63 protein-coding genes and 2 other annotated features are annotated in these 54,153 nt (G+C 37.1%); of the genes, 15 read left to right on the top strand and 48 right to left on the bottom strand.

Features of this window, described 5'->3' with window-relative positions; genetic code table 11:
• The 10 genes from QZ413_RS07050 to QZ413_RS07005 all read right to left on the bottom strand — a co-directional run.
• Nucleotides 1-197 (bottom strand): cytochrome ubiquinol oxidase subunit I (locus QZ413_RS07050; RefSeq protein WP_297077891.1); only part of this gene is annotated, 197 nt, incomplete at its 3' end.
• Between the two features lie 274 nt (nt 198-471).
• The gene (locus tag QZ413_RS07045) at nt 472-1,179 is read right to left on the bottom strand and encodes a lactate utilization protein C (protein WP_297077889.1); all 708 of its coding nucleotides are present in this window, start codon (nt 1,177-1,179) and stop codon (nt 472-474) included.
• On the bottom strand, nt 1,166-2,650 hold the full coding sequence (locus QZ413_RS07040; RefSeq protein WP_297077887.1) for a LutB/LldF family L-lactate oxidation iron-sulfur protein: 1,485 nt from the start codon (nt 2,648-2,650) through the stop codon (nt 1,166-1,168). Before QZ413_RS07040 ends, QZ413_RS07045 begins: the two co-directional genes overlap by 14 nt.
• Nucleotides 2,651-2,662: 12 nt before the next feature.
• The gene (locus tag QZ413_RS07035) at nt 2,663-3,421 is read right to left on the bottom strand and encodes a (Fe-S)-binding protein (RefSeq protein WP_297077885.1); all 759 of its coding nucleotides are present in this window, start codon (nt 3,419-3,421) and stop codon (nt 2,663-2,665) included.
• A 240-nt stretch (nt 3,422-3,661) separates the two neighbouring features.
• The gene (locus QZ413_RS07030) at nt 3,662-4,183 is read right to left on the bottom strand and encodes an NADPH-dependent FMN reductase (protein ID WP_297077883.1); all 522 of its coding nucleotides are present in this window, start codon (nt 4,181-4,183) and stop codon (nt 3,662-3,664) included.
• Between the two features lie 130 nt (nt 4,184-4,313).
• Entirely contained in the window at nt 4,314-4,889 is a 576-nt protein-coding gene (locus tag QZ413_RS07025) for a Type 1 glutamine amidotransferase-like domain-containing protein (RefSeq protein ID WP_297077881.1), read from the bottom strand.
• Nucleotides 4,879-5,301 (bottom strand): phosphate-starvation-inducible PsiE family protein, encoded by a 423-nt coding sequence (locus QZ413_RS07020; RefSeq protein ID WP_297077879.1) that lies wholly within the window; start codon nt 5,299-5,301, stop codon nt 4,879-4,881. The genes QZ413_RS07025 and QZ413_RS07020 overlap by 11 nt, the downstream gene beginning before the upstream one ends.
• A gap of 12 nt (nt 5,302-5,313) precedes the next feature.
• Nucleotides 5,314-6,270 (bottom strand): cation diffusion facilitator family transporter, encoded by a 957-nt coding sequence (locus tag QZ413_RS07015; protein ID WP_297077877.1) that lies wholly within the window; start codon nt 6,268-6,270, stop codon nt 5,314-5,316.
• 114 nt (nt 6,271-6,384) lie between these two features.
• The gene (locus QZ413_RS07010) at nt 6,385-6,852 is read right to left on the bottom strand and encodes an RpiB/LacA/LacB family sugar-phosphate isomerase (RefSeq protein ID WP_297077875.1); all 468 of its coding nucleotides are present in this window, start codon (nt 6,850-6,852) and stop codon (nt 6,385-6,387) included.
• 66 nt (nt 6,853-6,918) lie between these two features.
• A complete protein-coding gene (locus tag QZ413_RS07005; RefSeq protein WP_297077873.1) occupies nt 6,919-7,188 on the bottom strand; it encodes an ABC transporter permease in 270 nt (89 codons plus the stop codon).
• A gap of 244 nt (nt 7,189-7,432) precedes the next feature.
• Between QZ413_RS07005 and QZ413_RS07000 the strand changes: the two genes are divergently transcribed.
• Complete coding sequence (locus QZ413_RS07000) at nt 7,433-7,933, top strand: methylated-DNA--[protein]-cysteine S-methyltransferase (RefSeq protein WP_297077872.1); 501 nt, start codon at nt 7,433-7,435, stop codon at nt 7,931-7,933.
• A 43-nt stretch (nt 7,934-7,976) separates the two neighbouring features.
• On the opposite strand, the gene QZ413_RS06995 is transcribed toward QZ413_RS07000, so the two are convergent.
• From QZ413_RS06995 to QZ413_RS06935, 13 genes are all read right to left on the bottom strand, one after another.
• Complete coding sequence (locus tag QZ413_RS06995; RefSeq protein ID WP_297077871.1) at nt 7,977-8,423, bottom strand: NUDIX hydrolase; 447 nt, start codon at nt 8,421-8,423, stop codon at nt 7,977-7,979.
• Nucleotides 8,416-9,561 (bottom strand): 5-methyltetrahydropteroyltriglutamate--homocysteine S-methyltransferase, encoded by a 1,146-nt coding sequence (locus QZ413_RS06990; RefSeq protein ID WP_297077869.1) that lies wholly within the window; start codon nt 9,559-9,561, stop codon nt 8,416-8,418. Before QZ413_RS06990 ends, QZ413_RS06995 begins: the two co-directional genes overlap by 8 nt.
• A 52-nt stretch (nt 9,562-9,613) precedes the next feature.
• Nucleotides 9,614-9,810, bottom strand: a binding site (T-box leader).
• A 39-nt stretch (nt 9,811-9,849) separates the two neighbouring features.
• Entirely contained in the window at nt 9,850-10,815 is a 966-nt protein-coding gene (locus QZ413_RS06985; RefSeq protein ID WP_297077868.1) for a Gfo/Idh/MocA family protein, read from the bottom strand.
• On the bottom strand, nt 10,808-11,476 hold the full coding sequence (gene rpiA, locus QZ413_RS06980) for a ribose 5-phosphate isomerase A (protein ID WP_297077866.1): 669 nt from the start codon (nt 11,474-11,476) through the stop codon (nt 10,808-10,810). Before rpiA ends, QZ413_RS06985 begins: the two co-directional genes overlap by 8 nt.
• 129 nt (nt 11,477-11,605) lie before the next feature.
• Nucleotides 11,606-12,430 (bottom strand): MurR/RpiR family transcriptional regulator, encoded by an 825-nt coding sequence (locus QZ413_RS06975; protein WP_297077864.1) that lies wholly within the window; start codon nt 12,428-12,430, stop codon nt 11,606-11,608.
• 47 nt (nt 12,431-12,477) lie between these two features.
• The gene (locus tag QZ413_RS06970) at nt 12,478-13,971 is read right to left on the bottom strand and encodes a zinc ABC transporter substrate-binding protein AdcA (RefSeq protein WP_297077893.1); all 1,494 of its coding nucleotides are present in this window, start codon (nt 13,969-13,971) and stop codon (nt 12,478-12,480) included.
• Nucleotides 13,972-14,010: 39 nt separating this feature from the next.
• Nucleotides 14,011-14,127, bottom strand: a complete 117-nt coding sequence (locus tag QZ413_RS06965; RefSeq protein ID WP_016186178.1) for a putative metal homeostasis protein — start codon at nt 14,125-14,127, stop codon at nt 14,011-14,013.
• A 21-nt stretch (nt 14,128-14,148) separates the two neighbouring features.
• Complete coding sequence (gene rpmG / locus QZ413_RS06960; RefSeq protein WP_297077862.1) at nt 14,149-14,298, bottom strand: 50S ribosomal protein L33; 150 nt, start codon at nt 14,296-14,298, stop codon at nt 14,149-14,151.
• Nucleotides 14,270-14,668, bottom strand: a complete 399-nt coding sequence (locus QZ413_RS06955) for a hypothetical protein (RefSeq protein WP_297077860.1) — start codon at nt 14,666-14,668, stop codon at nt 14,270-14,272. Before QZ413_RS06955 ends, rpmG begins: the two co-directional genes overlap by 29 nt.
• Nucleotides 14,665-14,832: a 50S ribosomal protein L32 gene (rpmF, locus tag QZ413_RS06950; RefSeq protein ID WP_297077859.1), complete on the bottom strand. Its 168-nt coding sequence runs from the start codon at nt 14,830-14,832 to the stop codon at nt 14,665-14,667. Before rpmF ends, QZ413_RS06955 begins: the two co-directional genes overlap by 4 nt.
• 12 nt (nt 14,833-14,844) lie before the next feature.
• Complete coding sequence (rpsN, locus tag QZ413_RS06945) at nt 14,845-15,114, bottom strand: 30S ribosomal protein S14 (protein ID WP_297077858.1); 270 nt, start codon at nt 15,112-15,114, stop codon at nt 14,845-14,847.
• A gap of 253 nt (nt 15,115-15,367) precedes the next feature.
• Nucleotides 15,368-16,129 carry a DUF6681 family protein gene (locus QZ413_RS06940; RefSeq protein WP_297077856.1) on the bottom strand — a complete coding sequence of 254 codons (762 nt, stop codon included), beginning with the start codon at nt 16,127-16,129 and terminating at the stop codon, nt 15,368-15,370.
• Nucleotides 16,126-16,524: a hypothetical protein gene (locus QZ413_RS06935; RefSeq protein ID WP_297077855.1), complete on the bottom strand. Its 399-nt coding sequence runs from the start codon at nt 16,522-16,524 to the stop codon at nt 16,126-16,128. The genes QZ413_RS06940 and QZ413_RS06935 overlap by 4 nt, the downstream gene beginning before the upstream one ends.
• 201 nt (nt 16,525-16,725) lie before the next feature.
• Between QZ413_RS06935 and QZ413_RS06930 the strand changes: the two genes are divergently transcribed.
• A complete protein-coding gene (locus tag QZ413_RS06930; protein ID WP_297077854.1) occupies nt 16,726-17,106 on the top strand; it encodes a hypothetical protein in 381 nt (126 codons plus the stop codon).
• A 37-nt stretch (nt 17,107-17,143) separates the two neighbouring features.
• Here the strand turns inward: QZ413_RS06930 and QZ413_RS06925 are convergent, their stop codons facing one another.
• The 7 genes from QZ413_RS06925 to ispE form a co-directional block, all read right to left on the bottom strand.
• Nucleotides 17,144-18,124, bottom strand: a complete 981-nt coding sequence (locus QZ413_RS06925) for a ribose-phosphate diphosphokinase (protein WP_016186192.1) — start codon at nt 18,122-18,124, stop codon at nt 17,144-17,146.
• 110 nt (nt 18,125-18,234) lie between these two features.
• On the bottom strand, nt 18,235-19,608 hold the full coding sequence (gene glmU, locus QZ413_RS06920; RefSeq protein ID WP_297077852.1) for a bifunctional UDP-N-acetylglucosamine diphosphorylase/glucosamine-1-phosphate N-acetyltransferase GlmU: 1,374 nt from the start codon (nt 19,606-19,608) through the stop codon (nt 18,235-18,237).
• A gap of 245 nt (nt 19,609-19,853) precedes the next feature.
• Nucleotides 19,854-20,678, bottom strand: coding sequence for a pur operon repressor (purR, locus tag QZ413_RS06915; protein ID WP_297077850.1), 825 nt, complete (start codon nt 20,676-20,678; stop codon nt 19,854-19,856).
• A 154-nt stretch (nt 20,679-20,832) separates the two neighbouring features.
• Nucleotides 20,833-21,678 carry a metal ABC transporter permease gene (locus QZ413_RS06910; protein ID WP_297077848.1) on the bottom strand — a complete coding sequence of 282 codons (846 nt, stop codon included), beginning with the start codon at nt 21,676-21,678 and terminating at the stop codon, nt 20,833-20,835.
• Nucleotides 21,651-22,331 carry a metal ABC transporter ATP-binding protein gene (locus QZ413_RS06905; protein WP_297077847.1) on the bottom strand — a complete coding sequence of 227 codons (681 nt, stop codon included), beginning with the start codon at nt 22,329-22,331 and terminating at the stop codon, nt 21,651-21,653. The genes QZ413_RS06910 and QZ413_RS06905 overlap by 28 nt, the downstream gene beginning before the upstream one ends.
• A gap of 12 nt (nt 22,332-22,343) precedes the next feature.
• Complete coding sequence (locus QZ413_RS06900) at nt 22,344-23,273, bottom strand: metal ABC transporter substrate-binding protein (RefSeq protein WP_297077845.1); 930 nt, start codon at nt 23,271-23,273, stop codon at nt 22,344-22,346.
• A gap of 191 nt (nt 23,274-23,464) precedes the next feature.
• Nucleotides 23,465-24,316 carry a 4-(cytidine 5'-diphospho)-2-C-methyl-D-erythritol kinase gene (gene ispE, locus QZ413_RS06895; protein ID WP_297077843.1) on the bottom strand — a complete coding sequence of 284 codons (852 nt, stop codon included), beginning with the start codon at nt 24,314-24,316 and terminating at the stop codon, nt 23,465-23,467.
• A gap of 280 nt (nt 24,317-24,596) precedes the next feature.
• Between ispE and treR the strand changes: the two genes are divergently transcribed.
• Nucleotides 24,597-25,313, top strand: a complete 717-nt coding sequence (treR, locus tag QZ413_RS06890) for a trehalose operon repressor (protein WP_297077841.1) — start codon at nt 24,597-24,599, stop codon at nt 25,311-25,313.
• Between the two features lie 34 nt (nt 25,314-25,347).
• On the opposite strand, the gene rny is transcribed toward treR, so the two are convergent.
• The 7 genes from rny to QZ413_RS06855 form a co-directional block, all read right to left on the bottom strand.
• Nucleotides 25,348-26,919, bottom strand: a complete 1,572-nt coding sequence (gene rny, locus QZ413_RS06885) for a ribonuclease Y (protein WP_297077839.1) — start codon at nt 26,917-26,919, stop codon at nt 25,348-25,350.
• Between the two features lie 247 nt (nt 26,920-27,166).
• Nucleotides 27,167-28,204 (bottom strand): recombinase RecA, encoded by a 1,038-nt coding sequence (recA, locus tag QZ413_RS06880; RefSeq protein ID WP_297077837.1) that lies wholly within the window; start codon nt 28,202-28,204, stop codon nt 27,167-27,169.
• Between the two features lie 94 nt (nt 28,205-28,298).
• Nucleotides 28,299-29,546 (bottom strand): competence/damage-inducible protein A, encoded by a 1,248-nt coding sequence (locus QZ413_RS06875; protein ID WP_297077835.1) that lies wholly within the window; start codon nt 29,544-29,546, stop codon nt 28,299-28,301.
• Between the two features lie 152 nt (nt 29,547-29,698).
• A complete protein-coding gene (pgsA, locus tag QZ413_RS06870; protein WP_297077834.1) occupies nt 29,699-30,277 on the bottom strand; it encodes a CDP-diacylglycerol--glycerol-3-phosphate 3-phosphatidyltransferase in 579 nt (192 codons plus the stop codon).
• A 24-nt stretch (nt 30,278-30,301) separates the two neighbouring features.
• Nucleotides 30,302-31,216, bottom strand: coding sequence for a RodZ family helix-turn-helix domain-containing protein (locus QZ413_RS06865; RefSeq protein WP_297077832.1), 915 nt, complete (start codon nt 31,214-31,216; stop codon nt 30,302-30,304).
• 90 nt (nt 31,217-31,306) lie between these two features.
• The gene (locus QZ413_RS06860) at nt 31,307-32,614 is read right to left on the bottom strand and encodes an EF-P 5-aminopentanol modification-associated protein YfmH (protein ID WP_297077830.1); all 1,308 of its coding nucleotides are present in this window, start codon (nt 32,612-32,614) and stop codon (nt 31,307-31,309) included.
• On the bottom strand, nt 32,601-33,872 hold the full coding sequence (locus QZ413_RS06855; protein WP_297077828.1) for an EF-P 5-aminopentanol modification-associated protein YfmF: 1,272 nt from the start codon (nt 33,870-33,872) through the stop codon (nt 32,601-32,603). Before QZ413_RS06855 ends, QZ413_RS06860 begins: the two co-directional genes overlap by 14 nt.
• A gap of 144 nt (nt 33,873-34,016) precedes the next feature.
• Between QZ413_RS06855 and mscL the strand changes: the two genes are divergently transcribed.
• Nucleotides 34,017-34,475, top strand: coding sequence for a large conductance mechanosensitive channel protein MscL (gene mscL, locus QZ413_RS06850; protein WP_297077827.1), 459 nt, complete (start codon nt 34,017-34,019; stop codon nt 34,473-34,475).
• A gap of 80 nt (nt 34,476-34,555) precedes the next feature.
• Here the strand turns inward: mscL and QZ413_RS06845 are convergent, their stop codons facing one another.
• Nucleotides 34,556-34,801 carry a Veg family protein gene (locus tag QZ413_RS06845; RefSeq protein WP_297077825.1) on the bottom strand — a complete coding sequence of 82 codons (246 nt, stop codon included), beginning with the start codon at nt 34,799-34,801 and terminating at the stop codon, nt 34,556-34,558.
• A gap of 103 nt (nt 34,802-34,904) precedes the next feature.
• Complete coding sequence (locus tag QZ413_RS06840; protein ID WP_297077823.1) at nt 34,905-35,465, bottom strand: sigma-70 family RNA polymerase sigma factor; 561 nt, start codon at nt 35,463-35,465, stop codon at nt 34,905-34,907.
• A 167-nt stretch (nt 35,466-35,632) separates the two neighbouring features.
• Here QZ413_RS06840 and QZ413_RS06835 point away from each other — a divergent pair, with 167 nt between their 5' ends.
• The 7 genes from QZ413_RS06835 (at nt 35,633) to hxlB (ending at nt 41,200) form a co-directional block, all read left to right on the top strand.
• Complete coding sequence (locus QZ413_RS06835; protein WP_297077821.1) at nt 35,633-36,616, top strand: LacI family DNA-binding transcriptional regulator; 984 nt, start codon at nt 35,633-35,635, stop codon at nt 36,614-36,616.
• 174 nt (nt 36,617-36,790) lie between these two features.
• Nucleotides 36,791-37,537, top strand: coding sequence for a sugar phosphate isomerase/epimerase (locus tag QZ413_RS06830; protein ID WP_297077819.1), 747 nt, complete (start codon nt 36,791-36,793; stop codon nt 37,535-37,537).
• A complete protein-coding gene (locus tag QZ413_RS06825) occupies nt 37,530-37,772 on the top strand; it encodes a hypothetical protein (RefSeq protein WP_297077817.1) in 243 nt (80 codons plus the stop codon). Before QZ413_RS06830 ends, QZ413_RS06825 begins: the two co-directional genes overlap by 8 nt.
• 14 nt (nt 37,773-37,786) lie before the next feature.
• Nucleotides 37,787-39,058 carry a gluconate:proton symporter gene (locus tag QZ413_RS06820; RefSeq protein WP_297077816.1) on the top strand — a complete coding sequence of 424 codons (1,272 nt, stop codon included), beginning with the start codon at nt 37,787-37,789 and terminating at the stop codon, nt 39,056-39,058.
• Nucleotides 39,059-39,078: 20 nt separating this feature from the next.
• The gene (locus QZ413_RS06815) at nt 39,079-40,041 is read left to right on the top strand and encodes a sugar kinase (RefSeq protein WP_297077814.1); all 963 of its coding nucleotides are present in this window, start codon (nt 39,079-39,081) and stop codon (nt 40,039-40,041) included.
• Nucleotides 40,038-40,664, top strand: a complete 627-nt coding sequence (locus QZ413_RS06810) for an orotidine 5'-phosphate decarboxylase / HUMPS family protein (RefSeq protein WP_297077813.1) — start codon at nt 40,038-40,040, stop codon at nt 40,662-40,664. Before QZ413_RS06815 ends, QZ413_RS06810 begins: the two co-directional genes overlap by 4 nt.
• Nucleotides 40,661-41,200, top strand: coding sequence for a 6-phospho-3-hexuloisomerase (gene hxlB / locus QZ413_RS06805; protein WP_297077812.1), 540 nt, complete (start codon nt 40,661-40,663; stop codon nt 41,198-41,200). Before QZ413_RS06810 ends, hxlB begins: the two co-directional genes overlap by 4 nt.
• Before the next feature lie 42 nt (nt 41,201-41,242).
• Here hxlB and QZ413_RS06800 read toward each other — a convergent pair whose 3' ends face one another.
• The 9 genes from QZ413_RS06800 to QZ413_RS06760 form a co-directional block, all read right to left on the bottom strand.
• Nucleotides 41,243-41,770: an NYN domain-containing protein gene (locus tag QZ413_RS06800; RefSeq protein ID WP_297077811.1), complete on the bottom strand. Its 528-nt coding sequence runs from the start codon at nt 41,768-41,770 to the stop codon at nt 41,243-41,245.
• A complete protein-coding gene (rlmB, locus tag QZ413_RS06795) occupies nt 41,767-42,612 on the bottom strand; it encodes a 23S rRNA (guanosine(2251)-2'-O)-methyltransferase RlmB (RefSeq protein WP_297077809.1) in 846 nt (281 codons plus the stop codon). The genes QZ413_RS06800 and rlmB overlap by 4 nt, the downstream gene beginning before the upstream one ends.
• Nucleotides 42,599-43,000 (bottom strand): Mini-ribonuclease 3, encoded by a 402-nt coding sequence (locus tag QZ413_RS06790; RefSeq protein WP_297077807.1) that lies wholly within the window; start codon nt 42,998-43,000, stop codon nt 42,599-42,601. The genes rlmB and QZ413_RS06790 overlap by 14 nt, the downstream gene beginning before the upstream one ends.
• Nucleotides 43,001-44,407 (bottom strand): cysteine--tRNA ligase, encoded by a 1,407-nt coding sequence (gene cysS / locus QZ413_RS06785; RefSeq protein ID WP_297077806.1) that lies wholly within the window; start codon nt 44,405-44,407, stop codon nt 43,001-43,003. It lies immediately after the preceding gene.
• Nucleotides 44,407-44,931 carry a serine O-acetyltransferase EpsC gene (gene epsC / locus QZ413_RS06780; RefSeq protein ID WP_297077804.1) on the bottom strand — a complete coding sequence of 175 codons (525 nt, stop codon included), beginning with the start codon at nt 44,929-44,931 and terminating at the stop codon, nt 44,407-44,409. Before epsC ends, cysS begins: the two co-directional genes overlap by 1 nt.
• A gap of 67 nt (nt 44,932-44,998) precedes the next feature.
• Nucleotides 44,999-45,190 (bottom strand) — a binding site (T-box leader).
• The gene (gltX, locus tag QZ413_RS06775) at nt 45,191-46,645 is read right to left on the bottom strand and encodes a glutamate--tRNA ligase (RefSeq protein ID WP_297077802.1); all 1,455 of its coding nucleotides are present in this window, start codon (nt 46,643-46,645) and stop codon (nt 45,191-45,193) included. It lies immediately after the preceding feature.
• 147 nt (nt 46,646-46,792) lie between these two features.
• Nucleotides 46,793-47,917 carry a PIN/TRAM domain-containing protein gene (locus QZ413_RS06770; RefSeq protein WP_297077798.1) on the bottom strand — a complete coding sequence of 375 codons (1,125 nt, stop codon included), beginning with the start codon at nt 47,915-47,917 and terminating at the stop codon, nt 46,793-46,795.
• A gap of 16 nt (nt 47,918-47,933) precedes the next feature.
• Nucleotides 47,934-49,304 (bottom strand): DNA repair protein RadA, encoded by a 1,371-nt coding sequence (gene radA, locus QZ413_RS06765; protein ID WP_297077796.1) that lies wholly within the window; start codon nt 49,302-49,304, stop codon nt 47,934-47,936.
• A 14-nt stretch (nt 49,305-49,318) separates the two neighbouring features.
• Complete coding sequence (locus tag QZ413_RS06760) at nt 49,319-49,819, bottom strand: dUTP diphosphatase (RefSeq protein WP_297077794.1); 501 nt, start codon at nt 49,817-49,819, stop codon at nt 49,319-49,321.
• 229 nt (nt 49,820-50,048) lie between these two features.
• On the opposite strand from QZ413_RS06760, the gene proB reads away from it, so the two are divergent.
• The 4 genes from proB to QZ413_RS06740 form a co-directional block, all read left to right on the top strand.
• Entirely contained in the window at nt 50,049-50,852 is an 804-nt protein-coding gene (proB, locus tag QZ413_RS06755) for a glutamate 5-kinase (RefSeq protein ID WP_297077792.1), read from the top strand.
• On the top strand, nt 50,853-52,100 hold the full coding sequence (locus QZ413_RS06750) for a glutamate-5-semialdehyde dehydrogenase (protein ID WP_297077790.1): 1,248 nt from the start codon (nt 50,853-50,855) through the stop codon (nt 52,098-52,100).
• 99 nt (nt 52,101-52,199) lie between these two features.
• Nucleotides 52,200-52,430, top strand: coding sequence for a hypothetical protein (locus QZ413_RS06745; protein WP_297077788.1), 231 nt, complete (start codon nt 52,200-52,202; stop codon nt 52,428-52,430).
• A gap of 105 nt (nt 52,431-52,535) precedes the next feature.
• Nucleotides 52,536-54,153 (top strand): ABC-F family ATP-binding cassette domain-containing protein (locus QZ413_RS06740; protein WP_297077786.1); only part of this gene is annotated, 1,618 nt, incomplete at its 3' end.

The following is a 54,153-nucleotide window of genomic DNA, read 5'->3' as shown; positions in this document are numbered from 1 at the left end:
ACTCCGACTGCGAAACTAAGCAACATGATTTGAGCCCAAAATTTTGCCATTTTTTTATAGGTTTCATCTTTTGTTCGCACATAAAGTGTTTCCATAATTGCAACAATAAACACAGTACCAATAGATAGTGGTACAAAGAAAAAGTGAAAAATTGTCGTCATGGCAAATTGGATTCGAGCCAATGTAACGATATCCATTTCTATTCCTCCAATTCATTTTTGTACGATGTGTACAATATAATTCCTAGATACTCCCAAACAACGAATTTGTTCCACAAGTGGTTTTTTTCACGAACTACTCTGTGAAAAACTACACCAAACAAAAACAGATGGATCGAGCATTATCCACTATCAATATTAGGGAAATTCTCGATTATTGCAACCGATTCGTTTAAAATAAATCGTTTTCCACATAAATTTCTCATAAATTAAAAATTTATTATTTCCTATATATAGTCAAATACTTCGTTCATTAACAATCCTCAATTACTAAATACGTTACACTCAGCGGCCCATGAACTCCTTCTACTAATACCATCTCGATATCTCCAGAATTCGAAGGTCCTGAGATAAAATGTAAAGCTGAACCGAAAGCTTCGCCTTTAGCTACTTTTTCAGCATATAAATCCGTTACTTGGGTCATTCGACTGACCAAACGACTCTTAGGCACCATTGCGATATAATGCTTCGGTAAAAAATGGATCGCCCGTCCTTGTCCTGGACTGCTCTCGACAACTACCGTTCCTGATTCGGCTAGCAGATATTCTCCAAAAACGATCCCGATATTCGCTTTTTGTGCATGTTCTAAATTGATCTCACGCTGGGTCGCTCCTTTTTGCCAAACTGTGGCGACTTCATCTACTAAAAACTCTGCTAATCCATAATCATTAAAACGAGGGTCATCAGCATAAAGTAACGGCCCACCCTGATAGCGTTCAATTTGATCAGCCAACGCCTGAGCTAAATATTGTTTTGGTGTGGCTACGACATGACAATGCAAGGCTTCACATTGTGCTAAAAAAACATCGAACAATGCTGCTTGATCCAAGTCATCTAGAGTTTCATGTGGGAGATCATTACGATAAATGAGCGGCTTTACAGAGTGTCTCGTGTAGTCTAAACGCTCTGCTAAATGATTTAAAAAATTTTCTTTTTTCACTTTTTGATCATTGACGTTCATCAGTTGCCACTCCTTTTTGCGCTTGATGCTCCTTGAACCATTTTCTAAAATTATCTTTGCTTTTTGGTGGTCGAGGAAAATCGCGATAGTCTGTCCAATTTTTAGCCATTGCGGGCGCTTTAGCTAAGTAACCGTCAAATTGATATAGATTTTTCACACTTGGTTCAGTTTTCTTTGCTAGTGCAGCTGATCCTAGATGATCGACTTTTTGCACCATATTAAATACGATTGGTGAAGCCGTCACTCGGCCAATCATTTTCATTGTCGCATCATCCACCCCATGTTGCATATTCAACTCATTAGTCATGACCGTACGATGCTCGATCAACAATTGATGCAAAGGGATTTTCACTGGACAAGTATCTGTACATGCACCACATAAACTAGATGCGTAAGGCAATTCACCAAATTCTTCATAACCACCTAAAATCGGTGATAAAACAGCACCCATTGGCCCTGGATAAATTGAACCATAACCATGTCCACCAATATGGCGATAAACCGGGCAGACGTTTAAACAAGCACCACAACGAATACACTGCAACATTTCTTGGAATTGGGTTCCTAAAGCTTTTGAACGCCCATTGTCGACGATAATCACATAAAAGTCTTCGGGGCCGTCTGCTTCTTCAGGCTTTTTACGTCCAGCAAAAGTCACATAACTTGTTAATTTTTGTCCCACAGCGCTGCGACAAAGAAGATTATCTAATACATCTGCCTCTTTCAACGTCGGCACAATTCGCTCCATTCCCATCAAGACGATTTGCGTTTTTGGGATACTGACAGCCAAGTCAGCATTTCCCTCGTTCGTTACTAAATTAATCATCCCGTTGTCTGCGATGGCAAAATTACATCCTGAAATTCCTAAATCAGCTTTTAAAAAACGATCACGTAACACTTCTCGTGCAAATTTTGCTAATGTTTCAGGATCATCGCTACCTACATATCCAAGTTTTTCAAAAATCATTTTGACTTGTTGACGATTTTTATGGACGGCAGGAAAGACAATATGAGACGGTTCATCCCAATCATCCATTTGTAAAATAAATTCTGCCAAATCTGTTTCCACGACATTGACGCCTTCCATCGCTTCAAACATCGGATCTAATCCAACTTCAGTTGTGACCATCGATTTTGACTTTACAATATTATGGATATTTTTTTCTTCGACGATTTGGCGCACATATGCTTGGGCTTCTGCTTCCGTTTGCGCAAAAAGAACAGTTCCCCCATTTTTTTCCACATTATCACTAAATTGCTCTAAATAATCCGGAAGATATGCGAGCGTATGTTGACGAATTTGTTGGCCCAATTCACGCCATTCTTCCCAATTTCCCAATTGATCACGTGCTGCTTCACGTTTGATCCACTGTGCATCTTGCGCTTTTTTTAGCGCTGCTTGCATCTGTTCATCTTGGATATTTTCCTCACAACGTTCATCAAACGTTTTTGTGCTTGTCTTTAATCCCATCTCAACTTCCCCCTATATTTGAACCAATTTAGGTTGTACGATTCTAGAACTATCCACATCATGATTTAAAACTTCCGCAATGTGCATGATCGTAATCGGATGCCCTTCGCGATTTAACTTTCCACCGATATTCATTAGGCAAGCCATATCCGCACTAATCAATACTTCAGCTTCAGTCGCAAGTACATCTTGGACTTTTTCAGTGACCATCGCATTTGAAATGATTGGTTCTTTAACTGAAAACGTTCCACCAAAACCACAACAATTTTCTAAATGAGGTAGTTCAACATACTCTAATCCTTTGACATAGTTCATTAAAGCAAATGGTGATTCCTTTTCTCCAAGTAGACGAGTCATATGACAAGAACGGTGATAGGTCACTTTGGCATTCAATGTCGCTCCTAAATCCCGCATTCCCAATACATGATATAAAAATTGTGTGAATTCATACGTTTTATCATGTAATTTAACTGCTTCTTCATAGTATTCTGGATCATCTTTAAAAAATGTTGCATATTCACGCATCGAAGCAGTACAACTTCCCGCAGCTCCCACCACATAATCTGCATCTTTAAAGGCATTCAGTTGATTAATCAATACTTTTCGTGATTCTTTTTTATATCCACTATTTAATGTTGGTTGGCCACAACAGACTTGTGACTCTGGATAGAGAACTTCAATCCCCAAACGTTCTAACACTTCAACAATCGCTATTGAAACATTTGGAAATAGCGCATCTACTACACAACTCGTGAACAAACTGACTTTCATCACTGTCATCTCCCACACTAGAATAATTCCATTATACTCCCTTTTTTCACAAAAAACAAAAGTTAAATATTTTTTTCACAAATAAATAAAGTAGTTTTTTTCCATAAAAAAAACAGACAAAGAATCGTTCTTCGTCTGTTTTTAGCATAGTTATGTTATCAATTTTCTAGCGAGATTTCATTGTTTTCGTTAGCAATAATAATTCTAATCTACTCGCATTTCACATAGTTGTTCATTTTCTTAACGAATTGTTTTTAATGCTTTAGCCCAAGTGATCAATTCCTCAAACATATCCAAGACTCCTTGTGCCATATGTTCACCTGGTTTGAATTCAGCAAAGTTTTCAAAATCTGTAAATAAATTAAATGCAGGATTTGTGCGCACACCTGCTACTTTTTGTTCAGCTAAAACTAAGCGTAATTGCTCAGCCGCACGGATACCGCCACCAGATCCGTAACTTACAATGCCGGCTGCTTTATTAAACCACTCTTCACGCGCACTGTCGATTGCATTTTTTAATGCACCACTCATACCATGATTATATTCTTGTGTAATAAAGATATAACCATCTAAAGAATCGATTTTTTCATTCCAAGCAGTATTTGGAGTTCCTGTACCTAAAAATGGTAAATCATAATCTAAAATATCAATAATTTCAAATTCATGTCCTTCTTGTGTCATCGCCAATTGTTTAATATACGCTCCGACTTGTGGACTAACACGTCCTTCTCTAGTACTTCCTAAAATAATCCCAAATTTCATTCTGTTTTCCTACTTTCTTTTTGTAGGTGATTTAGTAACTCAATACTATCACTTACAAAAAATAAGTAAAGAGATATGCTTACTTTTTGTAATAAAAAAAGCAGCTCTTTTTGAGCTACTTCATTTTTCGTTAAAAGAATAAAGCTTCTTCATCACTTAAAGCATAATGCACTTGATTTTGAAATTGCTTAAGCAATGTTTCAGCTGCTTCACCCAAATATGTACTAGCAACATGTGGAATAATGGGACGATCCACTAATGATAAGCCGTTTGTATCAGATAGCATTGCTTTTTTAGGATCATCCATTGCGTTAATATATGTTATATCTGGCGTCATGATTACAGCTCCTGCTGACTCTCCAATCAAATAATTGCCATTGGCTAAGTACTCTTCTAGCAATTGAGCCAGTCCTGAACGTTTCACTGCTTCGAGCAAATAAAATGTATTCCCACCGCTGATAAAAAGAATGTCAATGCGTTTTAATACATCTTCAAGTTGCACAAAAGAAATCTGGTCTAATTCGATTTTTGTAATCTGCTGTGCTGATTTTTCAAAAAAATTATAGGTCTCAGTAACATAATCCGAATATTCTTCTACAACACTAGCTGTAGGAATAAATCCGATATGCTTATTCCTTAAACAAACTTCGCTAGTAAACAAGTTTTGGCTACCTAAAAATGAAGAACATAAGAATTTAGTTTTCATGTTTTTCTCCTTTTTCTTGTTTTAATACTAAAGACATACCAAATAATAATAAAACAATCGAGATCGCAATGACAACAAGCCCAAATACTTGGTCATGATACGTCAATAATAGTCGAATCAACGCCGTCAAACCTAACGTCAGTAAAAAACTCAATGAAACGTGTCCTTGATTTTTGATCGATGTAATGATCAAAGTTAAAAATTCAAAGAATAAGAAAAACGAAAGGATGCTTTCTAATGCATCGTAATAAACAGCATTTGTATCGACAGCTAGAGCAAACGTGAACAAATGATACACTTCTTTAAATAAAAAAAATGTGATAATAATGCCAACTAGTACTAGCGCAATCGAGCTCAAAGCCATTAAAAAGGCCAAAATCTTTTTTTCAATTTTTAATAACCATTGACTCATATTCTTTTCTCCCTACAAAATAGAATCTTCTTCAGTATGACTTTGATAATTTGGATCATACTTATCGGTTTCAATATAGATGTACAGCGTCTTATCCGGAAATTCTGCGCGGATATCTGCTTCAATCTCATTAATGATTGCATATCCTTGATCTTCTTTAGTATCTAATAGATCGACTTTTGCTGCAATCATCACTTCGTCTGGTCCCATGTGGATTGTTTTGATATCGATTAAGCGTTCGATATCTTTACGCTTAAATTCATTGACGATGATTTTTAAATCACTAGCAGTCACACTTTCACCAATGATCAAACTATAAAACTCTTTTGCGAGAAAAATCGCTGCTCCAGTCAGTAACAGTCCAATAAATAGACCACTCAATGCATCATAGAAAGGATTTCCCGTAACCATCGCAAGGATCGTCCCTATAACAGCTAAAAATAGTCCAATAACAGCACAAAAATCTTCTGTGAAAATAATTAAAATTTCACTGTGACGGCTTTCTCGCAAAAATTTAGGAATCGATAATTTTTCTATATTGAGTTCACGAATTTCTTTCATCGCTACTCGCAAAGAAGCCCCCTCGACAACGATCCCGAATGCTAAAATCCCTAATACGATCCAAGGATTATTCACTTCATGACTAGGATGCAATAATTTTTCGATCGCTTCCATAATTCCTAATACACCACCACCAAAAAATAACATAGTGGCTACAATCGTACTAAAAAAGTATTTTGCTCGTGCTTCACCGAACTGATGCAAGTCGCTACGCCCTAATTTTGAACGACGATCTCCAAAAATTAGTAAGATTTGATTACTACAATCCACAACACTATGGATACTTTCATTTAACATAGCGGCACTTCCACTAACGAAAAAACCAACAAATTTACTAATGGCAACTAAGATATTGGCAGCTAGTGCTGCTAATACTGATCCCATTCCATTCTTCTGCTTTACTTCCAAACAGGCTCACTCCTATTCTATTTATGTTGTTAGTATACTGGAATTCCATTTCTTTGCCTAATCTGGTCTACTTAAGATGAAAAAAATATTCGAGTCAAATAGACTCGAATATGTTTACAGTTCAGTTAAAGGGCGTAAATGTTTTTCTGAAATCGCTTGAACTTTTTTAACACGACGCTGATATTTTTCTTCTTCTAAAAAGTCTGTTGTCATCCAAGTATGCACGATTTCTGCAGCAATCGCTGATCCGATGATTTTTCCACCTAAACACAAGACATTGCTATCTGTATGTTCACGTGCGAGTTTTGCACAAAACGGATCTTGACATACTACTGCATCGATTCCCAAAATACGATTGGCAATCAACGCACTGCCATAACCCACACCATCGACAAAAATCCCGCGATCGTACTCGCCTTTAGCCACTGCTAGTGCGGCTGGATAAACGAAATCTGATAGATCTACTGCTTCTTCAGTATACGGACCAAAGTCATAAACTGTATGCCCCATCGCTTCTAATTGTTTGATAATTTCTTTTTTTAATGCAACACCTGCATGATCACTTGCTAGACTGATTCTCATTATTTTCCTCCTAATGAAATAAAAAACGAAGAAAATCTTCAGTTGAAGAATTTCTTCGTATATGTTTTACTGTGCAATAAAGCCAGTTACCGCAGCCAATAAACCAAAAATTACTCCTGGTAAGTTAGCAAGTACTACTGGCCAGTCTTTTTGTGGTTTTCCATATCCATATACGACCCATAATGAACAGTTTACAGCGGCGGCCAATGGTTGTAAATAGCCAGTCGGGTTCCCAGTTAAATTTCCATAGATTTGCGGACCGTATGAAACGTACATAATGATCGCGGTTACAGTTGCAACTTTCCCTAAATGGGCATGCCATTTTGCTTCTTCCATTTTACAAAACTCCTTAGAACATACTTTAAATTTACTTTTATATAAAATTAAGCTTACACCAACTTTCCGAAAATTGTAAGTGCTCTCTCACAAATTTTCTTATTATTTACTGAATTTTTCTTGAATAAATGCGTTTCAGAAAACTATCATGAAATAAAAACGAATATTCATTTTACTTTCCATAAAATTAGACTCGTATTTTGGATCTGGTTCTTGTACACTAAAAATAAAAGGAGTAAATAATATGCATCGCTTAGATTATCAATCCCCTTTAGGTATCTTGTCCTTAGTACGAGAAGAAGAAAATTTAATTGGTGCTTGGTTTGAAGGTCAAGCACATTATTTTCAAAAAATCGATCCTAACAATTGTACGATCACCACCAAAGATGACCCTTTATTTCAACCATTCACTACATTTTTAGATGCTTATTTTGCTGGTCAAAATCCTAGTATTACTGAGATTTACGACTATTTAACACCTAATGGAACGGTATATCAACAAAGAATTTGGAGATTATTACTCCACATCCCTTATGGACAAACACTTGCTTATATGGATATCGCAAATCAATACACCCAGTTGCAAAAATCTACCAGTGCGCGCGCTGTAGGTGGAGCTGTAGGTAAAAATCCACTCTCGATCTTTATTCCTTGTCACCGTGTGATTGCAAAAAATGGCCAATTGACTGGATACGCTGGTGGTTTAGACCGCAAAACAACTCTATTAAGACTAGAACAAGCTTGATCTTTTCCCTCGCTATTTAACGGATATATTACGACAAAAAAGCTCATTCTATTGAGAATGAGCTTTCTTTATTTATACTATGTGTCGTTAATGTTTGTTTTAACGTTAAAATTGCTTGTGGTGTAAGTTGTTGTTTGACTTCTTTTAAAGGAAGCCAAGTAAATTCCTCAGTTTCTGTTTGTTGAAATAGATCATGATCTGCCAATTGTACGGCATATACAAATAAAAATTCATGATACGCTGTTTGATGTGAAAAGAAATTTTCGATGACACCTAGATACTCCATTGCCACACATGTCGTATTTAATTCTTCTTTTATTTCACGCTGCAGTGCTTCACTAGTCGATTCACCAAATTTTACTCGTCCGCCTGGTAGAGTAAGCGTTTGATCTGGATAGCGGCACACCAGTACTCGATTGTCGACCTCACAAAATGCCGCTACACGGATATTTAATTTCCCTTGAGTCAAGTCGACCGTTAAATCAGACATGATCGACCCAAATATCTTGAGCGATGGTTTGCAAATGATTGATTTTGTCCCATTGTTCTGCAAACGTTAAGTGATTTCCTTCTTCGGTTGAAGCAAATCCACATTGTGGACTGATACTTAAATACTCTAATGGGATATATGCTTGTGCTTCTAGTACTCGTGCTTTGATCTGTTCAGGATCTTCTAGTTCAGGTGTTTTCGATGTGACTAAACCTAAAACGACTTGACTCTTTTTACCTGCTTCTTTCCAATAGCGTAGTGGTGTAAAATCACCCGCACGATCAGAGTCGTATTCCAAGAAAAAACCATCATAGTCTGTTGCAAACAATTCTTTAGCGATAGGCTCATATCCTCCTGAGAACAACCAAGAAGAGGCATGATTACCACGACAAATGTGTGTTGTAATCACCATATCTACTGGTTTATTCGCTAATGAAGCATTGATGATCTTTGTACAAATCGCCGCAATATATTCTGGATCGATTCCTTTTTGTGTAATTTCTGCACGTTTTGTAGCATCTGCTAAAAAGGCCCAATTTGTATCGTCAAATTGTAAATAGCGACAGCCTGCTGCATAAAAAGCTTGGATCGCCTCTTGATACGCAGTAGCTAAATCTTGATAAAACTCATTTAAATCCGGATAGATCTCGGATAGATGTGAAGTTCCATCATTGGCAAGCAACTCCTGACGTAACAGCATCGTTGGACTTGGAATTGTCGCTTTAGCTTCTACTCCTTCATACTGATCAACCACTTTTTTCAATTGACGAAAATCTTCAATAAATGGATGTGTATCTGAAAATGATACTCGATCAACCAAACGAATATTATAGGCTGGAGCGGGTTTCCCATGAAACACTTGATTGTATTGTTCTGGTGTATAGCCTTCAACCCCATCGAGTCCTTCTAAAAAATCAAGATGCCAAAAACCACGACGGAACTCTCCATCTGTAATTCCCTTAAGTCCTGCTTTTACTTGTTGCGCAACCAACGCTTCAATTTCTTCAGATTCGATTTCCTTGCGTTTTTCTAATGAGATTTGCCCATTTTTTTCTGCTAGTTTCGCTTCTTTCAAACGTTCTGGTCGTAAAAAACTACCGACATGATCGACACGATATGGAGCTTGTTGTTTTCCCATCTTTCACCATTCCTTTTCCTTTTTAACTAAAAAAAACGTCCTTTGTCAGCCGACAAAGGACGTGTAATCACGTGGTACCACCTTAATTTAGGAAATCATTTCCCCTTAAGCGTTCTGTAACGTAGAACAGGCCGCAAGATCACTCTTGTCCGAAAAGACCATCTTCTGCTTTAACTCCGGGCTTTTTTCACCAACCAAAACCTCTCTAAACAACCAATTAAAACGTACTCTTCTTTCCATTGGATCTATATGTGATTGTTATCATACCATGCTAAAAAAAATTGTCAACTATTCAAAAGGATAAACCATTCCCCACTGCGTACGAATACTTGTCAATGTGGCCATAACGTCTCGAACAAGTTGTAAGTTTTGTTCACCCGATTGGTTGGTGATGTAGTCTTCCATATCTAAAATTTCATATTCTAAGGCTCGAGCAGTTTCGCCTTCTGTAATCGTGATCGTCTCTCCTGTTTCTGTATACGTGATCGTTGCTTCCTGTGCCCTAGGATAGTTATTGATTTCGATGAATGCTTTCTCACATGCGACTACTCCTCGTTTGGGTTGTTTCGCCCGCATTGTCAAAGCCATCACTGACATCTCTCCATCTGGATTTTTCAATAAAATGCCCGATGTTTCGTCTACACCTGTTTCAAAAAAGTTACCGGTAGTCAAGACGACATTCGGTTGACTACTCATGAAATAGCGCGCAAACGAAGTAGCATATACACCAATATCAAGTAAAGCTCCGCCAGCTAATTCTTTTGAGAAAAACCGATTCGTCACATCATATTCTTTACAGCTTCCAAAATTGACTTGAACCATTTTAACAGGACCTAATTCGCCACTAGCTACGATTTTTTGTAATTTTTTGTAAAGAGGCATATGGAATAGCGTCACGCCGTCAGATAAAATCAGGCCGCGCTCTTTTGCTAATGAGACACACTCTTCCAACTGACGATCATTGACTGTAATCGCCTTTTCACAAAAAACATGTTTATTTTGTAGTAACGCAGCTTTGATTTGTTCATAATGCAGATTATGCGGAGTAGCGATATACACGATATCGATTGCTTCGTCTTTGAGCAATTCTGTAACATCTTTATAGATGTGCTCAATATCATAATTTTTGGCAAACGTTTCTGCTCGTTCAAAACGTGCGCTCGTGACTCCATACACTTTACGATCTAATGCCTTAAACGCTTCAGCCATCTCTCTTGCAATGACTCCAGTTCCGATGATTCCCCAATTATACATTCGACTTTCCTCCTGTTAGTTCATAATCTGTAGTTTCTGTCACCACGATTGCTCCGGTAGCGATTTTGTAAAATAATGATGTATCCACGATTCCAGGTGTCATAAGTAACCTTTGATTTAATCTAGCGAACTCAATAGTTTGTGGTATAAAATCGATTAATACTGTTCCACGACTTGTATACGTATAAGAATCACTCGTTTGACTCATACGGAGTGCACTTGTCCCTAATGGTTTCAATGATTCAATGACGCTTCCAATAGCTTCTTTGACTACTTCTAAAGTAAGTGGGACTTTAAAGCTTAACGTTTTGGATACTTTACTTTCATCGACCAACACAATATATTCTTTAGCCATTTGTGCAATGATTTTTTCTTCCGTATGGATTCCGCCCATTGATTTCAACACGATCAGTTCTTCATCGACTTCATCACAACCATCGAAGGCTAAATCAACTTGTGACACATAAGCCGTGTCTAGTACTGTTAAGCCTGAATTGATACAATGTTGCTTGGTTTTTTCTGAAGGTGTAACGATTTGAACGTCTAATTTAGTTTCTTTGATCATATCGACTAGATACCCAATCGTACTTCCACCACCCAGACCTAATACCATACCAGATCGGATTTTCTTTAAAGCTAGTGCTGCACAGCGTTTTTTCATGACTAAACCCCTTTATGAAATTTAATTTTACAAAAAATATAATTTATGAAATTAACTTTCTTAAGTATACGCAAGCAATTCCTTATTCGTCAAGAAAAAACTAGAAGTTGTCATAAGACAACTTCTAGTTTAAATTTTATGATCTGAAATCAATTGCTCATGTCGTTTGATAAATTCTAAACGTTCAGGTTCTTCAAACGCTAAAAGCAAGAACAGTGTTTCTGTCAACAACATCGCTGAAACTCTAGAAAAATAATAATCTTTTTGAAATAACCGTTCTCTAGTAGCTGTCGTTAAGTGAATCGTAGCCAGTTTTGCTAATGGAGAGTGCTGATTATTCGTCATCGCCACTACGACAATCTCTTTCGTGTTACACCATTCGACAGCTTTGATCAAATCTTTCGTCTCTCCTGAATTTGAGATCACGATGACTAGATCTTCTTTGGTAAAAGTCAATAAAGCAGCTAATGCTGTATCCCAAATTTCATACGCGTTAGCCGCGATCCCAATTTGATTAAAACGATAGGCTGCATCCATTGCAACAGGTATCGTATTTCCATACGCTAAAAAAATAACTCGTTTTGCTTGAACGATTTGATTTAGTGTTTGCTGAACATCAACTTCATTCAATTGCATCAAAGTTTGTTCGATCTCTTTGATTTTATTTTGCTTGATATGCGCTAAACGTTGGCCTAACAGCGAGCGTTCCGGGTGTGGATCTAGCTTTGGAATCGTCACTTGGGCCAATTCGATTTTTAATGCATGAAAGCCTACGACTTCTATCTTACGGCAAAAACGACTGATCGAAGCCTCGCTGACTTCACTTTGTAAGGCTAAATCCGCAATCGTCATATTTGGGATCTCTTTAGGATGTGCCAAAATATAATCAGCTACTTTTTTTTCAGTTAGCGAAAATGTGGTATACATCGTATGTAATTTATCAAGAATATTCACGTAATTACTCCTTTTTCCCATCATTTTCCTATTGTAGCATATTCTATTTAATGAGCGAGCATTTCTTGAGCGATCTCACTTGCTGATAGATCAGCCGGATAATAAGTCGGCCAATGATCCATCTCAGTCAATAATGCTTGTTGGCTCTCTCCACCAAAGTAGATGTGAAAATGAGCTGCTGCTTCATCCTTGATTCCGTGATCACTAAATTGGACGTAACGATAATTCCCTGCATCTTTATCCGTCGTTTCAAATAAATACCGGACACCTTTATTGCCTTTGGTATATGTCAAGATTTCTTTACCCGCATACTTATATGTATACGTATGTGTTCCTTTGGGGTCTGTAAAGCTAATTTTACTATCCGTTATCTTGATGGTATTGACATCGGTCTTATATCCTGTTTCATAATAAGCTTTATACTCTGTCTCGGTCTTTTCCGGATTTAATTTCGCTTTATATGCAAATACTTGATCGAGTGTACCATCTTGCAATAAAGGATAAACCGATTGCCAATTTCCTGCATAATTAGCTAACGGTCGATCTTCCACAGCGCTATCGTCAAAATAACCATTGGCAACTGTTTTTTCTGTTGCGGCTGTCGTTTCTGAATCAACAGCTTTTCCTGTCGACTGTGTCGTTTTTTCTAAGGCTACTAGATTTTCTTCCATGACCGAGATATAGGTTTCTCCGTTTTTAATTTGTTCATTCGTTAAACTTTCTAATGGATTTAGGACTAATAAATCAACACCGGTTTCATTCGCTAATGTTTTAGCGACTTTGTCACTCGCGTTTTCTTCAAAATAAATATAGCGAATATCATTGTCTTTTACATATGTTTTCAACTCGCTCAAACGTTTAGGACTAGGCTCAATATCTGGTGAAAGACCTGCGATCGGTACTTGGGTTAGCCCATACTCCAAAGCTAAATAACCAAAGGCCGCATGTTGTGTCACAAAGCTTTTTTGCGTCGCACTACTTAAGCTTTTTTGATAGTTTTGATCTAAGGTAGTGAGCTTTTCTAAGTATGCTTCACTATTGGTTTTAAATGTTTTTGCTTTATCCGGATATACCTTTGCTAGTTGTGCTTCGATTGAGGCCACTTCTTTTTTCGCTAAACTCGGTGCAAGCCAAGTGTGTGGATCAAGTTCATGATGATGACCTTCTTCTTCGTGGTCATGATCTTCTTCTTCTGAACCTGGTAACAGCAACATACCTTTTGTTCCCTCTACCACATTAACCTTATCGTCTAACGTTTTTTCTATGTTAGATACCCAGCCTTCCATATTAGGGTTGTGATAGACAAATACATCTGCCGATTGAATTTTAGCCATATCCTTAGCACTTGGTTCATAATCATGCGGTTCTGAACCTGCTGGAACTAATAAACTAACGTCAGCTTCATCTCCTACGATTTCTTTTGTGAATTCATACATTGGATAAAAAGTTGTTACGATTGATAATTTTTTTGAATCTGCTGTTACTGAACTTTCTTGATTATTCCCACAAGCACTCAATATTCCCAAACTAGTGAGTACAATCGTACCTAACCCCAATAATTTTTGATAATTTTTCACGTATTAAATCCCCTTTTGCTTTCGTTTTGCTGCTTGAATCAATTTCAATGCACGCTTTTTCGTTTTGATATTTGGACTTTTTAAACGACGATAAGCGCTCGATAAATCCGTTTTTTCCATCTTTTTTCTCCCATATCATAGTTATTTGACTTCTTGAAATAAAACGCGTTTACGTAATTTTGGTGAGTATTTTTTCAATGTTAACTTTTCTGGCGTATTTCGTTTATTTTTACTCGTTAAGTACAAGCGTTCTTTTGTTTCCTTACATTCCAAAATGATCGTCTGACGCATGTTGTAATCCTCCTCGTTCTAGAAAATACATGTCAAGTTGTTGTTTGTGGTCATAATTTAGTTCGGGATAGAGTGCAAGTAATTGTTTTTTAGCCGTTAAAGGAATTTCCCAAAATCCTTCGATTTGTTTAAACGATAAATCAGATAGAACCTTAAAAATCGGATACAACTCGAGAAACTCATCAAACAATAAATTTTCTGCTTCATCAAAATCTTTGACCAAGCCTTTTTGTAAGGCTTCTGTTGTTGGAGCTCCCGTTTCGTCGATAATTCCTTGTTGGAACATTTCTTGATAAAGTTGTGCTTTAGGTGTTTGCTGCTTAAAGTAGGCATAGCCATCTTCGATCAAAGGAGGATAAATAATCTTCATCGAACCTCCGCCTTTCGCAATTTCACTTCTTCTTTGGTGATATAGTGTGAGCGTTTATAGACTCCTGTCGTTAGATCATAAGCAATCGTAGGACTTTTGATCTGGTGATGAGTACGACGTGTGCGTTTTTTCATTTTCGATGTTTTACGAGCAGGTACTGCCATTTTTCTTCCTCCTTACCAACTGGCTTTTTTGACACCTGGGATTTTTCCTTCTAAGGCTAACTTACGAAACTCAATCCGCGATAGACCAAATTTTCTTAAATATCCACGTGGTCGACCATCTATCCGATCTCGATTCTTCAATCTTACCGGGCTAGCATCCTTCGGTAGTGCTGCAAGACCTTGGTAGTCTTTAGCTGCTTTTAATGCTTCACGCCGTTTGCGATAATGTTCGACTGTTGCACGTTGTTTTTGTGCTTTTGCGATTTTTGATTTTTTTGCCATATTACTCCCTCTTCCTATTTGACATATTTAAATCGTAATGAATACGATTTGAGCAGAAAGAATTTAACAGAACTGCGTTTCGTTGTCAATATTTTTTCACAAAAAAAAACGTCTATAAATCGAAAATCATTCGATTTATAGACGTCAATATTCATTTTAGTGAAAGCTATTGTGGGTATTCACTAGTCCTTGCTAGAAACGTTTTAGTGCCATAAATCAGTAAATTCGATGGTAATGACTACGTTTAATCCTTCTATACTTTTTTTCTACGTTGCGCTCTTGACATCGCTGGTTGTTCTGTTGCAACTTGTGGTTTTTTAGCGAGTAATTTCAAGTGATAAGGTTCATGATAGCGAAACCCGTCTTTGACAAAATCGCCACCAGTCACGTAAAGTCCTACTGGTTCTAATTTCCCTTCTGCTTTGTGCTCAATTCGACCGATCGGAACTAGTGATTGATAACTTGTTCCAATTTGTAGCTCATATCGATTCTGGTGGATCCGTTTTACAAAGTAATAAGGATAGATCGTATTCCATTCAATCAAATAGCCGTCTTGCTGTGATAACTCATTTGTTGATATGACATTTTTTTCAATCAATTCTTGCATATTCATCGCTAAAATAAGTTCATAATCGTCATAAAAATCGATCGTAATTTCTTCAGTATCGACCGCATTCATTGTTTTGGCAGATGTTTTAGACTCTTGTTGAATATTGAAGACTTCATCTGGAAGATATTTTACAAAAAGTTGGGTAACATCAATTTTTAAATTTTTATCAAAAAAGTAATAAAAGATATTCAAGGCAATGAAATAAATCAAAATCACAAAAACGATACTGTATAAAATAAATTGTAAATAATTTTCATTTTGCAATAATCCATAGATGATTCTTAAAATATAAAGCGTTGGGAAAATACTTAAGATCGTATAACTGCGATTCAAGTATTTAGGACTAATATCTAAATACCCTAAAAATTTATTGATTCCATTGATGATATCTAATAAGAAACTCATTGACTAGCACCTGCCTCATCGCTTGTAGTTACGTTAAGATTATTTACATTTTCTTCAACTGAAGATGACGGTGTCGTATCAGATTGTTCGCTTGTGGTACTCTCTTCACTAGTCGTACTTTCTTCACTGCTTGAACTAATTGTTTCTTGATCTTGTGTATCATAAGTTCTTGGTGTTTGTTCAACGCTTGATTCTGTAACGCTCATAATGGTATCAGACGAAGGTTTCGTTTCATCACTAGAACGACTTGTTTGGCTACTTGTTGTAGTGGTCGTGGTCGTAGTATTCGTGGTCGTACGATAACTCGAACTATTTACCACAGTCGTTGCTGTGGCAATCAACACAGAAATCGTTAATAACGCAATTGGTTTTAATATTGGCGGAACTTTTCTCATGTTTTTCATGCTCCTTTAGTAGTATCGAAAATATCCTACCACAATTTCTTTCAAAAAAAATGATTATTTTCTGAAATGACGCGATAAATTAAGATTTATTTAACCCTTTTTGGTCGACCTAGAAGACCTATCGTAGTATTTATCTTAAGAATATGTTAAACTTTCAACTAGATATGATGAACTTGTGAAAAGGAGAACGCTATGAAAATATTCGATCGTGTTGAAAGCATTATCTATTTTATTCTCTCTGTCGGACTGATCGGTTTTTCTACATATGCGTTATTCAGCGCATTCACTCACGGTCTATGGGAATCGATAGCACTGTTATTCTTTTTATTTTTACTCGGACTGACATTTGCTTCTTATGGATTTGTTCGCTGGATGAAACTTCGTGAAACCTATCGCTATCTTTCGTATTATCGTACATATTTAGTCATTCAATTCGCTACGTTTTTCTACTTAATGCTTTTGGGTAGTATTGCTCATTTCCTATTAAACGAACCTTTAGGAATGAGTTGTGCTTTAGTTGGCTTAGTCATCACGTTACTCTCTACGATCCCAATCTACTTTTCCTTCAAATAAAAAAGACATCTCCCAAAAAATGGAAGCTGTCTTTTTTTTACCCTTTTAAAGGTGTTTTTGTTTCAAAAAGTGGACTTACTGGTTTGTTCTCATGAATACGTTTAATGGCTTCTGCCACTAATTTTCCAACGCTAACTTCGTCGATTTTTTCGATTTTACGCTCTTCTGGTAAATTGATCGAATCTGTGACTACTAAACGCTCGATCGCTGAATCCTGAATACGCTCTAAGGCTGGCCCAGATAATACCGGATGCGTACAAGACGCATATACAGTCTTAGCTCCAGCTTCTTTTAACGCATTAGCTGCTAGTGTGATTGTTCCTGCTGTATCAATAATATCATCAATCAGAACACATACTTTACCATCTACACGGCCAATAATATTCATTACTTCAGCGACATTAGCACGTGGACGACGTTTGTCGATGATTGCAATCGGTGCTTTTAAGAACTCAGCTAATTTACGTGCACGTGTTACACCACCATGGTCCGGTGATACGACAACAACATCATCACCTTGGATCCCTTTTTCTAAAAAATAATTCGCGATCAAAGGAGCACCCATCAAGTGGTCTACTGGAATATCAAAGAACCCTTGGATTTGTGCTGCATGCAAATCTAACGTCACCATTCTTGTAGCGCCAGCTTTTTGGATCATATTCGCTACTAACTTCGCTGTGATTGGCTCACGAGAACGTGCTTTACGATCTTGTCTTGCATAACCATAATAAGGCATCACGATATTAATTGTTTTTGCACTCGCACGCTTTAACGCATCGATCATGATCAATAATTCCATTAAATTATCATTTACCGGGCTACTAGTAGACTGAATGATATATACGTGAGAACCACGAATACTTTCTTCGATGTTTACTTGGATTTCACCATCACTAAATTGTTTAACAGAGCATTTTCCTAATTCGACACCAACGGCAGCTGCAATTTTTTCAGCCAAAGGACGATTGGAATTTAAGGCAAAAATCTTTAACTTTGGATCAAAATACTGGTTTAACATGAGAACCTCCACTTTCTATACCTAAAACTAGAATCCGACACGTTTCTAGAAATCTCTTACTCATAAATAGTAGTCATTTTTGTTTGATAAATCAAGTGATTCCGTTATTCTTATTGATTATAAGGCAATTTTTTTGCGAAATCTTCTTTATTTTCTTGACGTGCCCGGGCAATTCCCATTCCATTATCTGGAATATTCATCGTAATCGTCGATCCTGCAGCAACAACCGCATTTTCCCCTAGTGTAACTGGTCCGACCAAGTTAGAAGCTGAACCAATAAAGGCATGGTCACCAACCGTTGTATGGTGCTTATGTTTGCCATCATAATTGACAAATACTACACCGCATCCAACATTGATTTCTTTACCTAACGTCGCATCGCCTACATAAGTCAAATGTCCAACTTTAGTGTGTTCACCCACTACTGCTTTTTTGATTTCAACAAAATTTCCGATATGCGCGTGCTCATGAATCTCTGCTTGTGGGCGTAAATGTGCAAATGGCCCGATATCTACATGATCACGTACTGTACTTTCTTCAATAACAGAAGAGTACACTTTGACATAGTCTCCGATCGTACTGTCAACGATTTGAGTTTGGCCAGAAATAAAGCACCCTTCTCCAATCGTTGTTTGACCTTTTAGGTAAACACCTGGTTCAATGATTGTTTCAGCACCAATCTTAATACCCGCTTCAATATACGTAGAATTTGGATCAATAAATGAAACACCATTTCTCATATGCTCGGTATTAATGCGATTACGCATAATACGATTGGCCTCTGCTAAAGCGATACGGTCATTGACCCCAATCGATTCTTCAAAGTTTTCTGTTTGATAAGCAGCAACTGTATGGTCTGCTTTTTTCAAAATTTCAATGATATCTGTTAAATAATATTCGCCTTGAGCATTATTTGTATCGATTTGATTCAATGCTTCAAATAATAATTCATTATCGAAACAATACGTTCCTGTATTGATTTCTTGAACTTGGGCTTCACTTACTGAAGCATCTTTTTGCTCTACGATTTTTTCAACAATCCCGACACGGTCACGAATAATACGTCCATAACCAGTTGGATCCTCCGCATGCGCTGTCAAAATAGTTGCAGAAGCGTGTTTTCCTTCATGGTATTCAAATAAACGTTCCAAAGTTTCACTTGTTAATAAAGGTGTATCCCCACTGATTACTAAAGTAGTTCCTTTTTTTCCTTGTAAAAATGGTGCAGCTTGTAATACAGCATGTCCTGTACCCAACTGTTCTGCTTGCAATGCATATTCACTGCGTTCGCCAAGTTGTTCTTTAACTAAATCTGCTCCGTGGCCTACGATCGTTACGATTTGAGTGGGTGCTAATTCAGTTACACGATTCATAATATGTTCGACCATGGGTTTACCACAAACTGGATGTAGCACTTTGTATAATTTTGATTTCATGCGTGTACCTTTACCCGCAGCTAAAATAATGGCATAACGTGATTCCACGTAATTCACTCCAATTCCTTATTTTCTCGTTTAAGTGTAGCTCAATTCATATTCTTTTTCAAACGCTTTTAGTGAACAAAAAGAGGATATGACAAAAGTCTGTCACACCCCCTAAAAATAAATCGACAATGTTTTAGAAGTGGCTCCTTTAAAGACCAGTCAAAACAGTACCCAAATATAGAATACTGCTAGCAGAATGAACCAACTTATTTCTTGGATTATCCACTTCTATCACAGTTGCTTTTTTAGTCTAGCTCGTTAAAATAATTCCCTGGTACGACAGAGATCGATTTGGTCTGTGTATCTACATCTTCGACATACAATAAAGATGTATAGTCAGTTACCGCACGATCTCCCTTAAAGTTCGCTTCTGCAAAAACAGTAACTCCTACTAGCTCGGCTTCAAATTCTTCGATCAAACCTTGCATCCCGTTGATCGTTCCGCCGCCTTTCATGAAATCATCTACTACAAGGACACGCGAGCCACGTTTTAAGCTACGTTTAGATAATTCCATTTTTTCGATACGTTCAGAAGAACCAGATACATAGTTGACGCTAACAGTGGAACCCTCTGTAATTTTTGAGTCTCGACGTACAATAACAAAAGGTACATTCAAATAATAAGATACCGCCTGAGCAATCGGAACCCCCTTAGTTGCGACAGTCATCACGGCATCGATTTCTTGTCCTAAATATTTTGAAGCGATGATCCGACCTACTTGACGCAATAATTCTGGTTCCCCTAAAAGGTCAGATAAATAAACGTAGCCACCGGGTAATAAGCGTGTTTGATCAGATAGACGATTAGCTAGTTCTTTCAAATAACCTTTCGTTTCTTCTTTAGTGATCGTTGGGATAAATTTTACTCCTCCAGCAGCTCCTGGAATCGTTTCTAAAATCCCTGTTCCTCTTTGATTAAACGTTTTTTTTACGATAGCTAGATCTTCGCTAATTGATGATTTAGCTGAATCATAGCGTTTTGCGAAAAATGTTAATGAGATTAATTCATGTGGATGATCCAACAAGTAATGGGTCATATCGATCAATCGCTCACTGCGACGCACTTTCATTTGTTTTTTGCCCCTTTTTATTTTCTATTTTTCCTCATTATATAGTCTTTTACTAATTTTTACGAGTATTTTCTAATATTATCAGAAAAACGTTCGTAAATAATGAAATAAAGATAAAAAAATAGCGAGAAATTTTCGTTTCTCGCTCATAAAACTATGGTTTTTCATGAAATTTTCTTTGTTTTTGAATTTGAAATCGTACAACGAGTGTACGAATGATTTGAACCACTAAAAACAAAGCAATAAATACCAATGTGATCGTCGCACCAGGAGGTGTATCCAAATAAAATGATCCTGTCAGACCACTCAGCATTCCAAAAAGCCCTACAATGACACTAATTAATAGTACAGCCGAAAAACTTTTACCCAGTTTCATACTAATCGCTGCAGGTAGTACCATGATTGCTGAGATCAATAGCGCACCTGCGATTGGGATCATTACCGCAATAGCAATCCCTGTAAGAATATTAAAGCACATCGACATGATGCGCACGGGTAAGCCGTCAACTTCAGCCGTATCCTCATCAAATGTTAAAACATACATTGGTCGTCTGAAGAAAAGAAACATCAAGACCAATAACAAACATAGACCACCTAAAAAGTAAAGCTGTGATGTTGTGATCGTTACGATCGACCCAAATAAGTACGATTGAACACTCACTGCTGAATTTCCACCATTTAGATTCATAAGGACGAGCGCTAATGCTAATCCCCCAGCCATTAAAATAGCAATCGAGATTTCAGAATACGTCCGATAGATCGTGCGTAAGTATTCCAAGATAACTGCTGCAATCACTACAACGATCAATGTAGTAAACGTCGGATTAAGATTTAAAACAAATCCTAAAGCTACCCCTGCTAATGAAACATGTGATAATGTGTCGGCCATCAATGACTGACGACGTAATACTAGAAAGACACCAAGCATCGGAGCAATTCCTGCAATAAAAATTGCGGCTAAAAAAGCTTTTCTCATGAATTCAAGTGAAAGCAACGCCATGGAGTCCCCTCCTTTCTAACTAAATGAATATGTCGATCCGCATAAGCTTGAATATCTTCGTGATCGTGCGTGATCATTAAAATCGCTTTTTGATGCTGATGGGCACTATGTCGTAATAAACGGTAAAATTCTTGTCTAGATTGATCGTCCATCCCCGTCGTTGGTTCATCCAGTACAAATAAATCAGGATCTGTTGCAAACATTCTTGCTAAACTAATTCGTTGCTTTTGACCACCAGATAACGCACCTACACGTTTATGACGCATATCCCACATACCAACTGCTTCTAAAGCTTTTCTAACGTGTTGATGATCACGTTCTGTCAAACGTTTAAACCAGCGTCCACGTGGATAACGACCAGACTGAACGAGCTCTAATACCGTACTTGGAAAGCCTACGTTGTATGAAGCAATTTGTTGAGGAATATACCCGATACTTAATTTATTTCCCGCGACATTTTCTTTAGCAATCGTGACTTTTCCTTGTGCTGGTTTTAATAATCCTAACGTAGAGCGGACGAGAGTCGATTTTGCTGCACCATTTTCACCAGTTAAAATGACAAATTCTCCACTATCTACATGATAGCTAATATCTGAGAGAACGGGTTCATCGTCATAATAAAAAGTTAAATTTTGCACTTCGATATAACGCATACTACACTCTCCTTAATAAATACTTTTTTTCAATGCTTCTAAATTTTGTTCCATAATACTAATATAGGTCTCGCCATCATCCATTTGTTTCTGTGTTAAACTTTCTAACGGGTTTAAAACTGCAAGTTCTACTCCAGTTTCAGTAGATAACGTTTCAGCAACTTTAGACGATGCATTTTCTTCAAAATAAATCACGCGTACATCATGATCTTTAACATATGTTTTCAATTCTGCTAAACGGCTTGGCGAAGGCTCCTGTTCTGCTGATATACCTGTAATGGACTCTTGTGTCAAATCATATTGATGAGCAAGATAACTAAATGCCGCATGTTGCGTCACAAAAGTGCGATGTGTTGCTCCTTTGAATGCTTCTTCATATTTTGTATTCAATTGTTCTAATTCATCGATATAGGCTTCAGCATTTTTTTCGAAAATCGTTTTCTTCTCTGGATACTGTGCACTTAACCGTGTCTTTATCTCTTCAACTTCTTTTACTGCTAGTACTGGATCCGTCCAAACGTGAGGATCGTGTTCATGATCGTGTCCATCTGTTGACTCATGGTCATCCTCTGTTTCTAAAGCAATCGTTGAAGTTGCTTCGATCACCAATGTATGTTTTGGATCTAAATTTTTTTGTGCGCTCGTTACCCAACTCTCCAAATCTTGACTGTTGTATACAAAAACATCTGACTGAGCGATTTTTGCCATATCTTTAGCACTAGGTTCATAATCATGTGGTTCAGTCCCCGCTGGAATCAGTAAACTAACATCACCTTCATCACCTAATACTTCCTTTGTAAACTCGTACATTGGGTAAAATGTTGCAATCGCTTGGATCTTATCTGATTTTGCTTGATCTTTAGCAGTGTTTGACTGACTGCATCCAGCTAAAAATAATCCTAATCCGGCAATTAGCATTGCTGTTCTTTTTATGTATTTCATTTTCTTTCCTCACTTTTTTATAAATCGGAATTTTTACGATTTAACGCAAAGAATAATTTATCAGAGGATTGCTGTTTCGTCAACGATTACGCTATAATTTCTGATTTAGGAACGAATTTCACTACTAAATCGGAAAACATCGGAATATCAATACATATAAAAGAAGCTATCCTTGCTTGAAGGATAGCTTCTCAATGTAGTGTACGAACCAAATATACCTCATCGCAAAACCCTTTGAGTGCATTGACGATTCTTTGTGCCCGAGATTGCTTTTGGCATAATGCAAAAACAGTCGGTCCACTTCCACTCATCAAGGCAATATCCGCACCATAACTCATCATTCGATCTTTGATTTGTTGCACAACGGGATAACGAGGAATCGTGATGCTCTCTAAACTATTTCCCATCGAAGCAACCATTTCAGCATAATTTTGCTGTTCGATTGCTTGCTTCAAGCGCGACATATCAGGATGATGGAGTTGCTCTAACTCTACTTGCTGAAAAATTTTACGCGTCGATACACTGATCTTGGGCTTAACAAGCACAACCCAACTTGCTGGCATCGACGGTAACGTCTGTACGATTTCACCTTTCCCTAGAATGTGAGCTGTTGATCCATGTAGGCAAAACGGTACATCTGTTCCAATTTCGACACCAATTTGAATCATTTCTTCCATTGAAAGATTTAAGTCGAATAAACGATTTAAGCCACGTAATGTTGCCGCACAATCTGAACTACCACCACCAAGTCCAGCTGAGACAGGGATCGCTTTTTGAACAGAAATTTTAACACCATCAGTGATACCATAGCGTCGCTTGATTTTTTCTGCTGCTTGGTAAACATTATTGCGCTTGTCTAAAGGTAAGAATGCTTTATTGGTTTCCAATATGATCTTATCTTCATCCAAGCGTTCAAATGTTAAACGATCAGCCAAATCTACACTTGCCATGATCATCTCGAGTTCATGATAACCATCCGTTCGCTTATATAATACGTCTAGTCCGAGATTAATCTTCGCTGGGGCCTTTTCGAAAATCTCCATATACCTCACCTTATTATAGTTTCTATTTTTTCTATCATATCAGATTTTTCAAAAACTATCTCAATTTAAGTTGTATTTCTTATCAATTCCTTGTATCCTCAAAATTAATAACGCTTTCATATTTTTAAATAAATCCTAAACATGTCTAGACAAGTAAGAAAAAGTGCACTAAAATCAGAGCAGAAGCCCCACCTTAACAGGAGATTACTCATATATCGGTCTTGCTCTTCATTTGAATGGTAGATCTGTCGGTAGTTTTGTTTCAAAAAGGAGAAATAGAGTGAATAAATTCAAAGAAATATTTTTAGATCTAGAACAAAAAATATTAGCTAATGAATATCCCGCACACACCTTGTTGCCTAGTGAAAATCAGCTAATCAAACTATATGGTGTTTCACGTGAGACTGTTCGTAAAGCTTTACAACTTTTATTAAATGCAGGTTATATCCAAAAGAAACAAGGAAAAGGATCTATCGTACTCGACACAAACCGGATGGATTTTCCAATATCTGGTTTAGCGAGTTATAAAGAATTACAAGATGCTCAAAGTATTCCAAGTGAAACCAGTGTAGTTGAGATCACACTAACAAAAGTTTCCAAACGGATCCACGAAGCAACAAACTGGCCTCTAGACGCTCCTGTGTGGAGATTGATCCGCCAAAGACGTATCAATAAAGAAGTTGTTATTTTAGATAAAGACTATCTATTACAAAGTATCATTCCTAATGTTTCTTTAGAACAAGCTGAGGAGTCGATTTATGATTATTTTGAGAATGAATTAAACTTATCTATCGCTTTTGCTAGGCGTGAAATTACAGTCGATCCTGTCAGTAAAGAATTCCGTTCATTGATGAATCTTCATCCAGAAGATCAAAATGTCATCACGATCCGTAGTCTAGTGTATCTAGATGATTCACGTTGTTTTGAATATACCGAATCGATTCATCGCTTAGATCGCTTTAAATTTATTAATTATGTCTATCGTAAAAAAGAATAAAAAAATCTCTCAACTGAAAAGTTGAGAGATTTTTTTATTTAGCATAATCAGTAGCGCGTGTTTCACGAATCACGGTAATTTTGATATGACCTGGATAATCCAAATCATCTTCAATTTTCTTACGGATGTCTCGCACCAAGCGTACTGCTTCTAAATCAGAAATTTCTTCTGGTTTTACCATTACGCGTACTTCTCGCCCTGCTTGAACTGCAAAACTTGAAGCCACTCCGGCAAAGCCATTTGAGATATTTTCTAGATTTTCTAGACGACGGATGTAGTTTTCTAACGATTCACTACGAGCACCTGGTCGAGCAGCGGACAGAGCATCGGCTGCTGCAACTAATACAGAAATAACCGAAGTTGCTTCTGTATCGCCATGATGGGATGCGATTGCGTTGATAACCACAGGGTTTTCTTTATATTTTGCCGCTAGCTCAGCACCGATTTCAACGTGAGAACCTTCAACTTCATGATCTAAAGCTTTACCGATATCATGTAGGAAACCAGCTCGCTTAGCTAACTGTACATCTTCACCGATTTCAGCAGCTAAAACACCAGTTAGGCGTGCTACTTCGATTGAGTGATTTAACACATTTTGACCGTAACTCGTTCTAAAACGTAAACGTCCCATGATTTTGATCAAATCAGGATGCAACGTATGTGCGCCAACTTCAAAGGCTGCTTGTTCACCATATTCACGAATCCGCTCGTCCATTTCTTTACGCGATTTTTCGACCATTTCTTCGATACGCGCTGGGTGGATACGACCATCTTGGATTAATTTCTCCAAGGTCATTCTAGCAATTTCACGACGAATTGGATCAAATCCTGATAACACGACCGCTTCTGGGGTATCGTCGATAATCAAATCGATTCCCGTTAATGTTTCTAGTGTACGAATATTTCGTCCCTCACGACCAATGATACGACCTTTCATCTCATCATTTGGCAATGTTACAACAGATACTGTTGTTTCAGATACTTGATCTGCTGCACAACGTTGCAATGCTAATGAAAGTAAGTTTTTCGCCTTACGATCGGCTTCTTCTTTTGCTCGTTGTTCTGATTCTTTGACCATTATTGTTAATTCATGAGTCAACTCTTCTTCCGTCGACTTCATGATCACATCTTTTGCTGCTTCTTTCGTTAATCCAGCAATACGTTCTAACTCTGTTTGCTGAGTGGTAATTAATTCTTCGACCTTCTGTTCTCGCTCATCAATTTGAGATTGTCGCTCACTCACTCGTTGCTCTTTTGCTTCTAATGAATGTTCTCGTTTTTCCAAAGAATCATCTTTTCGATCAAGTAGTTGTTCTCTTTGTAGTAAGCGATTTTCTTGTGATTTTAATTCAAGTTTGCTTTCTTTCAACTCTCTTTCAATCTCGGATCGATGCTGTTGATTCTCTTCTTTTGCTTCTAGTAACATTTCTTTTTTCAAGGTATCTGCTTCTTTTCTTGCTTGTGCAAGAATTGCGGATGCCGACTGTTGTGCATCGTCTAATTCTTTTTGTCGACGCGCATTAGACTTCACCATCGCTAGTAACCCTAAACCAAGACCGACAAATAAACTGAGGATAGCGAGGAGAAGTATCAGCATTGTGCTCATCGAATCACCTCCAACTATCTTATTTTTTTACTATGTTTGTAGTTTTTTGATAAACTATTTTTGATTGTTAGTATCAATATGCCTACTTGCATATGTGCATGTCGCACAATTTCATTCTAAAGGCTTAAGTAAAGAGTGTCAACTTAAAAAGGAGGAAACCAGAGTTTACTTCCCTAACTAAATAAAGCGATTTCTTTGGATTATAAAAAAAGACTTAACTTATTCGATAAGTTAAGTCTTTGAACGTTTATTCTGCTTCTGTTTCCACAGCAACCTCTTCAACTAACGTTTCACCTGTACCAATTCCATATGCATCACGAACACGTAAAGAAACTTCTTCGACCATCTCAGGATGCTCTTTCATGTATTGCTTCACATTTTCACGACCTTGACCGATACGATCTCCTTTATATGAATACCAAGCACCACTTTTATCAATAATATCCATTTCAGCCGCCATATCAAGTAATTCACCTACTTGCGAGATTCCCTCTCCATACATGATGTCGACTTCGGCAATTCTAAAAGGTGGTGCTACTTTATTTTTAACAACTTTGATCTTAGTACGGTTTCCGATAATATCAGTACCAGATTTCAACTGCTCTGCGCGACGTACTTCTAAACGAATCGTTGCGTAGAATTTCAATGCACGTCCACCAGGTGTAGTTTCAGGATTTCCAAACATCACGCCGACTTTCTCACGGATTTGGTTGATAAAAATCGCAATTGTTTTTGTTTTGTTGATTGATCCAGATAATTTACGTAAAGCTTGTGACATCAAACGAGCTTGTAGTCCTACGTGTGAGGCACCCATCTCACCATCGATCTCGGCTCTTGGCACTAATGCAGCTACCGAGTCAACGACAACCATATCTACTGCACCACTTGATACTAAGGCATCTGCGATTTCTAAACCTTGTTCACCTGTATCCGGCTGTGAAAGTAATAGATCATCAATATTTACACCTAGATTTTCAGCATATTTAGGATCTAGTGCGTGTTCAGCATCGATAAAGGCAGCAGTACCACCATTTTTTTGAACTTCGGCAATTGCATGTAAAGCAACTGTTGTTTTACCAGAACTTTCTGGACCGTATACTTCAATAATTCGTCCACGAGGATATCCACCGACACCTAGCGCAACATCTAAAGCCAGTGAACCACTTGGAATTGTGGAAATCTGTTGATCTACTTTTTCGCCAAGTTTCATAACGGCACCTTTACCGAAATTCTTTTCAATTTTTTTCAACGCAGCATCTAAGGCTGCTTTACGATCATCTGCCACTAGACAATCCTCCCTTTTCTTTTGCTTCTATTATATAATCATAGCCTTTATAACTTAAAATTGCAAGAAAAAGCGAACAAATATTCGCCTTTTTCTATTTTCTTAAGATTTCTTTTCTGAGTAGATCAAATGCTGCTATAACAGCATTTTGACGAATCGATTGACGATCTCTGGGGATATAAAGTTCTTTAACAAAGGTTTTTTCAGGAGTCGCTAAGCCAATATAAACTGTACCAACTTTTTTATCTTCAATACTAGTTGGACCCGCTACACCAGTTAGCGCTATACCATAATCAGCAGCCGATTGTTTACGAATATTTTGCGCCATTTCGTAAGCACAAAACTCAGAAACTGTTCCTTCTTGTTCAAGCTGCGTTTCATCTAGATGCAACAGATCGATTTTCATCTGTTTTGTATAAACTACAACGCCGCCTTTAAATACTTCAGAAACACCCGAGATATCGCCTAAGGTCGCTTGTACTAAACCTGAAGTCAAACTTTCTGCAACAGCTAGTGTTTGTTGTCTTTTACTTAACTCATCAACGACGACTTTAGCTAGCGAATTTTGATCGCCATACCCATAAAAGTAGTCCCCTACCCGAGCTAAAATAGTTTGCTCTAATTGATCCAGTAATACTTCTCCATTTTTGGGTGAATCGGTTTTAACTGTTAGACGTAATGTAACTTCGTTTGGTTTGGCATAAGGAGCAACTGTTGGATTGGACTGCCCTTCGATCAAATCTTCTAATTCTGTCACTAAACGCGATTCTCCAATCCCATAAAAGCGTAATACACGTGAAAGTAAATGATCTTTTTGTAAAAATTGTTTAGCAATCAATGGAAGTGCATGATTGTAGACCATTGGTTTTAATTCATTAGGCGGTCCTGGAAACAGTAAATAACTTGTTTGAGTCGTTTCATCTTTATATAGCATGCCGACTGCTAGGCCCGTTTCGTTTTCTAAAGGAATCGCTCCTTCAATAATCAATGCTTGTAATAGATTATTTTCAGTCATCTCTTGGTTACGTTTAGCAAAAAAATCAACCAGTTTTTGGTAACCTTTTTCATCTTGCACTAGTGGTTTGCCAACATGTTTTGCGACTACTTGTTTCGTAAGATCGTCTTTGGTTGGTCCTAATCCACCACATAACACGACCAAGTCACTACGACTTTCTGCAAGCGATAATAGTTCCTCTAAACGTGCTTCATTATCTCCTACTACACTTTGATAATACAAATCGATTCCTACATTAGCCAACTCTTCAGCAAGAAATGTCGCGTTTGTGTTGACGATTTGCCCCAAAAGTAATTCTGTTCCTACTGCAATAATTTCTGCTTTCATATTCGCTCCCCTAACTTTAAATACGCCATTTTGGCTTATTTACAAAATAAAATAGACTATAAGTTTAGTCTTCTGATTACATTATAGCTCAAACAGAATACTTTCCTATTTGAAATGCATTTATCAGATAAACTACCCTTATAGTCTATATCTTACATAGATCCTTTGAATACTGCTGTATTTTTGGCAAAATAATCGATACCTGAATAGATCGTAAAAATCAAGCATGCATATAGCATGATTTGATCAACAGGTAGACCAATATAGACAAACGGCCAATTATTGATCAATAATAAAATAATCGCAACCATTTGTGTAGCTGTCTTGACCTTTCCAGGCCATGCTGCTGCCATTACTTCGCCACCTTCAACAAGTAGTAAACGCAAGCCTGTAACAGCTAACTCACGACAAACAATAATCGCCACTACCCAAGCTGGTGCTTTAGCAAGCGCAACAAGCATAATAAAAGCAGTCATCACGAGCATTTTATCTGCTAATGGATCTGCAAACTTGCCAAAATTCGTTACTAGATTTCTAGCACGTGCAATATAGCCATCCAGCCAATCAGTGATACTTGCCACGGCAAATAAAATAGCAGCCACTAAATGTGTTACCGGTAAATTCAGTGACTGTACAGCAATAGTTCCCCAGTCGAAAGGAATAGCTAATACTACAATAAAGATCGGGATCATAATGATCCGTAGCACGGTTAATTTATTAGGTAAATTCACAAGTTTACTCCTCTTTCTTAACAATTAAAGATATGAAATATTTAACACAACATTTTTTTGTAATGCCTCAAATTTAGGATCGTTGAAATCGATCGCCTTTTTGTTTGCTTGGACTTCAATGTACTCACTAGCACCCAAAATCAATGTCGCAGTCGAGGTTCCTTCTGGTAAGGCAAATTCTTGAGTCACACCATCTTCAAATGTATATTGATAGGCATAATCATTATTGATCATGACTCCCACCCAACAGCGACCACCTTTTCCCTTAAAAGTTAAGGTCAATGGTGCTTTAGCTTTCGTGATATTCATGGTTGCTTGTGCTTGTGTTGACGTCACACGTTCGATTTTCATAGCATCTGTTTCTTGTTTTTTGCTTTCCGTTGTACTTTGCTTTGTGCTCTCTTTTGTACTTGCTTTCGTCGCTTCGCTCGATACTGAAGACACTTGATTGTCTACAGCAACAGATGAGCTCGTCTGATTAATTGCAGGGCTTGCCTTACGGTCAGACCATGTCATATAAAAGACCACAGATAAAACGGTCATCGCAACCAATCCTAGTAAGATCATTGGTAAAAAATCCATCCATGTCTTTTTCTGACGTTCTGCAACGTGTTGAGCTTTACGTGACCCTTGAATTGTTTGCGGCTGTTCACGTTGTGGCATCACCGTTTCTGGTGGCAACTGACCTTCATATAGATGAACCAAGTGTTCTCCATCTAGATCTACAGCTACTGCGTATTGTTTAATAAACGAGCGAATATAAAATTCACCCGGTAATGCCTCAAATTGACCTGCTTCTAATGCTTCTAAATATCGTTTTTGGATTTTCGTTTTTTGCTGTAACCCATCGATTGTTAAATTTTTATCTAAACGGGCTTCCCGCAATCGTTCACCAATCAAAATCTCATTGCTCACTCGTCCATCTACTCCAGTCTCCATACGATTTTTTCTGATTGTTTCCCTATTAAAGATACCACAAATCAATTGTAACTTGTGTAGAAAAATTAGAGTTTACACTTTTTTTAAAGGCTACTCTTTCGCTAAATCTTGTTGAGGGATGACATCAAAGCGACTAAAGGCCTCTTTGCGAATAAATGAATGACCTGCTTTAAGAATATCCGCTAATTCAATTTGTTGAATGATTTCTGGGATATCAAATAAGGTAACTGTTTCGTAGAGATCTTGGGTAAATTGATTTGCGATAAATTCAAGCGAATTCAACGATTGGAAAAACTTTCCAAGCATTTTTTTCTTCAACAGTGTCAAAGCTTCATCATTCACCGCTTCACTTGTATCAAAAGTCAGCAAAATTTTTCTTATCGCATGCTCAAAATCATCTGCTTGATCGGTATCACTAGAAAAATCAGCAAAATAAAAGCCCCGATCGATCGTCAATTCAAAACCAAATGTATCATCGATCACTCCTTCTTGGTACAATTCTAAATAATTATCAGATGTGTTGCCCAATAAAAGTTGGAAAAGTAATTGTAAAGACAGTCTAAATTTAATTTTTTCAACTTCATCTTCTGGTAAATTTTCAAGCAATCCTTTGATTCCAATCACTGATTTCGTACGTGTGACTGGTAATGCCAATTGAGCAAAAGGTACGATATCTTCATATGTTTCATTTGGAAATTGACGAATAATTGGACGAATTGGTTCAAATTCTTTAGCTTCTTGATTTTGACGAATATATTCGAGCATTTCATTTGGATCAAAATCGCCTACGATAAATAAGGTCATATTACTTGGATGATAAAACGTGTTATAGCATAGGTAAAGATCTTCAGCTGTAATTTCGGCAATACTAGCAACCGTCCCCGCAATATCAATGTGAAGTGGATGATTTGGAAAAAGATTCCCGATGATTCCGAAAAATTGGCGCCAATTAGCATCATCTTCATACATTTGAATCTCTTGTCCAATAATACCTTTTTCCTTTTCTACCGTTTCCTTCGTAAAATAAGGTTCTTGTACGAAATTTAAGAGTGTCGTTAGATTGTCTTGAACACGATCGCTAGCAGAAAAAAGATAACTCGTTCGAGTAAAGCTCGTAAACGCGTTCGCTGAAGCACCTTGTTCACCGAAAACATGAAAGACATCGCCATCTTCTTTTTCAAATAATTTATGCTCTAAAAAATGTGCGATTCCATCCGGAACATGTTGAATTGCATCTTTTTCATAGCCAAAAGCATTGTCGATCGAGCCATAGTTTGTACTAAATAAACCATATGTTTTATGAAATCCTGGTTTTGGTAATAAAAACACTTTTAGACCGTTATCTAAAACTTCTTTATATAGTGTTTCATTGATTTGCTGATACTCAATTTTCTCCATTGTGACTATCTCCTTCTAAACAAAAGACCGCATGTAATTCTAGGTTCTTAGCGATTTTTTGAACATCTTTTTTGGTCACAGCCATGATCTCTTTAATCACTTGTTCTTCAGTTCGTTTAGTGTGTGGGAGCCAAGTAGCCAAATATTGCTGTTCGATTAGTGCTTGTACATAATCTTGAGAGAGTAAGTATTGATTTTTTAACATCTCTTTGGTCTGCATCAATTCTTTTTCACTGATATCTCCTTGTTGAATCGCTAGGAGCTGTTCATGGATCAGCTTCATTACTCGTTCGCGATTTTGACTATCAATCCCTGTTTGGACTGTGACCATACCACGAAATGTATCAATACTACTTGATGCATAATAGGCTAGACTCGCTTTTTCTCGCACGTTAGTAAATAATTTAGAATGCGGAAATCCACCAAATAGACCATTGAACACGGTAAATGCCATACGTTGTTCAGATTCATAATACACGCCTGAACGATACCCTAAGTTTAATTTCGCTTGTGTGACTGGCTCACGTAAAATGTTTTCTTTGATAATATTGTTTTGCACGACATCAACATATAATTCAGGATGTACGCGTTTAGTAGCCGGAAATTTCCACTCCGCAAAACGTTGGCGTACGCTGTCACTATCGACATCACCCACCACAAAAATATCGATATGATCGTTTTGTAACATTTCTTGATGTGTTTGATATAATTGTGCAGCAGTTAGTGTAGCTAAACGCTTAGCGTCACCAAAACTAGGGACTTTTTGCTCTGCGTCCTCACTAAAATATAGTTCTTGTAATTTTAATGAAGCATAGGTTTGTTTATCTTCTGAGATACTTTCCAAATAAGCAAGTAAGTTCTCTTTTTCAAGTAGAAACGTCGCTTCATCAAATGATTCTTGTGTAGTATTAGGCTCAAATAAAATGGTTTCTAAAAAGTCGATTCCTTCTAAAAGTAAGGATTCATCTGCAATATACTTGCCGTTTACTAAAGTCAGCCCCACATTTACTTGGTGAAGATTTCCTTTTTTAGCCACATTAATCCCAAAACTTGCACCATATAATTCAGCAAGTTTTTTACTCAATACCGTCTGTGTAGGATATTGTTTACTATTAGTCTCTAGTAAACTAGTCAATAATGTACGTTTTGTTGCTTCATCAGCTGTATGTCGACTAGTAAAGCGAATAAATAAACGTGTAGTTTTATATTTTTTAGTTGGAATGATTTGTAATGTAATTCCTGACTGTAAGTGTTCCATTCGCTTACCTCTTTTCTATTATTCTTGCTCTTCAGTATAACATAATGCAGAAAGCGAGAAAATTCAGAGGGGTTTAAATGATTTCCTAATTCTTAACTTTTCGTTATACTGAATTTATCAGTTATTTAAAGGGGGCATTTTTCATTGAAAAAAATCTTAGGTGAATTCAAAGAGTTTATCGTTAAAGGCAGTGTACTTGATTTAGCTGTTGGGGTCGTAATCGGGAGTGCGTTTACTGCTATTGTCAAACAAGTCGTTGATGGATTGATTACTCCATTGATTGGACTAATTATTTCATTTATTCCTGGAACTAAAAATGGGAGTTTAGAAGATTCACTCACTATACTAGATGTCAAAGTCAACGGTGTCGTTTTTCAGTTTGGCGATGTCATTAGTGCAATCGTAACCTTCATTATTACAGGATTTGTCTTATTTATGGTCGTGCGTGCTGCAAATAAAGCCAAAGATTTACGCAATCCAGTTGAAGAAGTCGTAGAAGATACACCAACTGCTGAAGATTATTTAGCCGAAATCCGTGATCTTTTGAAAGCTCAACAAGATGGGCAAATTTACGATCCAAATCATCCTTATGATAAAGAATAAATAACAAAAAACTCCTCACTGATTTGATCAGTGAGGAGTTTTTTGTTATTTAAGATAAGTTCATTTACTGATGATAAAACTTAAACCGCGTTATCCAAAAATTCAATTTCGACTGTTTTTGTCAAAATATCTGAATAACTATAGGAAACACGTTCAAAAGAATTTTCTTCAGGATCTAAATCTACTACGAATACAGCGGGATATGTCTCTGTTAACACACCACGACGCTCTGTGTGACGCTTTCTACCAGTTTGGGCAACGAGCATCAATTCATAACCGATTTTTCCTTCTAAGTCTTGCTTGATTGTTGCTAAAGTCATTGGCATCATCTTCACCTCAACAAACAGTGTAACATAAATAGACTAAACATACAAATTTATCATAATTATTATTTTTTTTCAACTAATTTTTCTTTTTCACCTTATTTTCTTAATAAAGTAGCAAACTTATTTTCATTTTTATTTTATTTACTTGATAACGCACCGTTCGTGCCGGTAAATTTAATTCACTTGCGATATCTGATAACTCTTTTCCTTCTAAAGTTTTCAACAACACTTGTTGCGTTACATAAGGTAGATCATCAATGCAACCATTCAATGCTTCGATAATCAATAAACGATTTAAAGAGTCTTCATAAATTACATTGGGATACAACGAAGTAGCTTCATTCGACACACGATACGTATGTTCTTCTAGAGACGTTGCAAGCTGATCTGTTTGACGTTTGTATGCATTTTGTTTACGTAATTGGCTTTTGATATTATTTTCAAATGTTCGCTTGAAAAATGAGCCAAAGCTAGCTCCTTTACTTGGATCATATGCACATTTAGCTTTATATAGTGAAATGTACCCTTCTTGTGCCCAATCATCCTCATCAAATCCTTTAATATAGTATTTTTTTCTCATTGCTAAAATTACTGGAAAGTATTGACGAAATAATTGAAACAGCTGATCGTTCTCTGTTTGTTCGAATTGTTCGCTATCGGTCATTGCTACCCCTCCTTTTTTTAATTTCCAGAGTATAGCAAAGAAAATACGTAGCGTTTCTCATAAAACTGTTCAATATTTTAGCAAATCATGCACCATCTCTCATTCTATTTGGTGATCCTTCTGATCTTTGAGTATAATAATAAAAAAGTCTGTAAAGGAGTGCATACATGAAAAAAATCACTATCAATGATGTAGCTCAAAAAGCTGGAGTCTCAAAAACTACTGTATCGCGTTTTTTAAATAATAATTATAACAATATGTCTGATCAAACAAAGAAACGAATCGAAGATGTCATCAAAGAACTAAACTATCGACCCAACAAACAAGCTCAAGCGTTAAAATCGAAACATAGCTACCTGATTGGTGTCGTCGTAGCCGATATTTCTAACATGTTCTCTTCTCTATTACTCAAAGGTATCGGAAATATTTTGGAAAAAAAAGGTTATCAAATGATCATTATGGATGCTGCAAATTCTATTACTAGAGAACAAATCTTACTCGAACGTTTGATCGATCAAAATGTTGACGCCATTATCTTACAACCTTCTTCCAGTAAGAGCGTTACCTATCAGTTGCTAAAAGAACGGGGGATTCCAGTCGTCTTAGTCGATCGTGATACTTCTCCTAAACAATGGCCAAGTGTGTTAACCAACAATGAAGAAGCGACAAAAATTTTAGCTACAGAGATCGAGAAGCAAGGATATGAACACATCGTTGTTATGAGTGAGCCGCTAGAAGAAGTTCGAACACGTGCTGCTCGCTATCACGTGTTCGAACAATATGTTCACTATTCAAATCAACAGCTTTCTTTAGTTGAATTATCGCAACAACACGAAGTTGAAGAATACCTTTCACATTTATTTCCACTAACTCAAAAAACAGTACTTTTTGCCTCAAATGGTCGAATGTTGATGCACTGTTTGAAATGGTTAATTCATCACAACATTTCTTTACCAGAACAGCTCGGTATTACAGGCTTTGATGACTGGAATATTACAGAGCTGATTGGACCAGGAATTACCAGTATCGAACAACCTTCTTTAACGATTGGCGAAACGGCTGCATCGACTTTATTAGCACAACTATACGATACAGACAAGCAGCACCAAATTATTGTGCCTTCAGCAATTCGTTGGCGTTCATCATTATAAACTTGTGTTATTTTAGAAAAAAAGAACGATTGACTAGCACCCTTATCTATGGGATTAGTCAGTTTAGTTCTTTTTTTTATTTTTGTTTTTTAAAAATGAAAGCGTTGACATATAAAGGGAACCGGTTTACTATTTGATTATAGAAACCGGTTTCCTAAAGGAGGAAAATTAAAAATGACGACTACACAGCCAATTTTTTTGAACTTACTAGTATTTGATAGCGAATTTAAAAATGGAGCGACTCAACTCGAACTTGTTGAACAAGCTTCTGATTTAGGATTTGAGCATATAGAGATTCGTAGAGAATATTTTAGAGATTTAAAAAATGAGTTAGCTCCTATTCGAGATATTGCTAAAAGACGAAATTTAACTCTTTTTTACAGCATTCCTGATCAGCTTTATCTTGATGGGTATATCAATCCTCACCTTCAAGATTATTTAGAAGAAGCTTTATTTTTAGGAGTTTCACAAGTTAAGTTTACGATCGGTGAATTTAAAAATGATCTTTTAACTCACGAATTGAAAGCGCTACTAAAAAAAGGGGTTACTATTGCGATCGAAAATGACCAAACTGTTGAGTCTGGAAAAATCGCCACGATTGCTTCATTTATGAAAAAAATCAAAGAAGCACAGCTACCTATTGGATATGTATTTGATTTAGGGAATTTTCGCTTTGTCGATGAGAATGAACAAGACGCACTTGATTTATTAGCTTCTTATGTTACTTACTTACATTTGAAAGACGTCACTTTCCATGAGGATAAACCTGTAGCAACAGATTTAGATCTGGGGATTATCGATTGGAAGCAAGCAATCAATGCCCTACCAAATATTCCAGTAGCCATCGAATACCCTACTCAAGATACAGCTACTATTTTAAGAGCAAAAGAAAAAATCCAGGAGGTTTTAGTTCATGAGTAATCAAACGAAAATCGATCCCGAAACATTTGCATATAACTTTATGAAAACGATTCACCGTCCAGAAATCGAGAAAAAAGATATGGAAGCAGCTGCAAAAGAAGCATTAGCAGCCTATCTATCGGCCTATTACTTGATTCAACAATTTAATACGATCGAAAATGAATTTTTTACAGATCATGATGCACGACCACGATCAAGTTATCAACGGATTTTAAGTGAACTAAATAACTATTAGGGAGGCACAGACTCATGGGTGGTGCAATTACTGGAATATTACTTGCCATTACATTTATCGTTTTTGTCATTTATGCAATGAAGGGTGGAAACTTGACAGTCGGATTCTTTGCTATGGCCGTTTTATGGACCATTATCGGAATGGTTCCTTTTCAAACAGCAATCAAAGAAATCTTTACTGATCCTGTTTTAAATTATGGAAAAACAGCTGCTTATATCATTTTCGGATCTTGGTTTGGCCGAGTACTAGTTGATACAGGAATCGCTGGTAGTATCAGTCGTCGAACTGAAAAAGTTGGTAAAAAAAGACCTGTACTTGCTACTATCTTGATTGCAATCGTTATTGTACTGATTTTTACTAGTTCATATGGTGTTGGGTCAGCGATCGCTGTTGGTGTGATTTTATTCCCAATTATGTTTTCTATCGGTGTTCCAAAGCCGATTGCTGTTTCCGTTTTTACTATTGCCATCGGCGCTGCAATGTATGTCAATAATGTCTTATTTGTTCAATTCCAAGTTTTCTTCCCCGAAGTTGCTTGGGGACCACATTACCAACGATTTGGTTTCGTTGCGATGTTTGTTCAATTGGCTGTATTGATCGTCTTTATTTTATTCAATGCTAAAAAAATTCGCAGCGGAATCCCTGTAATTGTTGAAAGTGATTTTAAAGACACTACTTTAGACGTTCCAATCTGGACATATATTCTCCCGATTTTACCAGTCGCACTTAGTATTTTTGCTAAATGGGATGCTATCCCAGCTCTACTCTTTTCTACATTACTTGCATTTTTGACGACTGGAAATATGAAAAGTTATAAACGTTTCGTTAAGATGATGAATGATACTGCAAAGTTAGCAATCAGCGACATTGCTGGACTATTGATCATGCTGTTTGTGTTAACTATGTTCCAATCAGCTGCGATTCATGCGACTTCTAGCTTTACTGAATTGTTCCAACAAATCATTCCAAATAGTAAATTACTCTTGATTATCATCGTCGCGATTATTGCACCTCTATCTTATTTTAGAGGTCCATTGATGCTATACGGTGCTGGAGCAGCTACAGCAGCTATTTTAGTAAGCACTGGTTTATTTAATCAATATTTCTTATACGGATTGTTAGTGGTTCCTTCTATGATGGGTGTTTCTGCTTGTATTACTCAATCTTGGAATCTATGGTCAGTTCAATACGCTAAATTAGACACGAAGACTTTCTTACTAACTGGACTCCCTTGGGCTTGGGGAGCAACAGTGATTAACTTATTTGTAGCCTATATTTTATTATAATTAGAAAAGGGGTAATTATCATGACAGAATTTTTAACTATTGGGGAACCTATCGCATTATTCGGCTCTAAAGAAATCGACCGATCGCTAACGGATGCTACACAATTTCAAAAGTTTTTAGCAGGTGCTGAAGTCAATGTAGCTGTTGGCGTTTCACGACTTGGTCACACTAGTACGTATATCTCTCAAGTGGGTAAGGATCCTTTTGGTGAGTTTATTATCAAAGAACTTAAAAAAAATCAAATAGATACCTCCCTTGTAGAAGAAACTTCTGATTACTGGACTGCTTTTCAGCTAAAAGATCGAGTAAGTTCGGGTGATCCTAGTATCTTCTATTTTAGAAAAGGTTCAGCTGCTGCACATTTTAATCAAGCAATTTTAGAAAAAATCGATTTTTCAACATTAAAATTCGCTCACTTATCTGGGATTTTTCCTGCGATTTCACAACAAGCATGTCAAGCATTTACACATTTAATCGAATTACTCGCGCACCATAATATCCCAACGACCTTTGATCCAAATTTGCGACCACAACTTTGGGAGAGTACGGATAAAATGCGTGATACGTTAAATTATTTGGCATCATTTGCGACGATTGTTTTACCAGGTATTAATGAAGCCGATATCTTGGTAGGTAGTCGTGATCCTGATACCATCGCTGATTTTTATTTAAACAATGGTACTGCTACAAAAACAGTTATTGTCAAATTAGGTGAAGATGGCGCATTTGTTAAAACCAAAGATGGTGAAAGATTTACTGTTCCAGGCTTTTATGTCAAAGAAGTGATCGATACGGTCGGGGCTGGAGATGGATTTGCTGTAGGTTTGTTAACTGGTTTGATGGAAAACCTTTCATTAAAAGAAGCAGTGATCCGTGCAAATGCAGTCGGTGCTCTAGCAGTACAATCAGCTGGCGATAGTGATGGCTATCCAACACAAGAAGAGTTAGCACGATTTCTAACTGCACAAGAGGTTCAAATATGAAACTACAAGTAGCGATCGATCGAATTTCTTTAAATCAAGCAAAGCAATTAGCTACACAACTAGATGCTTATGCAGATGTAATCGAACTAGGAACCTCTTTAGTTAAAGATTATGGAAATTTAGCCATTTCAACTATAAAAGAAGTCTGTGACCATGCAACATTATTAGTAGATAGCAAAACGATTGATGAAGGAGAGTACGAATTCACACAAGGATTTAAATATGGAGCTGACTACATCACGGTGATGGGAGCTGCTTCAGTCGATACTCTAGAAACCTGTTATGAAGTCAGTCAAGCATATCAAAAAACAATGGTCATCGACTTATTGGAAGTTACTGAAGAAAAAATCACACAAATTACACAATTCGATAAAGCTATCTATGCACTTCATCATTCGATTGATCGAAAAGATTGCTTTGATGCTGTTGCTACAGTCAAACAATTTAAAGAACGTTTTCCTACTATCAAACGTTTAGCGATCGCTGGTGGAATCGACTTAAATACTGCACAAAAGCTACAAGAACAAGGCAGTGTCGAACAAGTTATCGTAGGATCAGCTATTACCAAAGCAACCGATCCAATAAAAGCTATTCAAGAATTTAAGGGGGTCATTTCCAAATGATAAACGTACAGGTAATGAATGAAATCAATCAAGTTATGCAAGAGGTTTCTGAAGACCAACTAGAAAAAGCAATGGGATTATTTGATAAAAATACACGCATTTTTATTACAGGTGCGGGCCGTAGCGGATTTCAAGCCAAAAGTTTTGCGATGCGTTTAATGCACATTGGATATACAGATTTTGTGATCGGTGAAACAATTACACCATCGATCCGAAAGGGTGATCTTTGGGTTGCGATTTCTGGATCAGGTACAACTTCTGGTATTGTAAAAGAAACTGAAACAGCTAAAAAATTAGGATTGACCATTTTAGCGATCACAAGCGAGCCAAACTCCCCTCTTGCCAAACTAGCTGATCATTGTTTGATCGTTCCTGGTGCTACTAAGACCGGTTCTGGAATCCAATCGATACAATTACTTTCGACTTTATTTGATCAAACAGTCCATATTACGCTAGATATACTTGCTTTAATGATCGCAAATAAAGATCAAACCTCAAATGAAGAGGCGCTTAGTGAACATGTTAATATCGAATAAAAAACTGAATCAAACTTGTAACAGACTACAAGTTTGATTCAGCTATTTTTTTTTACTCAATTCGTTGAGCTTTTGATTTAATAATGCCAATTGATCCATATCCCAAGGAGAGTTTCGACGATAAGCACTATAATGAATTTCTTTTTGATGTTGCTTAATATTTTTTTCAGTTTTTTGAATTTGTTGATATAACTCACGCGCAGATATTCGTAAGGCGCCTTGCGAAAAAACTACCCATTGTTCTGCTAAATCACTAGTTGCTACCCGTACTTGAGTCAATACATTGTTTTTCTCACCCGCGATTCGTTCAATATAAGAATCGGCAGTCTCACCTTCTTCAGTGAAAATCACCTCAAGCTGATACTTTTGATAACTCTGCGTTACTCCAGGAACTAATTGTGCATCAAATACGACGATCACAGCTAGACCTTCATATTTTGCCATATTCGACAATTTTTGCAAGAGATTTTCTCTGGCTTCTTCTAAGCGATCTTGATTTTTCAATGTTGTCAGTTCTGGCCATGCTCCGATCATATTGTAGCCATCCACAATCAACAATTCATTTTTCATACTGTATCCACTCGTCGTTGATAATATGCTTCATACATCAATAACCCAGCTGCAACTCCCGCATTTAAACTTTGAACATGTCCAGTCATTGGAATCGTCAATAGCTCGTCTGTTTCTTTTTTCAAGCCTTCGCTCATACCACGACCTTCATTTCCTACAATTAGAGCAATTGCACCTTTAGCATTCCAAGAACGATAATTTGTCCCTTTCATATCTGTTCCAAAAATCCAAAAACCTTTTTCTTTCAGATGTTTGACTGCTTGAGATAAATTGGTTACACGCGCAATCGGTACATGCTCAACAGCACCAGTTGATGTTTTTACGACGACAGGTGTAATCCCTACAGCACGATGTTTAGGGATGATGATTCCATCTACTCCACTAGCATCTGCTGTTCGTAAAATTGAACCAAAATTATGTGGGTCTTCTAAACTATCTAATATTAAATAGAACGGTTGCTCTGGCGTACGTTCGATCAATTCATCTAAGCTCAAATATTCATAAGGTGTAATCGCTAGAATCATTCCTTGATGAACGCCATTTTGACTCATTGTATCTAGTTTTTGTTTAGGAACCCATTTTACTGGGACAGCTTGTTCACGACTCAATTCTTTTAAAGCATCGATATTCTCACCATGTGCATCTTCTAATAAAAAGAGTTTATTTCCTCGACCTTGTTTCAAGGCTTCGACAACTGCATGGTGTCCGAAAACAAAATTTTCGGCTAACTCTTCAGGAGTTCGCTCAGGCTCACGTGATACATTTTGGGTTTTTCTTGGTTTTGTATTTCTTTTTTTATCAAATGAATCTCTTTGGTTTTTACGTGGATTATTTCTTACCATGTAAATCGCCTACTTTCTCAATGCACCATTCGATCAATTCTTCTAATCGTGCTTGTTGTTTTGTTAAGTGTAGATACCCCATCAATGCTTCAAATCCTGTTGAAATACGATATGTCGTGATATCGGCATTTTTGGCGCTCGTATAACTTTTACTATTACGTCCTCTACGATAAAAATCTTGTTCTTCTATAGTCAGTAAGTCTTCTTCAAGCATTTGATGTATCAAAGCTGCTTGTGCTTTCGCAGAAACGTATTGTGTTGCTGCTTTATGCAATTGATTTGGTCGAGTCAGTCCAGTAGAAACTAAGTAATCCCGAATATAGACTTCGTAAATCGCATCTCCTACATAAGCTAATGCTAATCCATTTAGTTGTTTGTAATCTCTCATTTAATCTCGTCTCCAACGTGTTCCTTGTGCAGTATCTTCTAAAATAATTCCTTCAGCTTTTAAAAAATCACGAATCTCATCACTACGCGCAAAATTACGATCAGCTCGTGCTTTATTACGTTCTTTAATTAATTGTTCGACGGCATCATCTAATAGTTCTGTAGTAAATTCAACACCAAAAATCGCTAACCAAGTCGTTAAATATTCCAAGGCCTTGTCTAATACGATTTTTGATACGTCTGTCTGTTCAATATAACGATTTGTCCATTTACTTAATTCATAGATAACCGTCAATCCATTGGCAGTATTAAAGTCATCATCCATCTCAGCAGTAAACTGTTCAAATAACTCCGTCAATTCTTTTAACTGTTCCGTATCTGTTTCAAGTGCTTCTTTGGCTGTTTCCAAACGGAAATTTACGCTCTCGATTGTTGTTTTCAATCGCTGTAGATTCGTACCTGCCTCCTTAATTCCTGCCATCGAATAACGCAGTGGACGACGGTACTGGGTACTTGCTAAAAAGAAGCGTAGAACTTGAGGATCAATTTCTTTGATCAATTCGTGAACAGTGACAAAATTGCCTAATGATTTACTCATCTTTTCATCTTCAGCACCCATAGTAACAAAACCATTGTGCATCCAATAATTCGCAAATACATGTCCTGTTTTTGCTTCACTTTGCGCAATTTCATTTTCATGATGTGGAAAGGCTAAATCTTGACCACCACCGTGGATATCGATGGTTTCACCTAATTCTTTTGTCGCCATCACGGAACATTCGATGTGCCATCCTGGTCGACCAGCTCCCCATGGAGTTTCCCATGAAATCTCATTTTCTTTAGCATGTTTCCATAAAGCGAAGTCTAGTGGATCTTCTTTAATTTGCTGTTCATCACCAGTACGTTGACTCGCCCCGATTTCTAGCTCGTCGATCGATTGGCCACTTAATTTACCATACTCACTAAATTTTCGTGTACGATAATACACATCACCATCGACTTCGTAAGCATACCCTTTTTTTATTAGTTCTTCTATAAAAATAATAATATCGTCAATATAATCCATTACTCGAGGATTTTTATCCGCTTCTTGTACATTTAAGGCAGCAGTATCTTCTTTGAATGCATCGATAAAACGTTGGGCAACTTCTGGTGCTGTTTCACCTAATTCATTTGCTACTCGAATAATTTTATCGTCAACGTCAGTAAAATTAGAAACATATTCTACGGTATAGCCACGATAAGTCAAATAGCGTCTGATTGTATCAAATGCTACCGTACTTCGACCATTTCCTACATGAATATAGTTATAAACAGTCGGACCACACACATACATTTTTACTTTATTTTCTTCAATTGGTTTAAATAACTCTTTTTGTCTAGTCATTGTATTATAAATTTTGATCACTAGATTTTTACTCCTTTCAAACGTACAATTTTAGCCGGTACTCCGACAGCAGTAGCCTCAGGGGGAATATCGTGGATCACAACAGCTCCAGCACCTATTTTGGCATATTCACCTATTGTTACCGGACCTAATACTTGAGTGTTGCATGAAATGACTGCTCCTTTTTTGACAGTCGGATGGCGTTTCCCGCGATCTTTACCTGTTCCACCTAATGTTACACCATGAAATAGGACGACATCCTCTTCAATTTCAGCCGTCTCACCGATCACAATGCCCATACCGTGATCAATAAATACCCCTTGAGCAATTGTTGCACCTGGGTGGATTTCGATTCCAGTAATGTTACGCCAAATTTGAGAATGAATTCGTGCTAATAAAAAAAAGTGTCGTTTATATAAAAAATGGGAGACGCGATGCCAAAATAAAGCATGCACACCTGGATATGTTAAGATAACTTCTAGCGTCGTTCTAGCTGCCGGATCATTTTTTTTAGCTGCAGCAACTGCGCGTTTCATCCAACTCATTCGTTTTATTGTTTCCTTCCTTTATTCAAGTATAAAAAATCGCGTCTTTTTACATACACATTGTATGCAAAAAGACGCGATGGCGTGGTTCCACTTTTCTTTACAGATTTCTCTGCCTTAAAAGAATAACGGTCTTTATCCGTTTTTGACGTTAGCCAAAACCACTCCCAGGTGCATTTCCTCATCCTTTTGATTGTTTTCACCAACCACAATCTCTCTAAAAAAAGGAAGTCGTACTTCGTCTGTTCACTGTGTTTGTCTATAAAATTTGATTTAAATGCGCCAAAGCTTTTTCTTTGCCTAATAATTCTACGGTATCTGGTAATTCAGGACCATGTGTTTGACCTGAAACAGCTACGCGGATTGGCATAAAGAGATTTTTCCCTTTGATTCCAGTTTCTTTTTGAACTTCTTTGATAGCAGCTTTTACCTCTGCTGCCTCTACGATTTCCATTGCAGCTAATTTTTCTTTAAAAGCTGCTAAAACAGTTGGTACAGTTTCACCCGCTAAAACTTCTTTAGCCGCTTCATCTAATGTTGGATGTTCTTCAAAGAATAAACTAGAAAGTTCTACGATTTCTTGTGCATAGCTCATTTGTGGTTGATATAGAGCCACGATTTTTTTGATCCAAGCTTGTTTTGTTTCATCCAATTCACCTAAATCATGTGCTTTTACTAGATAAGGTACACACATTGCAGTTAAAGTATCTAGATCCATAACTTTCATGTACGCATTGTTTACCCATTCCAATTTTTTAGCATCAAATGCTGCTGGTGATTTACTTAAACGTTCATGGTCGAATAATTTAATCAATTCTTCTTGGCTAAATAATTCGTCTTCGCCAACTGGTGACCAACCCAAAAGAGCAATAAAATTGAACATTGCTTCTGGTAAATAACCTAATTCACGATATTGTTCGATAAATTGTAGAATCGTTTCATCACGTTTACTTAATTTTTTACCTGTTTCTGAATTAATGATCAAAGTCATGTGTCCAAATTCAGGCGGTGTCCAGCCAAAAGCTTCATAGATCATCAATTGCTTTGGTGTGTTGGCGATATGATCATCTCCACGTAGAACGTGTGTGATTTTCATCAAATGATCGTCGACAGCTACTGCAAAATTATATGTTGGCATTCCATCGCGTTTTTGAATTACAAAATCTCCACCTACATTTTCAGCTTCAAAAGCAATTTCACCTTTGACCATATCGTTGAAACGATACTCACTACCTTTTGGTACACGGAAACGAATAACAGGAGTAATTCCCATTGATTCTTTTTCTGCTTGCTCTTCTGGAGATAGATTGGCACATCTACCACCGTAATGAGGCATTTCACCATGTGAACGTTGTGCATCGCGTTCTGCTTCTAGTTCTTCTTCTGTACAATAACACTTATACGCTAAATTACTTGCTAGGAGTTGATCGATCATTGGTTGATAGATCTCTTTACGTTCTGACTGACGATAAGGACCATATTCACCTGGTTTTTGAGGAGATTCATCCCACTCCATACCTAGCCAAGCTAAATTTTCTAACTGGCTTTTTTCACCATCTGCGATATTACGTTTTTGGTCAGTATCTTCAATTCGGATAATAAATTCTCCATCATGATGGCGTGCATATAGGTAGTTAAATAGTGCGGTTCTCGCATTCCCAATATGCAAATGTCCAGTTGGACTTGGTGCGTAACGTACACGTACTTTTGTCATAATAATCCTCTTTTCTTAACTATCGATTTTATTCTAAAATAAAATGATTCTTCTCGCTTACAAAAAAAGCTGTTCAGTTGAATTGTACATTCAATAGCGCGAATAGTAAAGTCAACTGAACAACCTTGAAGCATTTTTTCAATTTTTTTATTTATTTTGATCCTCATGGCGAATTCCTCTGGTTCCATGTGCTGGTTTTGCAAAAATCATACGACCAGCTGCCGTTTGTAGTGCACTTGTTACGACCACTTCGATTCGTTCATTCATAAAGTGCTGGCCATCTTCAACAACTACCATCGTACCATCATCAAGATAAGCTACACCTTGTTGTCTTTCTGTACCTGCTTTTACGACAAGGACATTCATCGTTTCGCCTGGAATCACGACCGGTTTGACTGCATTTGCTAGCGCATTGATATTTAATACCGGAACGTTTTGGAATGAAGCCACCTTATTTAAATTAAAGTCATTGGTCACAACGACCCCATCAACTAATTTTGCTAATTTTAATAGTTTAGTATCGACTTCTGGAATATCTTCAAAGTCACCTTCGTACATCTCAACTGCGATTTTTTCATCTTCTTGCAAAGCATTTAAAATATCTAATCCCCGACGTCCCCGCACGCGCTTTAGACTATCACTAGAGTCTGCGATATATTGTAACTCAAACAATACAAAGTTTGGAATCAGTAATACTCCTTCTAAGAACCCCGTTTGCGCAATATCATAAATCCGTCCGTCGATAATCACACTCGTATCTAATATCTTATATTTTCGGAAGGCCTCACTACTTTTTCGATCGAGCAATTGACTATCAGTTGCTTCCTCATTTTTTTTCGTTTTTGGCGTAAACATCTTACGCCACTCATCCATTCGGGTCGTCCCCAAACGAAAACCTAAATATCCAAGAATAAACATCATGATAACAGGTACGATACTATTGACGAATGGTAACTGCCAATTAAAAAATGGGATTGAAATAATGACACCTAATAGTAAGCCGATAATTGCTCCAATCGAACCAAATAAAATATAGGGTACACTAAATTCACTTAATTTTTCTTCCAAACGCTTGATACCAGCTAAGATATACTTCACAAATATTAGAGATAAAAGGTAAAAAATAAGTGCTCCCAAAATACTATTTGTGATGGTATTGTTCAACCAATCATTATTTGCTTGGCCAATCATCTCCCAACCAGTTGGTAAAATCGAAATCCCTAGACTAATTCCTGCTAGTATCATTAAAATTGTCACTACTCGCTGTTTCATCAACACCCCTCCTTATTTACCGAAACACTTTGCGCAAAGCTTCTGATAATGTTGCTACACCGATTACTTCAATTTCCTTAGGTGCTTGCCAATTACTCAAATTATTTTTAGGAACATAGACTCGAGTGAACCCTAGTTTTTGAACTTCTTTCACCCGTTGTTCGATTGCAGTAACGCGGCGGATTTCTCCAGTCAATCCGATTTCTCCAATAAAACATTCTTCAGGACTCGTCCCTTTTTCTTTATAACTAGAGGCTAAACTGATCGCAATTGCTAAATCGATTGCTGGCTCGTTTAATTTAACGCCTCCAGCAGCTTTCAAATAAGCGTCTTGATTTTGCAAAAGTAGACCTGTTCGTTTTTCCAGTACGGCCATGATCAAGGATACCCGATTAAAATCTAGGCCCGTAGTGGTTCTTTTGGCATTTCCAAACATCGTAGGTGTTACTAAAGCTTGGATTTCAACCAAAATCGGCCGACTACCTTCTAGAGCCACAACGATTGCTGAGCCAGTCGCTCCGGCCAGTCGCTCCTCTAAAAAAACTTGCGAAGGATTTTGTACTTCTTTTAGTCCACCTTCGACCATTTCAAAAATACCGATCTCATTGGTTGAACCAAAGCGATTTTTTACAGCACGTAGAATTCGAAAACTTTGATGTTGTTCCCCTTCAAAATACAATACCGTATCCACCATGTGTTCTAACATTCTAGGTCCTGCAATTGAGCCTTCTTTGGTCACGTGTCCAACAATAAAAATCGCAATCCCATTGCTTTTTGCAATTTTGAGCAATTCAGCCGTTGTTTCACGTACTTGACTCACACTCCCAGCAACACTGCTCACATCTGGCTGAGTCATTGTTTGAATCGAATCGATGATAACGTAATCTGGTTGTAGATCCTCGATAGCTTGTCTAATATCAGACATATCTGTTTCTGCATATAAGTAAAATTCTTGATCGATAACACCTAAGCGTTGGGCACGCATTTTGATTTGTTCTGCACTTTCTTCTCCGGAAACATATAATACTTTACCACCTGTTGCAGCCAACTGTTGGGATACTTGTAATAATAAAGTCGACTTTCCGATCCCAGGATCACCACCAAGTAAAACCATTGAACCTGGTACGACACCACCACCTAGAACTCGATTTAATTCTTCTAATTCTGTTTGTACTCTAGCTTGTTTTTTAGGGATCACATCATTCAATCGTGTAGGGCGCATTTTTTCTCCCGTGATTGTCGCACGTGTCCGTCGATCCGTTTGATCTTGTATCTTCACTTCAACTAAAGAATTCCAACTTTGACATTGTGGACACTTTCCTAAAAAACGTGGCGAAACATAACCACAATGTTGGCATTCAAATTGAACCTTTGCTTTTTTTGCCATGTAACGCCTCCTTTTTAATTTCCTCCAGAAGAACCAAATCCACCTGTTCTAGTAGCTTTTGTTTGCTCTTGATCTTCATCTGCTTTTAAAAATGGTAAAAAGATTCCTTGTCCGATCCGTTCACCTTTTTTTATGACTTGGTCAGTCATTCCAAAGTTTATATATTGAAACATGATGTGTCCTTCATTTGCATCATTCCCATAATAATCTGCATCGATAATCCCTACACCATTTCCCATCATCAAGAAACGTTTTAATGGATTGCTTGATCGGTTGGCCAACTGTAAAAATTCATCTTCTTGCATGTATGCTTTAATCCCTGTCGGAATAAGTGTTGGTTTTAAGCTTTTTGTCAAATCTCCCTTATGTTGCATCCACTGCTTGATCACACTAGGAATGACAATATCTTCTGCTGCTTCAAAATCATAGCCAGCTGCTTGTTTAGTTGCACGAATAGGTAACCGAATCCCTTGATTTTGGTAAGTTGTTACAATTTCAAATCCTCTTTTTTTCACTTTTTTTCCTCCTATTAAATTACAAAATCTATTCTATCATAGAATCTATAAACTCATCTGATAATCGATCATACTATTTCTATTTTAGCGATAATTTAGTAGAAAAAAAACAAAAGCGAAACAGATCATGATAATTTACAGAATTTTTTAATAAAAGAAACATGACTTCTGACGCATTTATAGGTAAAATAAGAACAATTATAAAAAACAAGAAACTTGGAGTGTCTATATGCGATCTAAACTAAATGAAGCAAAACGAATCGTGATCAAAATCGGAACGAGCTCATTAATGTATCCTAATGGTGAAATCAACCTTAGTGGTATCGATGAACTGGCATTTGTATTAAGTGATCTACGCAATCAAGAAAAAGAAGTCATTTTAGTCTCTTCTGGAGCTGTAGGTGTTGGAATGAATCATCTTAATCTTGCTACTAGACCAACTACGATTCCTAAACAACAAGCAGTTGCAGCTGTAGGTCAAGCTGCTTTGATGAATATTTACAATCAACGCTTTGCTAATTATGGCAAGCAAACCGCACAATTGTTACTTACACGTGATATTGTCGAATATCCTACCAGTCGTGACAATGTAATCAATACTTTAGAACAACTACTTGATATGGGATTGATCCCAATCATTAACGAAAACGACACTGTAGCCGTAGATGAACTTGACCACCAAACAAAATTTGGAGACAATGATCAATTATCTGCAATTGTCAGTGAACTGATCGACGCCGATCTTTTAATTATGTTATCAGATATCGACGGTTTTTATACAAATAATCCAGTAACTGATCCCAAAGCAACTCTTTATTCGCATATTGCAAATATCACAGACGACTTATTGATTCAAGCTACCGGTAAGGGAAGCGATTATGGTACGGGCGGTATGACTAGTAAGTTAAAAGCAGCTAAGCGCGTATTGAAAAATCATAGCACGATGGTTTTGGCTAATGGTCAACGACCTAAAATTATTTTTGATATTTTAGCTGGTAAAAAAATTGGGACCCTATTCAAGGAGGAAAGCTAAATGGATTTACTAACACAACTCGGCACACAAGCCAAAACAAGTGCTCATGCTTTAAGTCTACTCACAACGACTGCAAAAAATCAAATTTTAGAACAAATCGCACAAGCATTAATCGACCAAACACCAGCCATTTTAGCAGCAAATGAAAAAGATTTGGCACAAGCTACTGCAAATAACATCGCACCTGTAATGCAAGATCGTTTGAAGTTATCCACAGAACGTATCTTAGAAATGGCTGAGGGCATTCGCCAAGTCATTCAATTACCTGATCCTGTGGGTAATGTGGATAATATGTGGACAACTGAAGATGGTCTTTTAATTGGAAAGAAACGAGTTCCTTTAGGTGTTATTGGAATTATCTATGAATCTCGGCCAAATGTCACGACCGATGCAGCTAGTCTTTGTTTCAAATCAGGAAATGCTGTCATCTTACGTGGTGGAAAAGAAGCATTTCACTCCAATCAAAAACTGATCCAAATTATGCAAGAAATTTTAGCAGCCTATCCTGAAATTCAATACGCGATTCAATTTGTTTCAGATACTTCTCATGAAACAGCAGCAGCTTTGATGAAATTGACTGATTATCTGGATGTTTTGATTCCTCGTGGTGGCGCTGGCTTGATCAAACGAGTAAAAGAGACAGCCACAGTACCTGTCATTGAAACTGGAACTGGAAATAATCATGTTTATATCGATAAAGATGCCCAATTGCAAATGGCGATCGATATCGTCGTCAATGCTAAAGCTCAACGTCCTTCAGTCTGTAATGCAGCAGAAACACTGCTTATTCATCGTGATGTTGCCAAAGACTATCTTCCCCACTTAGAGCGTGCCTTACTAGAGGCTAACGTCGAACTGCATGCTGATGAGGAAGCTCTTGCTTATTTGACATCTGCCACTTTGGCTACTGAATCTGATTGGGAAACGGAGTATTCTGACTATATTTTAGCTGTAAAATTAGTCGACTCTATTGAGAATGCTATCGCTCATATCAATTATTACAATACGAAACATTCTGAGGCGATCATTACGGATAACTATCAAGCTTCTCAAAAATTCTTAAATGAAGTCGATGCTGCTGCAGTTTATGTCAATGCCTCCACTCGTTTTACTGATGGTTTCATGTTTGGTTATGGTGCTGAAATTGGAATCTCGACTCAAAAAATCCATGCTCGTGGTCCAATGGGATTACCTGAACTGACTTCTATCAAATATATCGTTTACGGCAACGGTCAAATTCGTGAATGATCATAAATCCGAACTTTCATCATTGAAGTTCGGATTTTCTTTACTCTTAAAATGTAAGAGGTTACAATAAGTAGAACGAATAAAATAAGGGGTGTTTTTATGTATCATGTATCTTTTGTCGATCTTTATAGTAGAAAAACGATCGAAAGTAAACTCGATGAAGTACCACGTACAGGGGATACTGTGGAATTAAAAGAAACGGATAAGTTTTATGCTGTTCGTGGTGTCTCTCGCGCAATTAATGAAAGCGAAGGAAAAACAATCCAGATTACAATCTATGTCGAACATATCAACCATACTTACTGGAAAAACAGTTTATCACAAGGATGACCTTAAAGTTTCCTTTGAATCTGTTGATTTTCTTGAAAGTTTGGGCTTGGACGGCTATAATTTTAAGAAGACTTCGGTCAAATTCAAATAAAGTGAGGAAACGCGTTGATTACAGTAAGTGATGTTAGTTTGCACTTTTCGGATCGCAAACTTTTTGATGATGTTAATATTAAATTTACGCCCGGAAATTGTTATGGCTTGATTGGTGCAAATGGTGCAGGAAAATCGACTTTTTTAAAAATTTTGGCTGGTGATATCCAACCTTCTACAGGAAATGTGATTCTTGGTCCTAATGAACGTTTAGCTGTATTACGACAAAATCATTATGATTTTGAAGAATACACAGTATTAGAAACTGTGATTATGGGTCATGAGCAATTGTATAAGGTCATGAAAGAAAAAGATGCCATTTATATGAAAGAAGATTTTAGCGATGAAGACGGTATTCGTGCGGCTGAACTCGAAGGCGAATTTGCTGAATTAAATGGTTGGGAAGCAGAATCAGAAGCTTCAGTATTGTTACAAGGATTAAATATCCCAGAAAACTTACATGATTCATTGATGAGTGAGTTAACTGGTGGTCAAAAAGTCAAAGTGTTATTAGCTCAAGCTCTTTTTGGTAAACCAGATGTCTTGCTTTTAGATGAGCCAACCAATGGTTTAGATATCCAATCAATCAATTGGTTAGAAGAATTTTTAATCAACTTTGAAAATACAGTCATTGTTGTATCTCATGACCGTCATTTCTTAAATAAAGTATGTACACACATGGCCGATCTTGATTTTGGTAAAATCAAATTATATGTCGGAAACTATGATTTTTGGTTAGAATCTAGTCAATTAGCTGCAAAATTACAGTCACAGTCAAATGCTAAAAAAGAAGAACAGATTAAAGAATTGCAAGATTTTATTGCTCGTTTTAGCGCAAATGCTTCAAAATCTAAACAAGCAACTTCTCGTAAAAAAATGCTAGATAAAATTACTTTAGATGATATTCAACCTTCATCTAGACGTTATCCTTTCGTAGGCTTTAAACCCGAACGCGAAATCGGAAACGATCTATTACAAGTTGAAAATGTGAGTGTCACAATCGACGGTAAAAAAATCTTAGATAATATCAGCTTTACATTAAATAAAGATGATAAAGTCGCTTTTGTTGCCGATAATGATATTGCGACTACAACACTTTTCCGCGTGATTATGGGTGATCTAACACCAGATACTGGAAGCGTTCGTTGGGGTGTTACCACTACTCAGGCGTATCTCGCAAAAGATACGACAAAGGAATTCTCAAGTGAGATCACTATTTTAGATTGGTTGCGTCAGTATGCCAGTAAAGAAGAAGATGACAATACGTTCTTACGTAGCTTTTTAGGTCGTATGCTCTTTTCTGGTGACGAAGTCTTAAAATCAGTAAATGTCTTATCAGGGGGCGAAAAAGTCCGCTGTATGCTATCTAAAATGATGCTTTCAAAAGCCAATGTTTTAGTTTTAGATGATCCAACAAATCACTTGGATTTAGAATCAATCACGGCGCTAAATGATGGTTTAATGTCCTTCACTGGCTCATTATTATTTGCTTCTCATGATCACCAGTTCATTCAAACATTAGCAAACCGTATTATTGCGCTAACCCCAAATGGAGTTGTGGATCGTGCTGAAACAACTTATGATGAATTTTTAGAAAATCCAGATGTTCAAGCACGAATTGCTGAATTATCTG

The sequence above is a fragment of the uncultured Enterococcus sp. genome, from assembly GCF_913775425.1.
Taxonomy (GTDB): Bacteria; Bacillota; Bacilli; order Lactobacillales; family Enterococcaceae; genus Enterococcus_G.
The sequence above is the reverse complement of the archived record's forward strand: the minus strand, read 5'-3'. Positions and strand labels throughout refer to the sequence as shown.

Excerpts from the sequence above, each read along its gene's own strand:
- QZ413_RS06905 (WP_297077847.1), bottom strand. The coding sequence starts at position 22,331 with ATGCGTTATATCGAAGTGCAAAATTTAACTTTTTATTATGACGATGAA.
- QZ413_RS06820 (WP_297077816.1), top strand. The coding sequence starts at position 37,787 with ATGGGTGGTGCAATTACTGGAATATTACTTGCCATTACATTTATCGTT.
- radA (WP_297077796.1), bottom strand. The coding sequence starts at position 49,304 with ATGGCAAAAAAAGCAAAGGTTCAATTTGAATGCCAACATTGTGGTTAT.
- QZ413_RS06925 (WP_016186192.1), bottom strand. The coding sequence starts at position 18,124 with ATGTTAAACCAGTATTTTGATCCAAAGTTAAAGATTTTTGCCTTAAAT.
- proB (WP_297077792.1), top strand. The coding sequence starts at position 50,049 with ATGCGATCTAAACTAAATGAAGCAAAACGAATCGTGATCAAAATCGGA.
- rpiA (WP_297077866.1), bottom strand. The coding sequence starts at position 11,476 with ATGAAAAAACGCTGTGCAGCACTAGCTTTAAAGAAAATCCGATCTGGT.
- QZ413_RS06990 (WP_297077869.1), bottom strand. The coding sequence starts at position 9,561 with ATGGGAAAACAACAAGCTCCATATCGTGTCGATCATGTCGGTAGTTTT.
- QZ413_RS06955 (WP_297077860.1), bottom strand. The coding sequence starts at position 14,668 with ATGAAGATTATTTATCCTCCTTTGATCGAAGATGGCTATGCCTACTTT.
- QZ413_RS06815 (WP_297077814.1), top strand. The coding sequence starts at position 39,079 with ATGACAGAATTTTTAACTATTGGGGAACCTATCGCATTATTCGGCTCT.
- rny (WP_297077839.1), bottom strand. The coding sequence starts at position 26,919 with ATGAGCACAATGCTGATACTTCTCCTCGCTATCCTCAGTTTATTTGTC.
- QZ413_RS07045 (WP_297077889.1), bottom strand. The coding sequence starts at position 1,179 with ATGAACGTCAATGATCAAAAAGTGAAAAAAGAAAATTTTTTAAATCAT.
- QZ413_RS07000 (WP_297077872.1), top strand. The coding sequence starts at position 7,433 with ATGCATCGCTTAGATTATCAATCCCCTTTAGGTATCTTGTCCTTAGTA.
- QZ413_RS06860 (WP_297077830.1), bottom strand. The coding sequence starts at position 32,614 with ATGGAGAAAATTGAGTATCAGCAAATCAATGAAACACTATATAAAGAA.
- QZ413_RS06745 (WP_297077788.1), top strand. The coding sequence starts at position 52,200 with ATGTATCATGTATCTTTTGTCGATCTTTATAGTAGAAAAACGATCGAA.
- QZ413_RS06825 (WP_297077817.1), top strand. The coding sequence starts at position 37,530 with ATGAGTAATCAAACGAAAATCGATCCCGAAACATTTGCATATAACTTT.
- QZ413_RS06900 (WP_297077845.1), bottom strand. The coding sequence starts at position 23,273 with ATGAAATACATAAAAAGAACAGCAATGCTAATTGCCGGATTAGGATTA.
- QZ413_RS06770 (WP_297077798.1), bottom strand. The coding sequence starts at position 47,917 with ATGAAACAGCGAGTAGTGACAATTTTAATGATACTAGCAGGAATTAGT.
- QZ413_RS06935 (WP_297077855.1), bottom strand. The coding sequence starts at position 16,524 with ATGAGAAAAGTTCCGCCAATATTAAAACCAATTGCGTTATTAACGATT.
- QZ413_RS06835 (WP_297077821.1), top strand. The coding sequence starts at position 35,633 with ATGAAAAAAATCACTATCAATGATGTAGCTCAAAAAGCTGGAGTCTCA.
- QZ413_RS06800 (WP_297077811.1), bottom strand. The coding sequence starts at position 41,770 with ATGAAAAATGAATTGTTGATTGTGGATGGCTACAATATGATCGGAGCA.
- QZ413_RS07030 (WP_297077883.1), bottom strand. The coding sequence starts at position 4,183 with ATGAAATTTGGGATTATTTTAGGAAGTACTAGAGAAGGACGTGTTAGT.
- QZ413_RS06940 (WP_297077856.1), bottom strand. The coding sequence starts at position 16,129 with ATGAGTTTCTTATTAGATATCATCAATGGAATCAATAAATTTTTAGGG.
- hxlB (WP_297077812.1), top strand. The coding sequence starts at position 40,661 with ATGATAAACGTACAGGTAATGAATGAAATCAATCAAGTTATGCAAGAG.
- QZ413_RS06845 (WP_297077825.1), bottom strand. The coding sequence starts at position 34,801 with ATGCCAATGACTTTAGCAACAATCAAGCAAGACTTAGAAGGAAAAATC.
- QZ413_RS06790 (WP_297077807.1), bottom strand. The coding sequence starts at position 43,000 with ATGAGAGATTACAAACAACTAAATGGATTAGCATTAGCTTATGTAGGA.
- QZ413_RS07005 (WP_297077873.1), bottom strand. The coding sequence starts at position 7,188 with ATGGAAGAAGCAAAATGGCATGCCCATTTAGGGAAAGTTGCAACTGTA.
- QZ413_RS06995 (WP_297077871.1), bottom strand. The coding sequence starts at position 8,423 with ATGTCTGATTTAACGGTCGACTTGACTCAAGGGAAATTAAATATCCGT.
- QZ413_RS07040 (WP_297077887.1), bottom strand. The coding sequence starts at position 2,650 with ATGGGATTAAAGACAAGCACAAAAACGTTTGATGAACGTTGTGAGGAA.
- QZ413_RS06855 (WP_297077828.1), bottom strand. The coding sequence starts at position 33,872 with ATGGAACACTTACAGTCAGGAATTACATTACAAATCATTCCAACTAAA.
- rpmF (WP_297077859.1), bottom strand. The coding sequence starts at position 14,832 with ATGGCAGTACCTGCTCGTAAAACATCGAAAATGAAAAAACGCACACGT.
- epsC (WP_297077804.1), bottom strand. The coding sequence starts at position 44,931 with ATGAGTTGGATGAAACGCGCAGTTGCTGCAGCTAAAAAAAATGATCCG.
- QZ413_RS06865 (WP_297077832.1), bottom strand. The coding sequence starts at position 31,216 with ATGGAGACTGGAGTAGATGGACGAGTGAGCAATGAGATTTTGATTGGT.
- rpmG (WP_297077862.1), bottom strand. The coding sequence starts at position 14,298 with ATGCGTCAGACGATCATTTTGGAATGTAAGGAAACAAAAGAACGCTTG.
- QZ413_RS06810 (WP_297077813.1), top strand. The coding sequence starts at position 40,038 with ATGAAACTACAAGTAGCGATCGATCGAATTTCTTTAAATCAAGCAAAG.
- QZ413_RS06840 (WP_297077823.1), bottom strand. The coding sequence starts at position 35,465 with ATGACCGATAGCGAACAATTCGAACAAACAGAGAACGATCAGCTGTTT.
- gltX (WP_297077802.1), bottom strand. The coding sequence starts at position 46,645 with ATGACAAAAGTACGTGTACGTTACGCACCAAGTCCAACTGGACATTTG.
- QZ413_RS06930 (WP_297077854.1), top strand. The coding sequence starts at position 16,726 with ATGAAAATATTCGATCGTGTTGAAAGCATTATCTATTTTATTCTCTCT.
- QZ413_RS06830 (WP_297077819.1), top strand. The coding sequence starts at position 36,791 with ATGACGACTACACAGCCAATTTTTTTGAACTTACTAGTATTTGATAGC.
- purR (WP_297077850.1), bottom strand. The coding sequence starts at position 20,678 with ATGAAAGTGCGTCGCAGTGAGCGATTGATCGATATGACCCATTACTTG.
- QZ413_RS06875 (WP_297077835.1), bottom strand. The coding sequence starts at position 29,546 with ATGAAAGCAGAAATTATTGCAGTAGGAACAGAATTACTTTTGGGGCAA.
- ispE (WP_297077843.1), bottom strand. The coding sequence starts at position 24,316 with ATGGAGATTTTCGAAAAGGCCCCAGCGAAGATTAATCTCGGACTAGAC.
- QZ413_RS06910 (WP_297077848.1), bottom strand. The coding sequence starts at position 21,678 with ATGGCGTTGCTTTCACTTGAATTCATGAGAAAAGCTTTTTTAGCCGCA.
- QZ413_RS07010 (WP_297077875.1), bottom strand. The coding sequence starts at position 6,852 with ATGAGAATCAGTCTAGCAAGTGATCATGCAGGTGTTGCATTAAAAAAA.
- QZ413_RS06750 (WP_297077790.1), top strand. The coding sequence starts at position 50,853 with ATGGATTTACTAACACAACTCGGCACACAAGCCAAAACAAGTGCTCAT.
- QZ413_RS07035 (WP_297077885.1), bottom strand. The coding sequence starts at position 3,421 with ATGAAAGTCAGTTTGTTCACGAGTTGTGTAGTAGATGCGCTATTTCCA.
- rlmB (WP_297077809.1), bottom strand. The coding sequence starts at position 42,612 with ATGGTAAGAAATAATCCACGTAAAAACCAAAGAGATTCATTTGATAAA.
- QZ413_RS06985 (WP_297077868.1), bottom strand. The coding sequence starts at position 10,815 with ATGTATAATTGGGGAATCATCGGAACTGGAGTCATTGCAAGAGAGATG.
- QZ413_RS07025 (WP_297077881.1), bottom strand. The coding sequence starts at position 4,889 with ATGAAAACTAAATTCTTATGTTCTTCATTTTTAGGTAGCCAAAACTTG.
- rpsN (WP_297077858.1), bottom strand. The coding sequence starts at position 15,114 with ATGGCAAAAAAATCAAAAATCGCAAAAGCACAAAAACAACGTGCAACA.
- QZ413_RS06965 (WP_016186178.1), bottom strand. The coding sequence starts at position 14,127 with ATGGAAAAAACGGATTTATCGAGCGCTTATCGTCGTTTAAAAAGTCCA.
- QZ413_RS07020 (WP_297077879.1), bottom strand. The coding sequence starts at position 5,301 with ATGAGTCAATGGTTATTAAAAATTGAAAAAAAGATTTTGGCCTTTTTA.